Origin of the sequence: Phenylobacterium sp. (assembly GCF_031360265.1) — a bacterium.
GTDB lineage: Bacteria > Pseudomonadota > Alphaproteobacteria > Caulobacterales > Caulobacteraceae > Phenylobacterium.
Genome location: NZ_JANMBF010000103.1, coordinates 1 through 45,814 on the forward strand (window position 1 = coordinate 1; position 45,814 = coordinate 45,814).

Genomic DNA, 45,814 nt, shown 5'->3' on the forward strand with positions numbered 1-45,814 from the left:
CTGCTCCGGCCGCCGCCGCCGCTGCTGCCCCCGCCGCTGCCGACGCCGCTGCTCCGGCCGCCGCCGCCGCCGCCGCGCCCGCCGCCGCCGCGATGGCCGCTGCGCCGGAAAAGAAGTAAGTCCGACTTCTACAGTCAGACGGAGCGCGGCCGCCCCTCACCGGGCGGCCGTTTGCTTTTGGGCGCTATTCCGCGCCCCTATTCCACGGTGACGGACTTGGCCAGATTCCGCGGCTGATCGACGTCGGCGCCCTTCTGAACGGCGACGTAGTACGCAAGCAGCTGGATCGGGGCAGCCATCACCAGCGGAGCGATCAGCGGATCGCAGCGGGGGGCCGTGACCACAACCCGCGCGCCGGCCGGCGCGTGGCGCTCGCCCTCGGGATCGGTGATGAACACCACCTGACCGCCGCGCGCCATCACCTCGCTCATGTTCGAGGCCGATTTTTCGAAGTAGCTGTCGAAGGGCGCTAGGATGACGATCGGCGTCTGCTCGTCGACGAGCGCGATCGGTCCGTGCTTGAGCTCGCCTGCCGCATAGCCCTCCGCATGGATATAGCTGATTTCCTTCAGCTTCAGCGCACCTTCCAGGGCGAGGGGATACATCGGGCCGCGGCCGAGGTAGAGCACGTCACGGGCCTTTGAGATCTCCACCGCCACCGCCTTGACGGCATCCTCGAGATCGATCGATTCGGCGATCAGCCGCGGCGCGCCCAGCAGCACATGGACCAACCGCTGCTCCTCGGCGGAATCGATCCGTCCGCGGGCCCGGGCGGCGGCCACGGCCAGCGCCGTGAGCACACTGATCTGGGCGGTGAACGCCTTGGTCGAGGCCACGCCGATCTCGGGACCGCAATGGATCGGCCAGACCACGTCGACCTCACGGGCCATGGTGGATTCGATGGCGTTGACCACGCAGGCGCTGGCCATCCCCTTGGACTGGCAATAGCGCAGCGCCGCCAGGGTGTCGGCGGTCTCGCCGGACTGCGACATGGCGATGACCAGGGCGTCGGACCGAAGCGCCGGCTCGCGATAGCGGAACTCCGAGGCGATCTCGACGTCCACCGGCAGGTCGGCCAGCTGTTCGATGAGGTACTTGCCGAGCAGGCCGGCGATATAGGAGGTGCCGCAGGCGACGATCTGGATGCGTGAGAGGCTGGCGAAGTCGACGCCGCCTGGCATGGCCGCACGCTCGGTCAGGGTGTCCACATAGGCCGCGATGGTCCGCTGGCAGCCCTCCGGCTGATCGTGGATCTCCTTTTCCATGAAGTGGCGGTAATTGCCCTTCTCTACGAGCGCAGCGGACGCCGCGACGGTGCGGACCGGGCGTTGGGCCGCCACGCCGTTGCGGTCGAAGATCCTCGCCGACCTATGGTCGATCGCGACGTAGTCGCCCTCCTCCAGATAGGCGATGCGGTTGGTGAACGGCCCCACCGCCAGGGCGTCCGAGCCCAGGAACATCTCGCCGTCGCCATAGCCGACCACCAGCGGGCTGCCCTTGCGGGCCCCCATGATCAGGTCGTCCTCGCCGTCGATCAGGACGCCGATGGCATAGGCCCCGCTGAGCTGGTCCAGCGCCGCCTTCAGCGCCTCCAGCGGGGGCTTGCCGCCGCTGAGCTCAAAGTCGATCAGGGCGGCGATGACCTCGGTGTCGGTTTCGCTTTCGAAGGTCCGGCCCTTGGCCTTCAGCAGGTCGCGCAGGTCGGCGTAGTTCTCGATGATTCCATTGTGCACCAGGGTGACCCGCCCGGCGGTCTGCGGGTGGGCGTTGCGTGTGGTCGGCCCGCCGTGGGTGGCCCAGCGGGTGTGGCCGATGCCGACGGTGGCGTTCAGCGGATCGGCGAGCAGCACCGCCTCGAGAGCGCGGATCTTGCCGGCCGCGCGGCGGCGCTGCACGTGGCCGTCGACGACCCCAGCGACGCCGGCGGAATCATAGCCGCGGTACTCCAGCCGCTTGAGGCTGTCGATCAGCCGCTCCTGCACGGAACGGACGCCGACGATGCCGATGATGCCGCACATGGGGTTTGGCGTCCTTTTGTGGTAGCTGCGTCGGGGGAATGGGGCTGCGCGTGCATGCGCCTTTACCATTGCCCAAACGCACGTCGATAAAATCTGGGTTTCGAATCGTTTCGTGAGAACTCGATGAGCAAGCGCGCCTACTTCGGAACTGACGGCATTCGCGGCCAGGCCAACCGCTTTCCCATGACCGCCGAGGTGGCCCTGCGGGTGGGCATGGCGGCGGGCAAGCTGTTCATGTCCAAGGACGACCGCCGCCACCTGGTGGTGATCGGCAAGGACACCCGCCTGTCGGGCTATATGATCGAGCCGGCCCTGGTGGCGGGCTTCACCAGCGTCGGCATGGACGTGCGCCTGCTGGGTCCGATGCCCACGCCGGGGGTGGCGATGATGACGCGGTCGCTGCGCGCCGACCTGGGGGTGATGATCTCTGCCTCGCACAACGCCTATATCGACAACGGCATCAAGCTGTTCGGTCCCGATGGCTACAAGCTCTCCGACGAGCGCGAAGTGGAGATCGAGGCGCTGATGGACCAGGGCCTGGCCGACGGCCTGGCGGGGCCGACGGCGCTTGGCCGGGTGGCCCGGGTCGATGATTCCCAGGCGCGCTACGTGGAGATCGCCAAGGCGACGTTCCCGCGCCGGCTCAGCCTCTCGGGCCTGCGGGTGGTCATCGATTGCGCCCATGGCGCCGCCTACAAGGTGGCCCCCGTCGTGCTCTACGAACTGGGGGCCGAGGTGGTGAAGGTTGGCGTCGAGCCCAACGGCTCCAACATCAACGAGGAGTGCGGCTCCACCCATCCCGAGGCCATGGCCCGGGCGGTGAAGGAATACCGCGCCGACATTGGCATCGCGCTGGACGGCGACGCCGACCGGCTGGTGATCTGCGACGAGAAGGGTCAGGTGGTGGACGGCGACCAGATCATGGCGCTGATCGCCGCCGACTGGGCGCGGCGCGACAAACTGCGCGGCGGCGGCGTGGTGGCCACGGTGATGTCCAACCTGGGCCTCGAGCGTTTCCTGGCGCAACGCAAGCTGACACTGGAACGCACCGCCGTCGGCGACCGCGCGGTGATGGTGCGGATGCGCGAGGGTGACTTCAACCTGGGCGGCGAACAGTCAGGCCACATCATCCTCTCCGACTTCTCGACCACCGGCGACGGGCTGCTGGCGGCGCTGCAGGTGCTGACCGTGCTGCGCCAGAGCGACCAGCCGATGAGCGCGCTGGCCCGCCAGTTCGAGCCGGTGCCGCAGAAGCTGGAGAACGTCCGGTTCCTGAGCGGCAAGCCGCTGGAGAACGCCGACGTCATCGCCTCGATCGCTGAGGCTGAGCATCGCCTCAACGGCTCCGGCCGGCTGCTGGTCCGCGCCTCCGGCACCGAGCCCCTGATCCGCATCATGGCTGAAGGCGACGACGAAAAGCTGGTCGCCCAGGTAGTCAGGGAGATCGCCGGCGCGGTGAAAAAAGCCGCCGCCTGAGGCCGTTCAACTTCCAGGCGAAGGGTCTATCCAAGCTCTGAACATTGTGACAGTCTGGTAATGTTCACGCCGCTTGACCGGTGTGGGTTCGAACAATGTGCTTGGGAGAAGATATGGCTCGCCACCTCGCTTTCGGGCGTGCGGCGCGGTCGACGGGACGGAGCGCAAGCTCCATCGCCTGTCTGGCCTACGTCGTCCTTCTGGGACTGGCCTTCTGGGCCGGCGCCTTCTGGCTCGGACAGATTCTGCTGCGGACCGGCGCCGCCGGCTACTGAACCGGGCGGACCGTCGGCGTCAGGATCGCCCCACGCTGGTGTAGGCGAAGCCGCGGGCGCGCATGTCGGCCGGCTGGTAGATGTTGCGCAGATCAACCATCACCGGCGCCTTCATGATCAGCTTGATGCGGTCGAGATCGAGCGCGCGGAACTGATCCCATTCGGTGACGAGCACCAGGACGTCGGCGCCTTCGGCGGCGCCATAGGGATCGTCCTTGAAGTCCACGTCGCGCAACAGCTGGCGCGCCTCATATCCGCCCTCGGGGTCGAAAGCCTGCACCCGGGCGCCCTGGGCCTGCAGCGCGGGTACGATGTCGAGCGCGGGCGCATCGCGCATGTCGTCGGTATTGGGCTTGAAGGTGAGGCCCAGCACGCCGACGGTCTTGCCCTTCAGGTCGCCGGCGATCGCCGCGCCGACCTTGGCCGCCATGGCTTTCTTGCGAGCGTCGTTGACCCGCACTGTGGTTTCGATCAGTTCGACCGGCGCGCCGGCTTCGCGCGCGGTGCGCACCAGGGCCAGGGTGTCTTTCGGAAAGCATGAGCCGCCGTAGCCGGGGCCGGCGTTGAGGAACTTGGCGCCGATCCGCTTGTCGAGGCCGATGCCCTTGGCCACCTGCTGGACGTCGGCGCCGACTGCCTCGCACAGGGTCGCCATCTCGTTGATGAAGGTGATCTTCATCGCCAGGAAGGCGTTGGCGGCATATTTGATCAGCTCCGATGTGCGCCGGCTGGTGAAGATGATTGGCGTTTCATTCAGATAGAGCGGCCGATAGAGCTCGCGCATCAGGGCCTGGGCGCGGGGCTCGTCCGTGCCGACCACCACGCGGTCGGGGCGCTTGAAATCCTCGATCGCGGCGCCCTCGCGCAGGAATTCCGGGTTGGACACCACCGCGGCGTCGGCGTCGGGCCGCACGCGCTTGATGATCGCCTCGATCTCGTCGCCCGTGCCGACCGGGACCGTGGACTTGGTGACCACCACGGTGAACTCGTCGATCAAGCCCGCCACCTCCTCGGCCGCGGCGTAGACGTAAGAAAGGTCGGCATGGCCGTCGCCGCGCCGCGACGGCGTGCCGACGGCAATGAACACCGCGTCGGCCTTGCGCACAGCCTCAGTCGCATCGGTGGTGAAGAACAGCCGTCCGGCCTTGATGTTCTGCGCCACCAGCAGGTCCAGTCCCGGCTCGAAGATCGGGATGCCGCCGGCGTTCAGGCGCTCGATCTTCGACACATCCCTGTCGATGCAGGTCACGGTATGCCCGAAGTCGGCGAAACAGGCCCCGCTGACCAGGCCCACATAGCCCGTCCCGATCATCGCCACGTGCATGGAAGTCCCTCGAACCGGTTGCTGGCCGCGCTTTCAGCATTAAGCGGGCCGATCCGCTAGGCGCGGTACGACACGTGGGTTAATTTTATCGCCGTGCCGAGGCTCTGATCGTGGCGGGAGATGTCTTGTGCCCAGGGTTATCAATCTGCTTCGATCAGACCTTTGCAGCGATATTCGCGAGTCGGCGGCCCTTGCGGGCAAATCGCTGACGGCCACCGTTAGAGATGCGGTGCGCGAGGAGCTTGAGCGCCTGCGGCGTCACGCCCCTCCTCACGCTGTCATCCCGGTTTCCACGCCAGTGGAAGACCGGGGCCCATAGGCGCCGATCATCAGCGGCTTAGCCAGAGCGCATCGTGTCTATCGGTCCCGGACATGGGCTGCGCCCATTCCGGGATGACAATGCTGGGGGTGGTCGCCTCAGATCTCCTGGTTGTAGGCCCCGACCTCCGGCCGCTTGGCCAGCCTGGGCTTCACTTCCTTGTGGAACAGCGCGCGCATGTCGTCCGCCGACTGAGTGCTCTCCACCACCACGACGATTTCCGGCTTGTTGGACGAGGCGCGGACCAGCACCCAGGAGCCGTCCGCCAGCGCCACGCGGACGCCATTGACGGTGATCAGGTCGGCGATCTTCCGTCCAAGGATGGTTCCGCCGGCGTCGCGGAGCGCGGTGTATTCGGCGACCACATCGTCGACCAGGCCGTACTTCATCTCGTCGGCCACATGCGGGCTCATGGTCAGCGAGGTGTAGGCGACGGGCAGGGCGCGCCGCAGGTCCGAGAGTTTCCTGTCCGGGTTGCGGTCGAGCATCGACAGGATCGCGCCGGCGGCGACGATGCCGTCGTCATAGCCCCGGCCGATCGGCGGATTGAAGAAGAAATGGCCCGATTTTTCAAAGCCGGCGAGCGCGCCCAGCTCGGCGGTCTTGCGCTTGATGTAGGAGTGGCCGGTCTTCCAATAGACGGTGTTGGCGCCGTTGGCCTTCAGCACCTCGTCGGTGGCGAACAGGCCGGTGGACTTCACGTCGACCACGAAGGTCGCGTCGTTGTGAAGCGCGGAAAGATCCCGGGCCAGCATCAACCCGATCTTGTCGGCGAAGATCTCCTCGCCCTCGTCGTCGACCACGCCGCAGCGGTCGCCGTCGCCGTCGAAGCCCAGGCAGACGTCGGCGCCGAACTCGCGCACGGCCTGCGACATGGCGTGCAGCATGACGCTGTCTTCCGGGTTCGGATTATATTTTGGGAAGTTCCAGTCGAGCTTGCAGTCCATCTCGACCACCACCGCCACGCCCATCCGGCGCAGGGCCTCCGGCGCAAAGGCCCCGGCCGTGCCATTGCCACAGGCGCAGATCACCTTCAGCGGCCGCCGGATCGTCGCCCGCGACGCCGCGTCGGCGATATAGCGTTCGCCCAGACCCGCCACGTGGGCGAGGCTGCCGCCCGGCCGCTGCTTCCACGTTCCGCCCAGCACGATCTCCTTCAGCCGCCCCATCTCGTCGGGGCCGAAGGTCAGCGGGCGTTGCGCGCCCATCTTCACCCCGGTCCAGCCGTTCTCGTTGTGGCTGGCGGTGACCATGGCCACGCACGGGGCGTCGAGGTCGAACTGGGCGAAATAGGCCATGGGCGAGGTCGCCAGCCCGATGTCGATCACCTCGCAGCCGGCGGCCACCAGGCCGAGGGTCAAGGCCTGTTTGATGGAAAGCGAATAGGACCGGTAGTCGTGGGCCACAACGATGCGCGTCTGGCCCAGCTCGTGGATATAGGTCCCAAGACCCAGGCCCAGCGCCTGGACGCCCAAGAGGTTGATCTCCCGGCCGAACAGCCAGCGCGCGTCATATTCCCGAAACCCCGTGGCCTTGACCAGCGGCTGGGTCTCGAAGTCGTAGGTGTTCTGGACAAGGTCGGCGCGGGGGGCGGGCAGCATCGGGACTCCGGGTCGCGTGAATATCGGGAGAAGAAGCGGACTATGCCGCCAACGCCCTTCCCGAACAGGTGCGAGGACGTGGCCGTGCGGGTCCGTCCGGTGGGCTACATCACCCCGGCGCGCAGGATGTCGTGAACGTGGAGGATGCCGACGGGCTTTCCGGCTTCAACGACGAACAGCACGGTGACCGCCGGCGCCGGGTCGCTCATCAGCGCCAGGGCCTCGGAGGCCAACATGCCGGGGGGAACGGTCTTTTTCGGGCCCGGGGTCATCACCTCGCTGGCCTTATGAGCGAGCAGGCCGTCGATGTGGCGGCGCAGGTCGCCGTCGCTGATCGCCCCGACCAGCCGTCCCCGCGCATCGGTGACGCCGACGATTCCCCAGCGCTTTTCCGTCATCACCAGCAAGGTCTCGGGCATGGGCGTATCGGCGCTGACAATCGGCAGTTCGCCGAAACTATGCATCAGATCGCCAACGACCCTCAGCATTGCGCCCAGTTTCCCGCCGGGATGGAAGATGCGGAAGTCCTGGGACCGGAACCCGCGTCGTTCCAGAAGGGCGACCGCCAGGGCGTCACCCAGGGCCATCTGCAAGGTGGTGGAGGTGGTGGGCGCATTGACCTCCGAGGTTGCCTCGTCGGCCGCGGCCAGCCGCAGCACCACATCGGCGGCCTGGCCAAGCGCGCTGGCCGGGTCGGCGGTGAGCGCGATCAGCGGGATCGAAAACCGCTTGGCGTAGGCCAGGATGTCGGAGAGCTCGCGCACCTCGCCCGACTTCGACAGCGCCACGATCACGTCGTCCTGGGCGATCATTCCCAGGTCTCCGTGGCTGGCCTCCGCCGGGTGGACGAAGAGAGCTGGCGAACCGGTGGAGGCGAAGGTCGCGGCGATCTTGCGCGCGACGTGGCCGGACTTTCCCATGCCCGTGCAGACGATCCGGCCCCCCTTCGCCCGTGTCTGCGCGGCGAACAGCAGATCAACGGCCCCGACAAATTCCACGCCCAGCGCCGCGGCCTGCAGGCGCAGAGCCTCGGCCTCGGCGGCAAGCACGCGCCGTCCCACGGCTATGGCGTCGAAGTCGCTCATCGGGGCTCAAGGCTCATTGCGAGGGGGCGATCGCCTGGGACTGCAGTTTGCGCACGGCGTCGCGGGCCTGGGTGACGTGACGCTGAGCGGCCTCTGTCTCACGGCGCATGGCGGCTTGCACCGCGGGCGTGCGCTGCACAGGGATCGAGCCGAAGGGCGCGGGCGAGCGGTCGCCGTACCCTTGCGGCCAGACCATCGCCAGGGCCACGGCGCCAATGGCCGCGAGCGCCAGCATCGGCAGGTAGAGGCGATTGATCATCGCAGACCTATAGCTGCTTCGCGCCTGGGCGACCAATCGGTTGCAGAGCCCCGTTGCATCCCGGCCGTCGACCGATAGAAGGTCCGACGCCAACCCGTGCCGGAGATCTCGCCTTGCCCACCCTGATCCTGCTGCGCCACGGCCAGAGCCAGTGGAACCTGGAGGACCGTTTTACCGGCTGGGTCGACGTGGATCTGACCGCCGAGGGCGAGGCGCAGGCGATCAAGGGCGGGGTGTTGATCAAGGCGGCCGGTCTGGCCATCGACCGCTGCTTCACCTCGGTGCTGACGCGGGCGATCCGCACGTCCTGGCTGGCGCTGGCCGCCGCCGGCCAGAGCTTCGTGCCGGAGGTCAAGGACTGGCGGCTGAACGAGCGACACTACGGCGGTCTCACGGGACTGAACAAGACCGATACCGCAGCCAGATACGGCGCCGACCAGGTGAAGATCTGGCGGCGATCCTATGACATCCCCCCGCCGCCGCTGACCCCGGGTGGCGAATTCGATTTCGACGGTGACCGGCGCTACGCCGGCGCGGTCCTGCCGGACACCGAGAGCCTGGCGTCCACGCTGGCGCGCGTCCAGCCCTACTGGGAAGCGAAGATCGCACCCCGCCTGGCGGCCAGCGAAACCCTGCTGGTCGCCGCCCACGGCAATTCGCTCCGCGCCATCGTCAAGCTGCTGTTCGGCCTCAACGGAGAGGCCATCGTCGGTGTCGAGATTCCCACCGGCAATCCGCTGCTGATCGACCTCGACGCGGCATTGAGGCCCACGGCTGCGCGCTACCTCGACGCGACCCGAGCCCAACCGCTGCCGCCGATCGCGTCGTAAGATGAGCGGCGACGACGAAGTCTGGATGCGGCGCGCCATCGCGCTCGCCCGCACGCAGGTCGGGCAGACCGGCGACAATCCCTCGGTCGGCTGCGTGATCGTCCGGGACGGCGCGGTGCTGGGCGAGGCGGCCACCGCCCCGGGCGGGCGGCCGCACGCCGAGGAGCAGGCGCTGGACCAGGCCGGCGCCGCGGCCCGCGGCGCCACGGCCTATGTGACCCTGGAGCCGTGCGGCGAGCGGTCGACGGGCCATGCCTCCTGCGGCGCGCGGCTGGTCGAGGCCGGCGTCACGCGCGTGGTCGCCGCCTGCGCGGACGCCTCGGCCCTGGCCGCCGGACGCGGCCCGCAAAGGCTGGCGGCCGCCGGCGTCGCCTACGACCTGGGCCTGTTGCGCTCAGAGGCCGCGCCGCTCTACGCGGACTACCGCCCCCGCTCCAAAGGCTAGAGTTTCTGTCCGGGCGCTCTCGACCAGGCTGTCGGGCTGACGACAGCCTGGTCGGCGAATTCATGGTGACCAAAGTCCTAAGGCCGGCCCCGCTTGTGCATTGCGCCCTGCGCTCAGCGGTTCGCCTGTGCCACTTTGGGAATTTCGATGATGTCAGACACCCTGGAAATGGCCACCAGCGCCTGCGCCGCCTTGGCGGGGAGCGTGGCGGAGGTCAGCGCTCAGCTTGTCGCCCTGGCGGGCGAGCACCCGATCATCGCGTTCCAGCTGCTCTCGGCCGCCTCTATCGTCATGCTGATGCGCAGCGGTTCGCGAATCTGATGAGCCGAGCTGTTGACCCTCTCCCGTCGCTTGGGTTGCTCGGCGCGCTGCCGTGGCGCACCAAGGTTGGGGACCGGCGCGCGGTGCGCAAGCTGCTGATCGTGGCCGGAATTGACCCACGCGGCGCGTTGGCGCGCGACCTCCTGCCGGTGCTCAGCCAACGGGTGAGCGACTGCCGCGATCTCTTTGTTCTGCGCGGCGTCCGGACCAGGCGGCGGAGCGTTCTGCAGATGGCCGGCCGGGCCCTGGCGAGCGACGCAGAGCAGATCGCGAAATTGGACGCCCTCACCAACGGCATGGCGGGAGCTCTGCTGCGCGCCCTGTCCGACCTGATCGAAGTCCGGGCCGGCCATCCGGCGCGGGCCAGGGTCGCCCCCACCGTCCCGGCGCCTGAATCTGCCGGCCTACGGGATTGCGCGTCCGTCCGAACGCCGCCACGAGTCGATCCCCGCCCCGCCCCCATGGCCCCGCGCGAGGCCCAGGGCGAACGGTCCTGCCGCATGCCGCGCGCGGCGTCCGCGCCGGACACCGTCGCCTGGAACGGCGCCAGCGACGAGGGCCAGCGGCTGGCGGCCTGAGGTCGGCCACGGCAGCGCGCGCGAAAAAAAGGGCGGCGCGGTCGCCCACGCCGCCCCCTTAGGTTTACGCCGGCTTCTGAGAGCTAAGCAGCGGCCTTTTCGCCCTCGATCAGGCTGGGTTGGCCGAGCGCGATCTCGATGCGGCGCGGCTTCAGCGCCTCGGGGAGTTCCCGCTTCAGCGCGATGGACAGGAGGCCGTCGGCGAGGTTGGCCTCGGTCACCAGCACATAGTCGGCGAGTTGGAACCGGCGCTCGAAATTGCGCTCGGCCAGGCCGCGGTGCAGGAACCGGCGCGGCTCGTCGTTGGCGGCCTTGCGGCCGGTGACGGTGAGCAGGTTTTCCTTGACCTCGATGTTCAGTTCGTCGGCGCGAAAGCCGGCCACGGCGATCTCGACGCGGTAGGCGTTCTCGTCGGTGCGCTCGATGTTGTAGGGCGGATAGCCGGCGGCGCCGTCGGCCGCGGCGGTGTCCAGCAGGTCGGCCAGGCGGTCAAAGCCGACGACGGAGCGATAGAGGGGGGAGAAATCGATCGTACGCATGCGGTCACATCCTTCTTGCAAAGCAAGGCTGCGGTTCAGATGAGAACACGAGCCCGAAGGCCTCGCGCGCTCAGAAGGCCCGGACATCCAGCGCCTCCGGTCAGTGAGGTAGGCGCGCGTTTTTCCGGTTCAAGGCCTTGCGCCGACGCCCTTGGGCGCCGCTCCCAGGTTTACTTCGCCCACGCCAGAAGCGAAGCTCCGGCTGACTCGGGAGAGCGGGCATGGCCACGCTGGAGGAGCTGACCGATCGGATTCGCGCCGCCGCCGCATCGGGCGAGGCGCTCGCGACCTCCATACGCATCGATCTCAAGGGCGAGGGCGTGATCCACATCGCCCGCGGCCGGGTGACCAACGATGATGACCCGGCGGACCTGGTGGTCACGGTGGCGTTGAAGGATCTGACCGCGCTGGGCCGGGGTGAACTCGACGCCACCCGGGCGATGATGACCGGCCGGCTGAAGCTCTCGGACATGGGGCTGGCAATGAAGCTTCGTCCGCAGATTCAGTCTCTGTTTTCCAAAGCGGCCTAAGGCATGTCCATGGCCGACACAGCGCCCCTGATCGAAACGCCGCAGGCCAGGGCGCCCGCCGGCGGCGAGGCCGCCTGGTTTTCCGGCGCCGGAGGGGCGCGGCTGCGCGCGGCGCTGTTCACACCTCGAGGGCCGACAAGGGGCTCGATCATCCTGTCCGGCGGACGCACAGAGGTCATCGAGAAATACTACGAATTCATCAGGGAATGCCTGGATCGCGGCTTCGTGGTTCTGGCCCACGACTGGCGCGGACAGGGGCTGTCACACCGCGAGCTTGGCGATCCCTTGAAGGGGCATGCGCGCGGCTACCGCGTCTTTCTCGATGACTTCCAGGCCCTGCTGGGCGCCTATGGGTCGCGGCTGCCGAAGCCCTGGATCGCGGTTGGTCATTCGATGGGCGGCTGTCTGACCCTGCTGGCCATGACGCGCGGTGAAAACCGCTTCGCCGGCGCGATTCTCTCCGCGCCGATGCTGGGTCTCAGAACACCCCTTCCCCTGATTCTGTCGCAAGTGCTGACCGGTCTGAGCCTGTTGGCCGGCCGCCGCGGAGACTATACGATGGGTGGTCCAGGCGCGCCCTTCGACACCCCGTTCGAGGGCAATGTGCTCACTCACGACCCCGTGCGCTTCGCGCGCACCGCCAGCCTGATCGCCGCCGAGCCGAAACTGGCGCTGGGCGCGCCGACCTGGGGCTGGATTGACTTCGCGCTCCGCGCCACCGCCTATCTGGCGCGGCCTGATCGGCTGAGCGCCGTGGGTGTGCCGGTGACCATTGTTTCGGCGCAAGAGGACCGGCTCGTCGATGGCGCGGCCCTGACCGCAGCCGCCCGCCATTTGCCGCAGGGAACGTTTGTGTCCGTTCCCGGCGCCTACCACGAACTTCTGATGGAGACCGATCCGATGCGCAATATCTTCCTGCGGGCGTTCGACGCCCTCACCGGCCGCGTCGCGCCACCGCCCGTTGAAGCTGCCAAGCCCGCGCCGCCGCCTGCGCCCGCTGCCCCGGCCCCGGCCCCTGTCGCCGTCGAGATGCCCGCGCCGGTCGCCGCCAAGGCGGTGGTGAAGCGGAAACCGGCAGCGCGAAAGCCGGCCGCCAAGAAGGCGCCGGCCAAGCCCGCCGCCGCGAAAGCGCCTGTCGCGGCCAAGGCGCCGCGGGCGTCGAAGCCCGCCGCCAAGTCCGCGACCGCCAACTCCGCGACCCCGAGGAAAGCTCCCGCAAAGCCGCCTGCGGCACGTAAGGCCGCCGTTCCCACACCGGCCCGAAAACCCGTTGCGAAAACCGCCGCCGCGCCGAAAGCGATGGTCGCCCAGAAGCCCCTCTCTCCGGTCAAGACACTCAAGGCCCCGAAGGCGCCTGCCGCGAGGGGTGGGGCCGGCAAGGGGGCGACCGTCAGGAAAACGGCGACGACAAAACCTCCGGCCAAGAAGCCCCCTGCCAAGAGGTAGCTTCAGTCCGACGCGGGGCTGAGGGCGACCAGCGCCGCTTCGAGGCAACCGCGGTCGCCGGCGATGGCGATCTGGCCGCCATAGGCTCCGACCTGGCGTCCGCGCCAGTCGGAGGTGACGCCCCCCGCGCCGGCGATCACCGGGATCGCGGCGTCGATGTCCCAGGCCTTCAGGCCGGTCTCGATCACCAGGTCGATGGTACCTGCGGCCACCATGGCGTAGGCGTAGGCGTCACAGCCCAACCGCGCCAGTCGCGACCCTGCGCGCACCGCCTGCCAGGCCTCCTGCTCGGATCCCAGGAACAGCGCGGGGTCGGTGGTGGCGATAAGCGCCGCCGACAGCGCCGGGCAGGCCCTGACCTTGAGGGGCCGGCTCGTTCCGCGGGTCAGCAGGCGCGAGCCCCCCGCGTGGCCGATATAGAGTTCGCCCAGGAACGACTGGCCAATGGAGCCGAGAACCGGCGTTCCATTGTGGCGCAGACCGATCAGCGTGCACCACAGCGGCAGCCCGGCGATGAAGGCGCGGGTGCCATCCACCGGATCCAGCACCCAGACCCACTCGGCATCCGGGCGATCCTCGCCATATTCCTCGCCGATGACCCCGTGGTCGGGATAGCGGGCGGCGATCAGGGCGCGGATGGCGCGCTCGGCGCCCTTGTCAGCTTCGGTGACCGGATCGAAGCCCTTGATCCCGCCCTTGTCTTCCAGCCCATGGTCGGCGCGGAACAGCGGCAGGATCGCCTGCGCCGCGGCGTCGTTGAGCTCGATCAGGAAGCTGTCCAACTCGGCGAGCCGGTCAGCGGAGACGACGTCAGCGGACAGGTGATCTGGGGGCGCGGCCATGCCACCGCTTTACCCCCTAAGGCAGCTCAGGGAAACGCGTGCCCGACGATGTCGGCCTCGGTCTCGTTCAGGGACTTGGCCAGATCCAGCAGGCGCTGCCGGGGTCGTTCGCTGAGGCTGTAGAAGACCTGGACGAGATCGTTGGTCTCCTTCTGCGCGCGCGGCTCCGGCGGTTCCGGCTCTCTGTCGGCCGCCGATTCAAGGCCGAGACCCTCGTAGAAATAGCTCACCGGCACCTCGAGCACTTCGGAAAGCTGCCAAAGGCGGGCGGCCGACATCCGGTTCGCCGCGCACTCGTATTTCTGGATCTGCTGAAAGCGCACGCCGCAAGCGCCGGCGAGTTGCTGCTGGGTCAGGCCCAGAATCCGGCGGCGGCGGCGAAGCCGGCGACCCAGATGAACATCGATGCCTTCCATCATGACGCGACGCCCAATCCTCTGAAACCCCATGTCCCGATGCGGGACGGTACACAGGGTCCGCCGCAAGCTCCGCGCCAGACGCGCGTTGCTAAGGCCAGGAGGCCACCCTTAGTAAGGATGCATGACGGAATCTCGCGTAACGATGCGACAAAAGCTCCCCTGGCTGCTGGAAGCGTTGGCATATGACATTGCTGCCTCTTTAGCGCGCATTTTTCCAATAGATTCTGTGTCGGACTTTGGAGCGGGCCTGTTTCGCCGGCTCGGTCCGCTGACCAGTGCCCACCGGGTGGCGGCGCGCAATCTGCGGATTGTCTTCCCCGAGGCGAACGCCGCCCGGATCGCCGACTTGCTGGACGAACAGTGGCGCCACCTTGGCCGCTGGGCGGCGGAATTCCCGATTCTCGACCGGATCATCGCCGATCCGACCCGTGTGGAGGTGGTGGGCGCCGACCGGCTGGCGGCGATCGCCGCGGGCGCGGGGCCGGTGATTTTCATTTCCGGCCATTTTTCCAGCTTCGAGATCATGCCGGCGGTGATCGTGCATGCCGGAGTCACCTGCCAGATCACCTATCGCGCCACCAACAACCCCTATGTGGACGCGCGCATCCGCAGGAGCCGCTGGCGCTATGGCGTGCGGTTGTTCGCGCCCAAGGGGACCGACGGCGCTCGCGAACTGCTGCGCGCGCTCTCCCGAGGCGAGTCCGTGGCATTGATGAACGATCAGAAGTTCAACGGCGGGATCGAAGCTCCGCTGTTTGGCCTGATGGCCCATACCGCGCCGGGGCCTGCCAGCTTCGCCCTGCGCTACGGCGCGCCGCTGCAGCCGATGAGCGTCGAGCGCAAGGGCAAGGCGCGCTTCCGGGTGGTGGTCCACGATCCGATCCGGCTGGAAGACACCGGCGACCGCGACGCCGACATCGCTGCCGGCGTGCGGCGCATCAACAGCTTCATCGAGGAACGCATCCGCGCGCGACCGGCCGAATGGTTCTGGGTTCACAAGCGATGGCCGAACGAGATCTACCGGCGCTAGTGTGCTGGATCTGAAGTTCGCCCTCTTGACGGATCAGGCTCTGAGCGAACTTCAGATCCAAGAAGCACACTGGGAAACAAAGGCTTGCTAGTGTCCTCATCGATTCCGAAGTTCGTCCGCACCGGCCTCAGGCGCCCGCGAACTTCGGAATCGGGACACTAGATCCTCGGTGGGATGGGCTCCAGAGCTTCAGCCGTTGGTCTCGCGCCACCGTCGCAGCGCCTCGGCCGGGGTCGCATAGGCCTCCTGCAGCGTGGCGCTCCAATAGCGCAGATGGTCCAGCGGGATCTTGGCGCCGGTCACCGCGCACAGCACATGGCGCCCAGGTTTCAGCACCGCGAAATCGCCGTCGCCATAGTGCAGGCGGGCGAGGTCGGAACCGGCGAAGTCGCGATCATGGGCGTTCATAGATGGTCATTTAGCGCGCGCGGACCGCTCAGAACAGGTCGCCCTGTGGTGACGGCGGGATTTTCGGCCGCATCCGGCCGGTCTTGGGCGCCGGCGGCTCACTCGCCCCGCCCGCGATGATCGCGTGGCGGGTGATCCGGTCGCCGAACTTGATGGCCACGTCCTCGCCAATGGCAAGGCCGGCGCCGGCATGGACGATCGAGCCGTCGGCGCGGGTGACCCGGGCGAAGCCACGCTGCAGCGGCCGTTCCGGATCGACAGCCAGATAGAGCTTGCCGAGCCCGCCGAGCCGCTCGCCGGCGCGCTCCAGGCCGCGCGTCACGCCGGGCCGCAGCCTGGCCGCAACGCTGTCCAGCCGCTGGCGCTGCACCGCCTGCGGTCGCTTCAGCAGCAGCGGCGAGAGCCGCGAGGCGACGGCCACCAGGTCGCGCTCGTGGACCGCAGCGTTGCGCGCCAGCCCGGCGCCCAGCCGCCCGGCGACGATATTGAACCGCTGCGCCGCCAGCTCGACCAGATCGCGCACCCGCCGCAGCGCCCGGTCTGCGGCTTCCACCCGCCCGCGCCGGTCGGCCACGGTGCGACCGCCGCAGCGGTGCATCCGCGCGCCAAGGTCGCCGAGCAGGGCCTTGAGTTCCGCCAGCACCGGCGTCGCCATCTCCGCCGCCGCCGTCGGCGTCGGCGCGCGGCGGTCGGAGACGAAATCGATCAGCGTGGTGTCGGTCTCGTGGCCCACGGCGCTGATCAACGGGATCGCGCCCTCGGCGACAGCGCGGGCCAGTCCCTCATCGTTGAACGCCCAGAGATCCTCCACCGAGCCCCCGCCTCGCGCGACAATCAGCACGTCGGGCCGCGGGATCGCGCCGCCGGCCGCCAGCCCGTTGAATCCGCGGATGGCGGCGGCCACCTGGCCGGCCGAGGCCTCGCCCTGCACCACCACCGGCCAGACGATCACCCGGCAGGGCCAGCGGTCGCGGATGCGGTGCAGGATGTCGCGGATCACCGCGCCGGTCGGACTGGTGATCACCCCGATCACCGCCGGCATCGAGGGCAGGGCCTGTTTGCGTTCGGCCGCGAACAGGCCCTCGTCGGCCAGTCGCGCCTTCAGCCGCTCGAGCTGGGCCAGGAGGGCGCCGATCCCGGCCGCCTCCAGCGTCTCGATGACGATCTGGTAGCGCGAGCCGGACGGGTAGGTGGTTATCTTGCCGGTGACGATCACCTCCAGCCCCTGCTCGGGCCGGATCGACAGGCCCCGCACCTGGCCCTTCCAGACCACGCCGTCGATCGCCGCGCGCTCGTCCTTCAGCGTCAGATAGATGTGGCCGTTGGAGTGGAAGGTGGTCTTGGAGATCTCGCCGCGCAGACGCACGAAGCCGTAGTTGTCCTCCAGCGTCCGCTTCAGCGCGAACGCCAGTTCCGACACCGAATAGGGCTTCGCGTTGCCGTCTTCAGCCGGCGACTCAGGGGTGACGTCGGTCATGGGCAGAAGCTAGCGGGGGCAAGGCGAAACCCCAAGGCGCCGAGGTGAATGGGCCCCACGCGCTGACGCCGAAGGAAAAGGACGCGCCCGGCTCGGCGGGCGCCGGAGCGCCGCGGGCCGGACGCGCCCCCATCCCCAACGGATCAGATATAGCGGCGCAGGCTACGGGCCAGTTCGACGGCGCCCGACCGCTTCTTGGCCTGGGCGGGCTGATAGGCGACCTGGCTGTGTTCGTGGCAATAGGGGCCGTCGCCGGCGCGGCGACCGCAGAAGGTGAAGCTGTCGAGTGACGGATCGCCGATCGGCCACTTGCACATGTGCGCGGCCAGCGTCAGCACGGTCGCCGTGCCCGGAGCCTCGTCAACGTAGCGGACCGGGGTCGGCGGGGCGTGCAGCGAGGCCGGCTCGGCCATCCGCGGGGCCGACGGCGCGGCGGACACCGGACGGGCGGGGCGTGGCGCCTTGAACACCGTGCGCGCCGGCTTGGAGGGGGTGGCGCGGCCGGAAAGACCCAGGCGGTGCACCTTGCCGATCACCGCATTGCGGGTCACCCCGCCCAGCTGCTTGGCGATCTGGCTGGCGGAAAGCCCGTCCTGCCAGAGCTTTTTCAGGAGCTCGACCCGTTCGTCCGTCCAACCCATGTTCGCCTCCCCGCTTGGCGATCCCCGGAGCCGGCTCCCATGTTCGGGAAACCGGTCCCCTTCGATCAACATCTTGTGGCGTTGAGCAGTCTCGCCGCTCACCAGCCACCACCAGTAGTAAACAACTCCCTAACACCCACAATAGGCGCCACGGGTTTCGTCCACAGGAACTAGATGTAGCGTTCAGCCGCCCGGCCAATGGGCGCGCGGCGGAGCCCTTGCGAGTCGCCGCGGCGCGGCGCACATGGAGGCGATGAAGGATATGGCGCGCGCCGAAACCGTCCTGCCGCCCCAGCCGCGCGACTATCACGGCGTCAACTGGGAGGGGCTGAAGACCCTCTACCTGCGCGAGGTGCTGCGGTTCTTCAAAGTGGGGATGCAGACCCTGGCCGCGCCGGTGGTCACCGCGCTGCTCTACATGCTGGTATTCGTGGTCGCCGTCGGCGGCGGCCGCCAGGTGCACGGGGTGTCCTACGGCGCCTTCGTCGCCCCGGGCCTGATCATGATGCAGATCCTTGGCAACGCCTTCGCCAACTCGTCATCGTCGCTGCTGCAGGCCAAGTTCAACGGGCTGATGGGCGACTTCATGACCCCGCCGCTGACCCCGGGCGAGCATGTCATCGGCTTCGGCGCCGGGGCGGCGACGCGTGGCATCTTCGTCGGCGCGATCAGCATGGCCGCGGTGCTGCCCTTCGCCCGGCTGTCGGTGGCCCAGCCCTGGGCGGTGCTTTATTTCGGCCTGGGCGCGGCGATGATCATGGCCTTCCTGGGCATCATGGCCGGCCTGTGGAGCGAGAAGTTCGACCACATCGCCGCGGTCACCAACTTCGTGATCATGCCGATGACCTTCCTCTCGGGCACCTTCTATCTGGTGGAGAAGCTGCCCGAGCCGTTCCGCACCTTCAGCCATTTCAACCCGATCTTCTATCTGATCGACGGTTTCCGATATGGCTTCATCGGCCGCGCCGAAGGCAACCTGGGCGTCGGCGTGGCCCTGACCGGGGTGCTGGTCCTGACGCTCGGCTGGATCTGTCTGTGGATGTTCAGGACCGGCTACAAGATCAAGACCTGAGGCGGCGGCGGCGAACATTGACACGCAGGCGCTTGAGGACGAGAACGCCAAGCCTTCCAGTCCCCGTCGCAACGCGGCGGGGATGCTTCTGTTTTGGAGGGCTCTTCCGGTGACCGAGAAGACCGCGCCCGCGACCGTTTCCCCCGCTTCCGTTCCCAGCGATCACATCATGGCGGTCTACAGCCGCACCCCGCTGGCGTTCGAGCGTGGCGATGGCGCGCGCCTCTACACCACCGACGGCGTGGCCTATCTCGACTGCATGGCCGGCATCGCGGTCAACGCGCTTGGTCACGCCAACCCCAAGCTCGTGCAGGTGTTGAAGGACCAGGCGGAAAAGCTCTGGCACGTCTCCAACATCTTCACGATCCCGGGCCAGGAAAAGCTCGCCAGGGCGCTGACCGAGGCGACCTTCGCCGACGAAGTGTTCTTCACCAACTCCGGCGCCGAGGCCATCGAGTGCGCCATCAAGACCGCGCGCAAATACCACTGGGTCAATGGCCAGCCCGAGCGGATCGACATCATCGGCTTTGAAGGTTCGTTCCATGGCCGGACCATCGCCGCCGTCAACGCCTCGGGCAATCCCGGCTATCTGGAAGGCTTCGGCCCGCCGCTGCCGGGCTTCGTCCACCTGCCCTATGGCGACCACGCGGCGTTGAAGGCGGCCATCGGGCCAACCACGGCGGCGATCCTCATCGAGCCGGTGCAGGGCGAGGGCGGGGCGCGAGCGCTTCCCGACGTCTGCCTCGCCGGCCTGCGCGCGCTGTGCGACGAGACCGGCACGCTGCTGATCTATGACGAGATCCAGTGCGGCCTTGGGCGCACCGGCAAGCTGTTCGCCCATGAGTGGGCCCAACACGCCCAGCCGGACATCATGGCGGTGGCCAAGGCGCTGGGCGGCGGCTTCCCGGTCGGAGCGTGCCTGGCCACCGCCGAGGCCGGCAAGGGCATGGTGGTCGGCTCCCATGGCTCGACCTACGGGGGTAATCCCCTGGCCATGGCGGTGGGCGCCGCGGCGCTCGAGGAACTGGTGAAGCCGGAGCTGCTGGCCCACGTCCGCGAGGTGGCCGGCTATTTCACCCAGCAGCTGGCGGGCCTGGTGGAACGCTTCCCCGACGTGGTCAGCGACATCCGCGGCAGAGGCCTGTTGATCGGCATCAAGCTGCACACGCCCAACCGCGAGTTCATGCAGTACGCCCGCGACGCGCACCTGCTGATCGCCGGCGGCGGCGACAACTGCGTGCGCCTGCTGCCGCCGCTGACGCTGACCATCGTCGAAGCCAGCGAGGCCATGGAAAAGCTCGAGCGCGCCTGCGAGACCGCCCGGGCCCGGACCAAGGCGGCGGCGTGAACCACCCGAGGCACTTCCTCGACCTCTGGAAGCTCGGGGGCGCAGACCTGCGCGCCATCCTGGAGGACGCCAAGTCCCGCAAGGCCGCGCGCGCCGGCTGGCCCAAGGGCCGGGTCGACGCCGACGCGCCGGCGCGGGACCGCACGCTGGCGATGATCTTCGAGAAGACGTCCACCCGCACGCGGTTCTCCTTCGACGCGGCCATGCGCCAGCTAGGCGGCGATGTGATCATCTCCAACGCTGTCGACATGCAGCTGGGCCGCGGCGAGCCGATCGAGGACACCGCGCGCGTGCTCTCGCGGATGGTCGACGCGGTGATGATCCGCGCCAATACCCACGCCGATGTCGAGCGCCTGGCCATGTCGGCGAGCGTTCCGGTGATCAACGGCCTGTCGGACAAGGGTCACCCCTGCCAGATCCTCGCCGACCTGATGACCTTCGAGGAACATCGCGGGCCGGTGACCGGCCGGACGCTGGCCTATGTGGGCGACGGCAACAACGTCTGCGCCAGCTTCATCCAGGCCGCGCCCAAGCTGGGCTTCAAGCTGAACATCGCCGCCCCCGCCATCTACTATCCCGACCTCGCCGACCTGGCCCGCGCCGCCGGCCTGCAGGGCCAGGTGACAACCACCCACGACCCGCGCGAGGCGGTCGCCGGCGCCGACTGCGTGATCACCGACACCTGGGTGTCCATGGGCGACACCGACCACGACGAACGGCTGGAGGCGCTGGAACCCTACCAGGTGGACACCGACCTGATGGGGCTGGCGGCCCGGGACGCGGTATTCCTGCACTGCCTGCCGGCGCATCGCGGCGAGGAGGTCACCGACGCGGTGATCGACGGTCCCCAGAGTCTGATCTGGGACGAGGCGGAGAACCGCATCCACGCCCAGAAATCGATCCTGGCCTGGTGCTTCGGAGCGATCTGAGGCCGGCCGTCAGGCCCCAACCTCACGCCCCCAACCTCACGTCATGGTCACCGGCAACCTGAGGAATATCCGCCCCTTCGCGGACGGCTTGGGCAGGGCGCCGGCGCGGATGTTCACCTGCAGCGACGGCAGGATCAGGGTCGGCGGGGCCAGCTCGCGATCGCGCGCCTCGCGCAGCGCCACGAAGGTCGCCTCATCGACACCCTCGCGGACATGGACGTTGTGGGCCCGCTGGTCGGCGACCGTGGTCTCCCACCGGAACTCGGTGCGGCCCGCCGGCAGGTAGTCGTGGCCCACGAAGACCCGAAAATTGGGCGGCAAGGCGAGGATCTTGCGGATCGACCGATAGAGGGTCGCAGCATCGCCGCCGGGAAAATCTGTCCGTGCGGTCCCGTAGTCCGGCATGAACAGGGTGTCGCCCACGAAGGTGGCGTCACCGATCACATAGGTCAGGTCCGCGGGCGTATGGCCGGGCGTGTGCAGGACGTGGATCGCCAGCGCGCCCAGCGGCAGGACGTCGCCCTGCTTCAGAAGCCGGTCGAAATCGCCGCCGTCCGGCCTGACATCGTCGGCTTCGAACAAGGGCGCGAAGATCTTCTGCACCTCGACGATCCGAGCCCCGATCGCCAACTTCGCGCCGGTCTGGCGGCGGATATGGTCGCCGGCCGACAGGTGGTCGGCGTGCGCGTGCGTCTCCAGCACATAGGTCAGTTCCAGGGTCTGCTCGCGAACCGCCGCGAGGAGGGCGTCGGCCGAGACGGTCGACAGCTTCGCCCCCTTTGGCTCGAAATCCAGCACCGGGTCGATGATCACGGCGATCCGGGTGGCCGGATCGCTGACCAGATAGGTCGCAGTGGATGTCGCGGAATCGAAAAACGCCTGAACCTTCGGCGCCATGATCGGAGCCTCCTTGGCCACTTCATATATATTAGCTTTTGCTAATTTAGCAATGTCTAATATATAAGGCAGCATGTTCGATCTCGCGAACTTTGACATCGCCCGGTTCGAGGCCAGCGCGGCGGAAGCGGCCAAGCTTCTGCGCGCGCTCGGCAACGAGCGGCGGCTGATGATCCTGTGCCAGCTCACCGATCGTGAGCGATCGGTGAGCGAACTCCAGCCCCGCGTCGGTCTCTCCCAGTCGGCGCTTTCGCAGCACCTTGCGGTGCTGCGCGACGAGGGCGTCGTGGCCACCCGCCGCGAAGGCCAGACGGTCTGGTACCGGATCAGCGACCCCGCCGCGATGCGCGTGGTGGCGACGCTCGCGGAGATCTTCTGTCCCCCGATGGTGGAGAAAGCCGATGCCCGCAACCCTGACGCCCATGAAGCCCGAGATCGTCGTTGACCGGGTCCGCGCCGGCCAGGCCGGCAACGGCGTGGCCTTTGTCCTCAAGGGGGGCGTCGATGGCTGGGTGGCGGCTGGCCTGCCTGAGATCATGCGTCAGGCGCAGATCGCGGCCGGATCGCTGGCCGTGGCCGGAGTGATGCTCGACCTTGCTGTCCACCCGGCGTTCCACGGACTTTCCGCGTTCGTTGGCGCGAGCCTGGTGTTCGCCGGCGCCACGGGCTCCTGCGCCATGGCGCGCAGGCTTTCGGTGATGCCCTGGAACACCCCGGCCCGGGTCTGAGATCGTGGGGATTTCGCTGCTCAGTCTGCTGCTGGCCGCCGTCGGCGGCGGCGTCATCAGCCTGCTGCTCTCACTATTCGGCGGTGGCGGGTCGGTGCTCGCCACGCCGTTGCTGATCTATGTGGTCGGCATTCGCGATCCGCACGTGGCCATCGGCACCGCAGCCGCCGCTGTAGCGGTGAACGCCAGCATGGGCCTGGCGACACAGGCGAGGGCGGGCCGGGTGAAATGGCCCTGCGCCCTGGTGTTCGGCGGCTCCGGGCTGGCGGGGTCGCTGGTCGGGGCGCAGTTCGCCAAGCATCTCGATGGACAGCGCCTGCTGCTGTGGTTCGCGCTGGCCATGGCGCTGGTCGGCCTGTCGATGCTGTTCCCCCGCCAGCACGAAGGCGACCCCGCCGTCCAGTTGACCCCGCGGCTGGTGGCCAGGCTCGCCCCGCTCGGGCTGATGGTCGGCCTCGCCGCCGGCTTCTTCGGCATCGGCGGCGGATTCCTCATCGTGCCCGGACTGATGGCCGCGACCGGCATGACCCTGGCCAACGCCGCGGCGTCATCGCTGGTGTCGGTGGTGGTGTTCGGCGCGGCGACCAGCGCCAGCTACGCGGCCTCCGGGCTGGTGGATTGGGGCGTGTTCCTGGCCCTGATCGCCGGCGGCGTCTTCGGGGCGGTCGCGGGCGCGCCGCTGGCTCGGGCGCTGGTCGGTCACGCGCGCGCGGCGCGGTTGGCGTTCGCGCTGATGGTGCTCGCCACGGCCGCCTATGTCGCCGCCCGCGCCGGCGGCCTGGTCTGACGCCCGGCGCTCTGTCCACTCGCAATAGCGCCGGGTTCGCCCTATATGCGCCGCCCATGACCACCAGCCCCCTCAACACCGCCCCCGACGACAGGGTGGCCCCCTTCCAGATCGAGGGCGAGCCGGTGCGCGGCCGGCTGGCCCGCCTGGGACCCTCGGTCGACGCGATCCTGCGCGCCCACGACTATCCCGAGCCGGTGGCAAACCTGCTGGGCGAGGCCTGCGCGCTCGCCGCCCTCGTCGGTTCCAACCTGAAGTTCGAAGGCCGGCTGATCGTCGAGGCGCGCGGCGACGGCCCGGTGCGTTTCGTGGTCTGCGACTACGACACTTCCGGCGCCCTGCGCGGCTACTGCGGCTTCGACCCGGAGGCCGTGACCAGGGTGAGCGAGGGTTTCGCGCGCCCCGGCGCGCGCACGCTGCTGGGCGACGGCCACTTCATGATGACCGTCGACCAGGGCCCCGACATGGACCGCTATCAGGGGGTCACCGCCATCGAGGGCGAGACCCTGGCGCTGTGCGCCGAGCAGTATTTCGCCCAGTCCGAACAGACGCCGACCCGCGTCCGCCTCGCGGTCGGCCAGGTCGATCAGGGGGAAGGGAGACACTGGCGCGCCGGGGGCATGCTGATCCAGTCGGTGGCCGAGGATGATGCGCGCGGCTCCACCACCGAGGCCTGGGTCCGTACTCAGGCCTTCTTCGAGACGGTGGGCGAGGACGAGCTGATCGATCCGGTGCTGTCGTCGCAACAGCTGCTGTTCCGGCTGTTCCATGAGGACGGGGTGCGGGTGTTCGAGGCCCAACCGCTGCGCGCCTTCTGCCGCTGCTCGCAGGATCGCATCGAAAACGTCCTGAAATCCTTCGCCGCCAGCGAGCGCGTCGACATGGTCGAGCCCGACGGCCGCATCCACGTCACCTGCGAATACTGCTCAAAGGTCTACGCCGTGGCGCCGGCAGCTTTGGAGGCGGCGGCGCAATAGTTTCCACTGTCATCCGGTCAAACGGGACAGGGCCTAACGCACGGTCTCCAGGTAGGCGATCAGGTCTTCAACCTGGTCGGGCTTCTTCAGTCCGGCATAGGCCATCTTGGTGCCCAGGACGACGACCTTGGGGGATGGCAGATAGGTCCGGAGCTGGCCGGCGGTCCAGGTCCAGGAGGCGGCCTTCATGGCTTTGGAATAGGCGAAATTCGGGACCGAGGCGGAGCGTCGGCCGACGATCCCGAACAGGCTGGGACCCAGCACCGTCTGGCCGGGCTTGACGCCGTGGCAGGACGAGCACTGCGCGGCGAAAACCCGCTTGCCGCGACCGGGATCGCCGGTCGCGGCCGCCGGCAGCGCCGCGACCGCCGCCAGGAGCACACCCAGCAGCGGGCGCCGAAAGATCAATAGGCAATCCATAGAAAGGCCCTTGCGGTGTTGTTGTTTGAGGCGTTGGCGCCTGCGCCGTCGTAGTTGGACCGGGCGCCGTCGAAGCTGGTGTAGAGCGTGTACTGGAGGCCGACCCGGATATTGGCTCGGGGTCCGAAGGGCGACGTGCCATCGCCGAACGGGGTCCCGTCGAGCTGGAAGGTCACCCCCGAGCTGTCCGGCTTGAAGTTGGGCGCGCCCGGGTAGATCACCGGGTTGGCCGGTCCGAAGGTGTCGAAGACGGCGACCGTGGCGCCGATCTTGTTGCGCCAGTAATACGACGCGTCAGCGCGGAGGTCATTCAGGCGCGTATCGGCGCAGGCCCCGCTGCCGCCGCTGAGGATGCAGCTGGCCCGCAGTTCCTGACGCTCGCGGATGTATCGCCCGTTGACCGTCACCACGTCGCCGCTCTCCAGCGTCCTGATGAACGACGCGTCGACCCCCAGGTCGGTGTAGCGGTCGGTGGCGCCGGTCGAACGGTCTCGTCCGGGGTTGATCTCGGTGCGCATGCCAAAGACACCCAGTTCGAGCGTGCCTCCCTGGAGATCGGTCTGGAACGCGGCCCGGCCATAGGGCGCGAGGCCGTGGATGTCGCCCGGTGAAAACGGATCGGCGCCAAGCCGCGACAGGTTCGTCTGGCTCGGCGAACGATAGGCGCCGGCCTCGACATAGAACTCGCTGTTGATCCAGGCGTAGGCCGTCAGGCCAATCGCCTTCTGCGCGAGGCTCCCGGCCAGCAGCGGCGAGGCCGACGGCGAGGGGGCTAGGGCCGAACGGGTGTAGGGGAAACCCCAGGCCGGCAGACTGTTCCAGGCATCCTGGGTCCCAGGCGAATTGTTGAGACTGGTTCCGAAGATCACATCGACCCCCTTGATCTCGGTCTTGGTGACGGCGCGCAGATCGAGATTGTCCCAGGACCAGGTCTTGCCGATGCCGTCGTAGGTGGTCTGCACGAACCCTCCGAGATGCGAGCCAAGTCCGCCCGCGACGAACAGGCTGACCTGGTCAAGGCCCAGGTTGTCGTTGCGCTTGAACCCGGCGGCCGGCGGCGCGCTCTGATTTTCCCGGGTCCGGACGTAGGACGCGACCGCCATCGCCGAGAACGGCAGGGTGAAGCCGCCGGCCCGCTTGGTGTAGCCCTCGAGCTTGAACTCGCGGCCAAATTTGGTGAGTTGCGGCCCGAATCCGCCCACATGACAGTCCTGGCAGGGCTGGCCGGTCTGCACCGCGAAACTCGGAACGGCGCGCGCGGGCCAGGCGATCAAGGTGAGCGCGGAAAGCAGCAGGATCGCCGTGGCTAGGCGCGGCCACGCGACCTTGGCGGCAAAAATGCTCGCTTGTGGACTTGGCATGAAATCTCCCCTTCGCAACGCGCGCTGCCGGAGCAGGGTCTAGCCCCGAGGGGGTCGCCGCATTGATCCATGACAAAGTGCGCGCGCGCCGGATGGTTCCGGATCCTCGCAAACTCTCTCCGGCCGCCGTCGGCTAGCGCCCTTCCGACTCAGGTTGGCTCATCCTGAGTCGGAAGGGCGCCCGATAAAGGCTAAGCCGCGTCCAGCGCCCGGCTGACGTCGCGGCCGAGGTCGCCCGCGCCTTCCAGGCCGACGCTCATCCGCACCCAGCCCTCGGTCAGGCCGATCTCCAGGCGCTCGGCTTCGGGCATCGAGCGGTGGGTGGTGGTGCAGGGGTGGGTGGCCATCGACTTGGCGTCGCCCAGGTTGTTGGAGATGTCGACGATCTGCAGCGCGTCGAGGAACCGCCAGGCCGCCGCGCGGCTCCCTAGGTCGAAGGCGATCACGTTGCCGCCGCCGGTCATCTGGTTGGCGATGATCGCCGCCTGCGGGTGGTCGGGCCGGCCGCAGTAGATGGTCTGGCGGGTCTTGGCATGGGCGGCGATCACGTCGGCGACCCGGCCCGCGTTGTCGGTCTGACGACGCACCCGCAGTTCCAGCGTCTCCAGCGCCTTGACCAGGATCCAGCTGTTGAACGGCGACATGGCCGGGCCGGTGTGGCGCAGCAGGTCCTTGTAGCTCTCGGTCATCAGCTCGGTGGCGCCCAGGATCGCGCCGCCCAGCACCCGGCCCTGGCCGTCGATATGCTTGGTGGCGGAATAGACGACCACGTCGGCGCCCAGCGCCAGCGGCTTCTGGAAGATCGGGGTGGCGAACACATTGTCGACGATCAGCTTGGCGCCCGCCGCATGGGCGATCTCGGCCACCGCGCCGATGGCGGTGACCTCCAGCAGCGGATTGGCCGGGCTCTCCACCAGGAACGCGCGGGTGTTGGGCCGCACGGCGTTTTTCCAGGCGTCGATGTCGGTGGCGTCCACATAGGTCGCCTCGACGCCGAAGCGGGGCAGCCATTCCGAAATGATCCAGCGACAGGAGCCGAACAGGGCGCGACCCGCCACCAGGTGGTCGCCAGCCTTCAACAGGCCCATCAGCGAGACGTGCACCGCGCTCATCCCCGACGCGGTCGCCCGGCACATCTGCGCGCCTTCCAGCAGCGCCAGGCGGTCCTCGAACATCTGCGTCGTGGGGTTGCCGAACCGCTGGTAGATGAAGCCCGGCCCCCCGGCGAACCGCTCATCGGCGGCCTGGGCGCTCTCGTAGGCAAAGCTTTGGGTCAGGTAGAGCGCCTCGGAGATCTCGCCGTGCGGGCTGCGCGTCAGGCCGCCGCGCACCAGACGGGTCTCGACCTCCCAGTCGCGCGGATCTTCGGCCATGGCGGGCTCCTGCCAACGTCAAACGTGGCGGCATCAACGGCAGCCCGCGCGGCCCGTCAAGCCGGCGCTTGCCAACAGCCCGCCAGATCGCTTGCAACCGCGCGCGGCTCCGCTAAGGCTTGCCCGCCCATGAGCGACACTCCCCGCCCGGGCATCCTGCCCTGCCAAGCCATCGACGCGCTGATCGCCCAGGGTGCGATCGGCGCCGACACCGCCTTTGAATTCGACCAGGTCCAGCCGGCCAGTCTCGACCTGCGGCTCGGCGCGCGGGCCTGGCGGGTGCGAGCCTCCTTCCTGCCCGGCCGCCATACGGTGCGCGAGCGCATCGCCACTGTGGCCATGCACGAGGTCGACCTGACCCCAGGCGTCGTGCTGGAGCGCGGCTGCGTCTACATCGCCGAGCTGCAGGAGCACCTGAAGCTGCCGCGCGGCGTCTCGGCGCGCGCCAACCCGAAGAGCTCCACCGGCCGGGTGGACGTGTTCGTCCGCCTGCTGTCCGACCATGGCGCCCGCTTCGATGACGTGGACGACGGCTATGAGGGGCGGATCTATATGGAGATCGCGCCGCAGACCTTCTCGGTGCTGGTGCGCACCGGCACGCGCCTCAACCAGCTGCGCCTCAAGGCCGGCGACCCGCCGCGGCTGCGCACCGAGAGCGTCGGCGTCGACCTGACCGGCGAGATCGCCGGCTTCCGCGGCCGCCGCCACGCCGGCGTCGTCGATCTCGACCGCGAAGACGGCCATGACCCGCGCGATTTCTGGGAGCCGCTGCGCCCCAAGGACGGCCAGCTGCTGCTCGATCCCGGCGAGTTCTACATTCTGGCCTCCAAACAGGCCGTGGAGATCCCAGTGATGGAGGCCGCCGAGATGACCCCCATCGACCCCTCGGTGGGCGAATTCCGGGTCCACTATGCCGGCTTCTTCGACCCCGGTTTCGGCACCGACGAGGCGCACGGCAAGGGCTCGCGAGGGGTGCTGGAGGTGCGCAGCCACGAGACGCCGTTCATCCTGGAGGACGGCCAGACGGTCGCAAGACTGGTCTACGAACCGCTCACCGAACGCCCCGACCGGCTCTACGGCGACCTGGGCTCCCACTACCAGCGCCAGGGCCTGAAACTGTCGAAGCACTTCCGGATCTGGGGGTAGGTCTGATGGCGCGCGTAAACGTTGAGCGCCGCGCGGCTTGAGGTGTGCAGCGTCTACATCCTGGCCAGTCAGCGCAACGGCACGCCCTACATCGGCCAGGCCGATAGCCTGAGCCGACGGGTCTATCCACGCCAGCAAGCCTCAGTTCCTCGATTCATCGCCCGACATGGGGTCGAGTTGCTGGTTGATTTGGCGCATTTCTAGACCCGCGAGGCCGCCTTCTGCGTGAACGCGCGCTGAAAAAGTGGCGCCGTCTTTGGAAGCTCGAACCGATCGCGCGCTTCAATCCAGCTCGGTGCGATCTTTCGTTGGACCTCCCGCCGGAGTGAAAAAGCCTGGGTCCCCCCAAGGCTTTTTCGGGCGGCTACCGTGTCGCTCTGGGCGTCGATGACGCTTACCGCGCCACGCGGGCGCTGCAAGGGGTCGCCGGGAAGGCGACCGCCAGGATGACGTGCGCCGCGACCCGGGCTCAGAGGCGACCCGCGCGCCAAGCTCGCCGTCCGGCGTGAGCAGGTCCCGCCTTGCCGCTGCCGCGCGGCTGGCCTACAGGCGTGATCGCCCGCTTCGCGGCGGGTGACCAAATGCGCGCCGAAGCCTTCGGGCTTAAACGGGAACGCGGTAGGGCGGCTTCGACCTCGCCCGATCCGCGGCTGTCCCTGCAACTGTAAGCGGTGAGCGCATGGGCGATCGGCGGGCGGGCTTTGGCCCCCCGCCAGCCACTGGGCGATCTCGCCTGGGAAGGCTCCGCCCATGCGCCGTGACCCGCGAGCCAGGAAACCGGTCGGTGCGTGTCGCTCGAGCCTGCGGATCAGTGGAATCCGGGGCGCGGTCCTCCGTCTGAGCGACGTGAAGAAACGGTGGAGAGCCGTTTCGACCGGTCGGGTCAGGCGCATTCCCCGCGTCCACGCCTGCCGGCCCGTCGACCCGCGGACCCGTCCGGTGCCCGGGAGGCTCTCCGCCCTGTCGCTCACGGACGCGGCAACGGAGGGCTCATGCCCAGATATCTCGTCAGAGCCAGCCTCACGGCGCTGGTCATTGCAACCGCCTGGACCCGCCCCGGCGCGGCCATTGCCGCCGACGCCCCATCGGGCAAGGCTTCCGGCGCCACGGTCGAGGACCTTCTGGTCACCGGAACCCGCAGCCCCGACGGCGTGGCGGCCGACAAGCTCGGCGCGTCGGTCACCGTCGTCACCGCCCAGGATCTCGAGGACCGGCAGATCCGCATCGTCTCCGACGTGCTGCGCGACGTGCCGGGGATCTCGGTCAGCCGCACCGGCGGGGTCGGCGGCTTCACTCAGGTCCGCGTGCGCGGCGCCGAGAGCAACCACGTCCTGACCCTGATCGACGGGATCAAGGCCTCCGACCCGTTCTTCGGCGAGTTCGACTACGCCACCCTGCTGGCCGACGACGTGGCCCGCGTGGAGGTGATGCGCGGCCCGCAGAGCGCGATCTACGGCTCCGACGCCATCGGCGGGGTGATCAACTACATCACGCCGACGGGACGCGAGGCGCCGGGCCTGCGCCTGCGCGCGGAGGGCGGGTCGATGGGAACCTATGGCGGCGCCGCGCGGGCGGCGGGCTACGCCAACGGCTTCGATTACGCGGTCAGCGGCGGCTATCAGGCGACCGACGGCTACAAGGTCGCCCCGGGCGGTGCGCGCGACATCGGCTCGCGGCTGGGATCGCTGGCGGCCAAGCTGGGTTACGACGTCAGCCCCAGGCTGCGCCTGCGCGCTGTGGTCCGCTGGACCTCGACCGACGCCGACAGCAACGGCCAGTCGTTCAGCCCGCCCGGCTTCGCCACCGACTCGCCCGGCAGCTCCACAAAGGCCACCAGCGTCTATGGCTTCGCCGGCGCCGACTATCAGCTGATGGACGGCCGCTGGACCCACAGCCTCTCGGTGCAGGGGGTCGACGCCCGCCGCGACAACCAGGCCAGCTTCGCGCGCACCGGCGGCGACAGGGGCGCGCGGCTGAAGGCGTCCTACGCCACCACGTTCCGTATCGACGACGGCGCGGTGGCCCACAAGTTTACCGGGGCCTACGACCATGAGCGCGAGACCTATCAGAACACCAATCCGCCCGGCCCGTTCAACGCCGACACCACCCGACGCTCGGTCAGCAACGACGGCCTGGTCGCCCAGTACGACCTGATCGTCGGGGAGGTCGCCGGCGTCGGCGCCGCGGTTCGATATGACCGCAACGACCTGTTCGCCAACGCTGTCACCTATCGCATCCAGGGCTTCTGGAAGGTGAGCCAGGCGGTGCGCCTGCGGGCCGCAGCCGGGTCGGGGATCAAGAACCCCAGCCAGACCGAGCTGTTCGGCTACAACGCCACCGCCTTCCCGTTCGTCGGCAACCCCGACCTGAAGCCCGAACGGTCGCAGGGCTGGGAGACGGGCGCCGACCTGATCCTGGACGCGGGCCGGGTCCGCCTGGGCGCCACCTATTTCAACGCCACCCTGAAGGACGAGATCTTCGGGATCTTCAACGCCCCGCTCAGCCTCTGCGCGCGGCCTGGGTTGCCCGCGCCGTCCAGCTGCAGCACCAGCGGCAACCGCGCCACCAACTCGACGCAGAAGGGGGTGGAGCTGTCCGCCGAAGCCCAGCTGACCGACGCATTCAGCCTCGCCGGCGCCTACACCTGGCTGGACGCGCGCCAAAACCACGTCCAGGAAATCCGCCGGCCGCCCTCTATCGCCAGCGTTAACCTGACCTGGCGTGCGCCGGATGACCGGGGCAGCGCCACCCTGACCTTGCGCTACAACGGCGAGATGACCGACAGCGATTTCTCGGCCTTCCCAGCCCGGACGGTAACGTTGAGGGCCTTCACCCTGGTCAACCTGGCCGGCGTCTGGAAGCTGAGCGACCGGCTGGAGCTGTTCGGCCGGGTCGAGAACCTCGCCGCCCAGCGATACCAGGAGGTCTATGGGTTCAACACGCCGGGGCGGGCCGCCTACGCCGGCGTCCGGGCGCGCTTCTGACCGTGCGGCGCGCCGTTCGCAGCCTGGTGATCGGCGTCGTCGCCGCGGCCTTGGCGGCTCCCGCCCTGGCCAGGGCCCCGCACCGCATCCTGTCGATGAACCTGTGCGCGGACCTGCTGTTGCTGCAGCTGGCGCCGCGGGCCCGGATCGTCTCGGTCAGCCACCTGGCTCATGAGGGCGCGCAGACGCTGTTTCCCGGCCGCGACGCGGGCATCGCGATCAACCATGGCGCGGCGGAGGACATCGTCAACCTGAAGCCCGACCTGATACTGGTGGGCGACACCTCCACCCCGATGACCCGCGCGCTGGCCCGCCGTGTCGGCGCGCGCGTGGTCGAGGTCAAGAGCGCCAACTCGCTCGCCGAGGCGCGCGCAATCATCCTGCGGCTGGGCGACGACATCGCCGAGCGGCCCCGCGCCGCGTCCCTGGTCGCGCGGTTCGACCTCACTTTGGCGGCGCTGGCGGCGCGGCCCGCGCAGCGCCGACCCCGGGTGATCGCCTGGAGCGGCGGCGCCTTCGTGCCGGGCGCGGGCTCGCTGATCGACGACATCATCGCCAAGGCCGGGGCCGACAACCTCGCCGCCCGGCCAGGCGGCGCCGGCTCGGCCTTCGACGTCGAGGCCCTGATCGCCGCCCGCCCGGACGCGCTGCTTTATGGCGCCGAGCGGTCCGGGCCTCCATCGCTGCACAATGCTCAAAGCCAGCACCGGCTCGTTCGGCGGCTCTACGCCCGGCGCAGCATCGCCTACAACGATGTCGCCGCAACCTGCGGGCTGCCGCAATCGGCTGACGCCGCGCGCGACCTGCGCGCCGCCCTGGACCGCCTGCCAACGCGGAGCCTGACGCCGTGAAGCCCGCCCGCCCCCTTCCGGCCTTCGTCCTGCCCGGCCTTGCGGCCCTGACCCTGCTGCTGGCGGCGGCGGGGTCGTTGTTCGTCGGGCGGGTGAACGTCAGCCCGTCAGACCTGATCGACGGCCTCTTCGCGCCCGATCTCAGCCTGGCGGGGCTGGTGTTGACCGAGCTGCGCCTTCCCCGGGCGATCCTGGCGATCCTGGTGGGCGCCTCGCTGGGGCTGTCAGGCGCGGTGCTGCAGGGCCTGCTGCGCAACCCGCTCGCCGAACCCGGCCTGCTGGGCGTGTCCAGCGGGGCGGCGCTGGGCGCGGTGATCTCGATCTATTTCGGCCTGGCCGCGGTGTTTCCTCTGGCCACCCCGCTGCTGGGCCTGGCCGGCGCCATGGCGGCCGGCGCGCTGACCTTCGCCTTCGGCCGTGGCGGGACATTGACCCTGATCCTGGCGGGCGCGGCGGTCTCCGGCCTGATGGGCGCGTTTCTGGCCCTGGCGCTCAACTTCGCCCCCAGCCCCTATGCGGCCTATGAGGCGAGCCTGTGGATGCTGGGGTCTCTCTCGGACAAGAGCTGGGATCATATCGCCCTGGCCGCGCCGTTCATTCTCGTCGGCCTGGGTCTTCTCTCGACCCTGGGGAGGGCGGTGGATGCGCTGGCCTTGGGTGAGACCCAGGCCCTGAGCCTCGGCGTGGACCTCGACAGATCCCGGCTACTGGCGGTTTTGGGGGTTGGCCTGGCGGTGGGGGCGGCGACCTCGGTGACCGGCTCGATCGGCTTCATTGGCCTGGTTGCGCCGCATCTAGTCCGGCCCTTCGTCGGTCACCAGCCCAGCCGCACCCTGCTGCCCTCGGCCCTGCTCGGCGCGACCCTGTTGCTGATCGCCGATGTCGGCACGCGGCTGATCCACACCAACACCGAGCTGCGGTTGGGGGTGATCACCAGCCTGATCGGCGCGCCGGTGTTCTTCTGGCTGGTCATGCGCCTGCGCAAGGTGGCGCCGTGAGCCAGCTTTCGGCCCATGGCCTAGGGGTCAGGCGGGCGGGACGGGCGATCCTGGAGGCGGTGTCGTTCGGACTCGAGGACGGAATGTTCGTCGCGCTGGTGGGCGCCAACGGATCCGGGAAATCGACCCTGCTCTCGGTGCTGGCCGGTCTGTTGACGCCCGATTCCGGCGAGGTGCGGATCGACGGGACGCCGCTGGCCGCCGTCGCCCGACGCGACCTGGCGCGGCGGCGCGCCTACCTGCCGCAAAACCCGCGCGCCGAATGGCCGATCAGCGTGGAGCGGGTTGTCGCGTTGGGCCTCACCCCGCACCTGCCGGCGTTCGGCGGACTGCCGGAGGGGTTGGAGCCCAGGCTGACCCAGGCCATCGCGGCCTGCGACCTGACCGATCATCGCCTGCAGCCGGCCACAACGCTGTCCGGCGGCGAACTGGCCCGCGCGATGCTGGCGCGCGCCCTGATCGGCGACCCGCAGGTTGTGATCGCCGACGAGCCGACAGCCGGGCTCGACCCGCGCCACGCGCTCGACACCATGGGACGCCTCCAGGGCCTGGCGGCACGGGGCAAGCTGGTGATCGCCGCGGTCCACGACCTGACGCTGGCCGCGCGCCACGCCAGCCATCTGATGGCGCTGACGGCGGGGCGGCTCGCGGCCTTCGGCCCGACCGCGGAAACCCTCTCGCCAGAGCTGCTGCGGCGGGTGTTCGACGTGGAAGCCCGGATCGTCGGCGCCGGTGGCGAAACCCTCGTCGACTACCTGGGTCCGGCCAACGGGTCCTGAAGATCCAGCGGGACGAACCTGCCGCGCTGGGCCATCTCGATCTCGGCCTCGCAGGTGCGGCGGGTGGCGTCATCGGCGCGCAGACGTTGCGCCAGGTCGGCCGAGGTGGAATCGTCGATCAGCGGCGCCTGGGCCATGCGGAACAGGGTGGCGTACATCTCGCCATTGATCCGCTCGACCAGCGGCTGACCCCGGGCGGCCGGCGTCCGCTGCATCTCGATCAGCCAGGGGTGGCCGTCGGAATCGATCAGCACGTCGAGGCCGAACAGCTTGTGCGGATAGGCCCGGGGCGGCGAGCCAGCCGCCTGGCGAGCAAACAGTCCGTCCGCGGCCAGGAGGCGTACAAACCATTCCATCAGCGCCTTGATCTCGCCGAACGCCGCCTCGCCGTCGAGGCCGTCGGCGGTCATCCGGCGCAGCAGGGCCGTGAGGCTACGGACCGAGCCCACATCGTCCTGCGTCGGATCCTGACTGATGGTCAGGCCCGGGTGGTCGAGATGGAGCGCGGTGTTGGTGATGTGCATCGCCACCCCGCCTGGCCGGTCGGCGGTCGGAGCGTAGGGCTCCGGGGCAATGCGCACGATGCCTTCGGAATAGACATAGGCGCGCAAGGGGTCGGCCGAGGTGATCAGGCCGTAGATCCGGCAATGGCCCTTGCAGCCTTCCACAAGATAGGGCCGGTCGAGGTAGCGCTGCACCACCACGTCGTCGCGGTCGAGGGTGTCGGCCAGATCGGCGGCGACCTCGATCCCCTGACCGCCGCTGCTGCGGACAGGCTTGACGATGTAGAGCGGCGGCGCGGACGGGCCCGCGGCGAAGGCGACCAGGGCCAGACGGTCCCGCGGCAGCACGAAACTTTCCGGAAAGCGACCCGCCGAATCGACGGCCTGCCGGGCGGTCAGCGCGGCGGCCAGCCGGGACTTGTCGGCATAGTGCGACCACTCATGGAAGTCCTCGGAGTTGTTGCGCGCTACGAGGCCTGAGGCGATGGTCAGAGGTTCGCGCCGGAACCGCTCCATCAGGTTGCGGACCTGATGGTCGGCATCGATCGGCCGGCCAGCGTCGCGCAGGGCCGCAGCCAGACCCTGCTGGGCGAAGGGGATCTCCGGACTGCTGGACTGGCCGTTGGCCAGCAGCCGTTCATAGGCCTGGATGGCCTCGTCCACCCGGCCCAGCCGGTGCGAAAGCAAGGCGATATAGCGCAACGGACTGGCGCCCGACGCCGCGGCGAAGGCCCGGTGGAACGCCGCCAGGGCGCCTTCCCGGTCCCCCATCGAGAGCAGGCAGAAGGCGATGTTGCGCAGGGCTTTGTCGTTGCCCGGGTCCAGCTTCAGGGTTTCCTGGAACACGGTCATTGCCTGGCTGAACTCCAGCCGGCGCAGGTGGGAGGTCGCCAGCAGCAGATGCGCCTCCACCGACCTGGGCAGGGCCGCGGCCAGCGTGCGCAGCAGCGTCTGCGCCTCGGTCGTCTCGTGCTCGATCAGGTCGAGAATGTCGTCGCTGAGCGGCAAGCGGGCTCTCCGGGGCTCTCGGCGTTGCGGCCGTGATCCCTTATGGAGATGCTCAATCGGCCGGCGCAAGCGATTCAGCCGGCGGCCAGGGAGCTTCAATGCGCCAACCGGACAGCCGAGGCAGCCTGGACCCGAGCCACTGGGCGAACCTGCGCGCGCAGGGTCATCGGATGCTCGACGACATGTTCGACCATCTGGAGGGTCTGCGAAGCCGGCCCCTGTGGCAGGCGCCCCCAGGCGCGACGCGGCGGCGATTCCGCGCGGATCTGCCCTGGGCGCCCTGCGACCTCAGCGATGTCCATGACCAGTTCATGGCCGACATCGCGCCTTTCGCCAGCGGCAACCTGCATCCGGGGTTCATGGGCTGGGTGCAGGGCGGCGGCGCCCCGGTGGGCATGCTGGCCGATATGCTGGCGGCGGGTCTGAACGCCAATCTGGGCGGCCGCGACCACATGCCCATTGAGGTCGAGCGCAAGATCACCGCCTGGATGGCTGAGCTGTTCGGGTTCCCGGCCGACGCCAGCGGGGTGTTCCTGACCGGCACGTCCCTGGCCAACCTCTGCGCGGTGATGATCGCACGCGACCGCGCGCTGGGCGCGCAGGTCCGCCAGACCGGGGTCGGTGACACCGGCATCGTCGCCTATGCCTCACGGGCCGTGCACGGCTGCGTGGTGCGGGCCATGGATATGACCGGCCTCGGCTCCGGCCGGCTGCGACTGATCGAGACCGACGCCGACCATCGGATCAGCCTTCCAGCCCTGGAGCGGGCGATCGCCGCCGACCGGGCGATCGGATTGACGCCGTTCCTGGTGGTGGGCACCGCCGGCAGCGTCGATGTGGGCGCGATCGACGACCTCGACGGCCTGGCCGACATCGCCGCCCGCGAAGCGATGACCTTCCATGTGGACGGCGCGCTGGGCGCGCTGGGGGTGCTCAGTCCGCGCGTGGCCCCCAGGCTTTCCGGCATCCGGCGCGCCGACAGCCTGGCGCTCGACTTCCACAAATTGGGACAGGTTCCCTACGATGCCGGCTTCCTGCTGGTGCGCGACGCCGCCGCCCACAAGCGCACCTTCTCGCATGGCGACGCGCCCTATCTGCGGCACGCCGAGCGCGGGCTGGCCGGCGGCGAGTTCTGGCCCTGCGACTACGGGCCGGATCTGTCGCGCGGATTCAGGGCGCTGAAAGTCTGGTTCACCCTGAAGACCTACGGCCTGGAGCGGCTGGGCGCGGTGATCGACGGCGCCTGCGACCTTGCCAGGGGTCTTGCCGAGCGCGTCGCGGCCGAACCGGAGCTGGAGCTGATGGCTCCGGTGGCGCTGAACATCGTCTGTTTCGGCTACCGCGGCGGCGACAACGCCGCTATCGCCGCGGACCTGCAGGAGGCCGGGCGGGTCGCGCCCTCCACCACGACGATCGCCGGGGTGACCGCCATCCGCGCCGCCATCGTCAACCACCGCACCCAGGTCTGCGACATCGACGCGCTGGTCGATGGCGTGCTGGCCCGCGGCCGGGCTCGGGCGGCGGCCTCATAGGTCGCGCAGCACCTGGTCGATGGTCGGTGACCAGTCCTGGGGCCGGGCCTGCCGATAGAGCCTCATGCTCGGATACCAGGGCGAATCGCCACGGTCGCGCAACCAACGCCAGTCGCACTGGATAAAGGGCAACAGCGTCCAGCAGGGCTTGCCCATGGCCCCGGCCAGATGCGCCACCGCGGTGTCGATGGAGATCACCAGGTCCAGCCGCGCGATGATCGCCGCGGTGTCGGCGAAGTCCGCCGCGCCGGTGTGTTCCGGCTGCAGGCTGATCGCGCCGCGATCCAGCAGGCGCTGGGCGACCGCGCTCGGCAGGCCCTTATTGACCGCATTGAATCCGGTGGGGCTGGCCTGCCAGACGAGGCCGACACCGCCCATCCGGCTCGGCCCGTCCGCCCAGCGGTCGCGGCGGTCGGCGGGGGCCGACAGATAGGGTTCGCCGGACAGGGTTGCGAGCGTGATCCCGAGGTGTTCTGGCAGCGAGAAGTAGCGGCTCCAGTAGTCGTGCGGACCAACACTGGCGCTGGCCCTGACGGCGACGGGCACGATCCCATCGACCCCCGCCAGGGTGGAGAACAGGTGGGCCAGCACCGGTCGGCAGCCCAGGGTCACCCGCGCCGCACCTTTGGCCTTCAGGGTGTTGACGAAACGGCTCATCTGGATCTGGTCACCGAACCCCTGCTCAACCCAGACCAGCAGGGACTTGCCGTCGAGGGGCTCGCCGCGCCATTCCGGGTAGGGCAGGTTCAATGCTGGCGCCACGTCCGGATGAAGGGCCGCGCGGGCGCCGAGCAGGGGCCAGCCCTCCGGGTAGCGGCCCAGCGACAGGCACAAGCCCCCCAATGCCAACTGGGCCTCGCCGTCTTCCGGCTGGGCCGCCAGGATGGCGCGGTACTCGCGCTCGGCCAGGTCCGTGCGGCCGGCCTCGGCGTGGACGTTTCCCAATCGCCGGCGGATCATGCCGTCCGCCGGCCGGTGGCGCGACGCCAGCGCCAGATAGTGTTCAGCCCGCGCCCAGGCGCCCACCGACGCATGGCAGACGCCCAGGTTGATGGCGATATTGACCGTCAGAACCTCGGTGGCGAGCCGTTCATAGATCGCGATGGCCTCGGCGAAACGCCCCGCCGTCTGCAGCGCCGCGGCCTGCTCGAATCTGTCTTCGGCGGTGTCGCTGAGCATGGGTCCCGCGTCGCGCCGGGTCACGGCGCGGATCTATTGCCGCCCGGACTATCCGAGGCGCGCGCTATCTAACCTCGTCGTCGTCAAACGGGGAGCCCCCGCGCCAACCCCCGCGTCCTGGGCTGATCGACGGGTTGGCGTGCGCCGCGCTATCCTCTGGGGCATGGACGCTCGCGACCTGGCCGATGTGGCGATTGACGAGGATCCGCGGGCGCCCTGCCTGTGGATCCCATCGGAGCTGTGGCCGGAGTTCCTGGCGGCGATCCACCAGCGACCGAACCTGATCGGCGCGGTGATCTACCGCAACAAGACCGTGCGGGAAGGCCGGCCCGACACCGACACCACCACGGTGCGACCTTGACGCCGGCCGCGACCCTGATTGCCGCCCGCGGCGTGCGCGGCTTCGGCGACGGGTTCACCGCGCTGCTGCTGCCGGTCTACCTGACCGGCCTGGGGTTCAACCTGTTCCAGGTCGGACTGCTGACCACGGCGACCCTGCTGGGCTCGGCGGGGCTGACGCTGGCGGTGGGGCTGGCGGGACACCGCTATCCGGCCAGGCGTCTGCTGTTCGTCGCCTGCGTCCTGATGGCCGCGACCGGGGTCGCCTTCTCGCAGGCGCACGCCTTCTGGCCGCTGGTTCTGGTGGGGTTTGCCGGCACGCTCAATCCGTCGGGCGGCGACGTCAGCCCCTTCCTGCCGCTGGAACAGTCTCTGCTGGCGCACGCTGGGCCGCCGTCGCGGCGCACCGACCTGTTCGCCCGCTATGCGCTCTCGGGCTCGCTGATGGCCGCGTTGGGCGCGCTGAGCGTCGGACTGCTGGACCCGATGCAGGCGGCTGGGTTCTCCCGGCGGACGCTGATCGAGGGCGCGTTCGGTCTCTATGGCCTGCTGGGCGTCGCGGCGTTCCTGCTCTACCGGCGCCTGCCCGACCAGCCGGTGGAGAGCGAGGCGCCGCGCACGGCGCTGGGCCCGTCCCGCAAGCGGGTGCTGGGCCTGGCGGCGCTGTTCAGCCTGGACTCCTTCGCCGGCGGCTTCCTGGTGCAGTCGCTGTTTGCGTTGTGGCTGTTCCATCGCTTCGGCCTGTCGCTGACGGCGGCGGGCGCCTTCTTCTTCTGGACCGGGGTGCTTTCGGCCCTGTCGCAGCTGGCCGCGCCCTGGCTCGCCCGCCGCGTCGGCCTGGTCAACACCATGGTCGTCACGCACATCCCGGCCAACCTCTGCGTCATCGCCGCGGCTTTCGCGCCGAACCTGCCGATCGCCTTTTCATTGCTATTCCTGCGCGCTCTGCTGTCGCAGATGGATGTCCCGGCCAGGACCTCCTACGTCATGGCCATCGTCACCCCGGCCGAGCGGGCGGCGGCGGCCGGGGTGACCAATGTGCCGCGCAGCCTGGCCTCGGCGCTGAGCCCGGCGCTGGCCGGCCTGATCTTCACCGCCAGCCCCTTCGCCTGGCCGCTGGTGATCGGGGGGTCACTGAAGATCGCCTACGACCTGTTGCTGCTCTGGCGCTTCCAGAAGGTCCGCCCGCCCGAGGAGAACGATCCCTGAAAGGCGGCGGGACGCGACCCGTCTTTCCGCGCGGCGGCGCGTCTGTTAAGCGCCCCCATGCGCCGCGTGGACCCGAACAAGCCGATGGCTGACAGGACAGCCGGTCCGCGGACCACGCGCCCGCAGATCGCGCGCCCCCGGGCCCCCGCGGCTCATGAGGACGCCCTGATCCTGGAACTGGAAGCCACGCGCGACCGCATCCAGGCGCTGGAGCAGGAAGTCGCGCTGCTGAAGAAGGTCCGGCACGCGCAGACGACCCGCCTGGAAGCCATCGCGCGGTCGACGTCGTGGCGGGTCACCCGGCCGCTGCGTCTGCTGATCCGGGTCGCCAAGCGCCAGACCACCTTCGGCGACATCGGCCACCACCTGGGTCTGATCTTCGAGCGGCGCAGACCCGCAGGCCCTGGAGGCGCCAAGTCGCCGGGGCCGCCGCCGACGCCGCAGGCCGACCCGATCCGCCTGGAATCGCTGGCATTCCCGCTGCCAGGCGCCATCGCCCACCTGCCCGAGCTCACCGGGGCCGCGCCGGAACTCCTCCTGGAGACCGTTTCGGTGGTGATCCCGACCTTCAACGCGGGCGAGGAGTTCAACTGGCTGTTGCGCAAGCTGAAGGCGCAGAAGGGTCTGGGCGGCGTCGAGATCGTCGTGGTGGATTCCGGATCCACCGACGGCACGGCGGAGCTGGCCGAGCGTTTCGGCTGCACGGTTGTGCGCATTCCGAACAGCGAATTCTCGCACAGCCATGCGCGCAACCTGGGGGCCGACAACGCCAAGGGCGACCTGTTGCTGTTCACCGTGCAGGACGCCTACCCGGCCGGCGACCATTGGCTCTACAGCCTGGCCTTGGCCCTGACCCGCCAGACGGCGGCCGGCGACCGGCTGGCCGCGGTCTCCTGCACGGAGTTCCCCAGGCGCGACAGCGAGATCGTCTACAATGCCGGCATCGAAGCCCACTACGCCTTCCTGGGCTGCCGCGACGCCGATCGGATCGGAGCCCTGTCCGGCCAGGATCACCAGGCCCTGCGGACCCAGGGTCAGCTCAGCGACGTGGCCTGCATGATCACAGCCCCGATGTTCCAGGCCTATCGCTACGAAGGGCGCTACGCCGAGGATCTGATTCTCGGCGTGCGGCTGATCCGCGACGGCCATCGCATCGCCATGTTGTCGTCGGTCCGGGTGATCCATTCGCACAACCGGCCGGCCGCCTATCACCTGAGGCGGACCTTCGTGGACGTGCTGTTCCTGACCGACGCCTTCGTCGATTTCAGCCTGCCGCCCGCCAGCTCGATCGGCGGCGCCCTGGCGGGGGCGGTCGCGCTCCAAGCCGTCATCGCGGCCTGGTCGCCGCAGGCGGGGGCCAACGCCGCCGAGAGCCTGCGCCAGCTGTGCCTGCGGCTGCGCCGGATCCCGCTGCGTGGCCTCGGGGCCGCCAAGGGTCTGGATTTCGGGGTGCCCGCGCTTGGCCTCTGGATTGCCTCGGCGGTGGCCGGGGAAGGCCACCCCGGCGCCGCCGACGCCCATCAGGTGCGCACCATGTGCGTCGATCGGATCGAGGGCCTGGCCGACCATGTGGCGCGGGTCTACGGCGAGGCCGATGCCTATCTGGTGGGCGAGCTGAAGTACGCGGTCGGCAAGACGCTGGCCGCGACGCTCGGCGCGCAGCTGGCGTTCTACTATCTGAACCATGCCCTGGCCGATGAGCCCGCTGACGCGCAGCGGCTGGCGGATCTGCGCGCCCTGATGCTGGCGGGGATCTGATGCGCATCCTCTATCTGGTCCATCAATTCATGCCGGAGTTTTCCGGCGGCACCGAGCGGGTGACCCTGAACCTGGCCCGGGCGGCGCAGGCCGACGGCCATCACGCCGAGGTGGCGACCGTCGCGGTCGGCGCTCATCCGGGCTGGCGCCCGGCCGCGGAGGGGGCGTTCACAGCGATGATCGAGGGCGTGCCGGTGCGCGCGCTGGGACCGCCGACCGAGCCTCAGTATGTCCAGCTCGGCTTTGACGCCGATCCACAGATCGAGCAGCGGTTCACCGCCTTCCTGGCGGCGCGACCGGCCTTCGATGTGGTCCACGTCATGCACCCGTTCCGCATGCTGGCGGCGGTGGAGGCGCTGGCGCGCCGGCACATTCCCTACATCGTCTCGCTGACCGATTTCTTTGCGATCTGCCATCGGTTCAGCCTGGTCCGGCGCGACGGCCCGCTCTGTGGGGGGCCGCAGGGCGGGGAGGCCTGCCGCCTGCACTGCCAGGCGCCGGAACTGCCGCACGCCAGCTATGCGGTGCGGTTCGCGCGGATGGGGGCGATCCTGAAGTCCGCCTCGGCGGTGGTGGCGGTGTCGGACTATGTGGCTGAGCGGGTGCGCGCCGCCCACCCCGACCTGCCGGTGCTGGTGGTCAACAACGGCGTCGATCTGCTGAGCTTTGGCCGGCCGGCGCCGCGCGTTGTGAACCGCCCGCTGACGCTGCTCTATGTGGGGACGGTTTCGGAGGCCAAGGGTGCGGGGGTCTTGGTGCGCGCGTTCGCCCGCGCCGCGCCGGCCGGGCTGCGGCTGCGGGTGGTGGGACCCTGTTACGACGAGGCCTTCGCGGCCCGCCTGGCCGAGGACGCCAAGAGCGCGGACATCCGCCTGGAAGGCGCAGTCGAGGCGGCGGCGATCCCGGCGCTGATCGCCGACTGCGACCTGCTCTGCGTGCCGAGCCAGGTGCCGGAAGCCTTCTCGCTGGCGCTCCACGAAGGCTTCGCCGCGGGCCTGCCGGCGCTGGTGTCGGACCTTGGAAATCCGGCGACAGTGGTCGCGGGCTTGAGCTGCGGCCGCGTCATCCCCGCCGGCGATGAAGACGCCTGGACCGCAGCCATCGCCGAGATCGCCAGCAACCCCGGCCTCGTCGAGAGCTGGAAGGCCACCGTCCCCCTGCCGTTCCGCATCGAGGAGGAAGCCCTTCTCTATGGCCAGCTCTACCGTGGCGTGGCCGGGCTGCGCCGGTGGACCCCGGAGGCCGTCGAAGCCTAAGGCGCGCGGCCAGGGGCGATGCTCAGCGCCTCGGGCAGGGCGTCGAGCCAGGCTTGCGGCGACAACAGCTCGGCCACCCGCCGCCGGCCCGCCTCGCCCAGGCGGGCGCGAAGGGCGGCGTCGTCCCGCAGACGCCGCAAACCCTCGGCCGCGGCCTCGAGGTCCGGGTCCCCCCAGGTCTGACCGCGATAGATGTGCTGCGGATCGACCACCGGGATCTGCCGCGAGGGAACCAGCAGGGCGCTGGCCTCGTCCATGAAGTCGAGGTTGCCGGAATAGGCGGTGGCCAGCACCGGCACGCCCAGGGCCATGGCTTCGGCCGGGGTCAGCCCGAAGCCCTCGGCGCGGTGCAGCGAGATCAGCACATCGGCGCCGGCGATCAGTTGCTTGATCCTGGCATAGGGCCAGACCTCATCGACGATGCGGACGCGGGGCGAGGCGGCCGCGCGGAGCGCCGCCAGCTGCCGAGGGAAACGCGCGCCGTTCTGGGTCTTCAGCGTCAGTTCCACGTTCGGATCGTCGCCGAAGGCGCGGACGAAAGCCGCGATGGTTCCGTCCGGGTTCTTGCGGGCGGCCGAGGAGTTGAAGTCGAAAAGGCTGACGGCCTGGAACGCAGCGGTGCGCGGACCCGGTCGGACCCCGGCATAGTCCTCCAGGAAAAACGGATGCGGCACGACGCGGACCGGTGAGCGGGCGCCGGCCAGGGCCTGGGCGGTGTAGCGGCTGGGCGCCCAGACCTCGTCGATCAGGCCCGCGTCCCGGAGCCACGGCGCCGGCGCGCGGGGCAGTTCCCAGGCCCAGCAGGCATAGCGCGGTCCGAGCAGGCGGCGCGGACCCAGCTGGCCCAGCGCCGCAATCATCTCCGGCGGGTTCATGTAGAAGATCCAGGCGGCCGCCGAGGTCGGCTGGTCCAGCCGCACGTTGAGGTTCAGGCCTTGCGCGTCGCCGCTGACGTCGACCGTGCGGACATCGATCCCGGACGCCTCGAAGGCGCGCACGGCCAGTCGGGCGGAGGCGCCGATGCCGTGCGGCTGCGAGAAATAGCCGACTACCCGCACCGGCTGGCTGGAGTCCGAGGGGCTGGACCTGCGACGCGCGGCCCTGACGTAGGCTTCGATCCCGCCGCGGATCAGCGGCGCCGTCAGGCGTCGAAGCGGTTCCGGCGCCCGGCGCCACAGGCCCTGGGCGGCGCGCAGGTTCATCAGCCCCCTTACCAGACGCCGCCGTCGCCGCTCAACCCCGACTAACCGCTCATCAGCGCGTCGAGCTTCTTGATATCGGTGACCGGCGAGGCGACGCCGCCTTCCATCCGCATGACCTTGTTGCAGTAGAGGCGAAGCAGATCGAGGTCGTGGGAGGCCAGCACCAGGATGCCGGCCCGCTCGACCAGTTTCAGCAGGCGTTTGTGCGCCAGCTGCTGGAATTCCGCGTCGCCGACCGCGATCCATTCGTCCATCAACAACACGTCGGCCTCGACGCTGGTGGCCGCGGCGAAGGCCAGCCTGGCCTGCATCCCCGCCGAATAGGTCTTCACCGGCACCGCCAGGAAGGGCCCCAGGCCGGTGAACGCGGCGATCTCGTCCATCCGCGCATCGACTTCGCGGGCCGACAACCCGGCGATCCGGCCGCGCAGGCGGATGTTCTCATAGCCGCTGGCCGAGGGATCGATGCCGAGGTTGAGATCCAGCAGCGGGGCGATCCGCCCGCGCACCTCGATCTCGCCCTCGTCGGGCTCATAGGCGCCGGAGAGCGCGCGCAGCAGCGTGGTCTTGCCCGAGCCGTTGTGACCGATCAGGCCCAGCCGGTCGCCGGCCTTGAGCTCGAGGCTGAGGTTGGAGATCGCCGTGACCTCGGTGGTTCCGTGCGACGACCCCAGCCGCCCGCCGACGGTGATCTTGGCCAGGGATTTCTTCAGCGACTTGGCGTCCACCCCATAGACCGGGAAGCGGAGCGTCAGACCCTTGCAGGAGATCGAGACCGGCGGCGCCTTCATAGGTAGTGCACGATCCTGCGGCGGATGTTGGCGAAGATGCCGAAGGTCGCGGCCCAGCCCACGGCCGCCATCCCGGCCAGGAACAGATAGGTGTGCGGCGCGACCTGCGCGCCCATCAGCGGCGCGCGGACCGCCTCGAGCATGTGGTAGAACGGATTGATGTCCAGCACCCACTGATGGTGGAGCAGGCGATTGACCGGCCAGAACACCGGGGTCACAAAGATGGCGAACTGCATCACCGAGGTGACGATCTGCGGGATGTCGCGGAACCGCGCCGAGGCCAGACCGATCAGCATGCTGATCCAGCCGGCATTGAGCACCAGGAAGACCAGGCCGAGCATCGCCGCCGGCGCGTTGGCCGTGCGCCAGTAGCCGTAATAGATCAGCACCGCGACGACGATCACCAGGTGGTGGCCAAGGTTGATCACGTTGCGGAAGATCGTGCGCCAGACGAAGGTGAACATCGGCAGGCTGGTCTGCGACAGCATGCCGGCGGCGTGGACGAAGGTGTCGCAGCCCTCGGT

46 protein-coding genes and 1 riboswitch are annotated in these 45,814 nt (G+C 69.3%); of the genes, 26 read left to right on the top strand and 20 right to left on the bottom strand.

What is annotated here, in order from left to right; all coding sequences use genetic code 11:
- Nucleotides 1-197 precede the first annotated feature (197 nt).
- Entirely contained in the window at nt 198-2,018 is a 1,821-nt protein-coding gene (gene glmS / locus RMN86_RS09170) for a glutamine--fructose-6-phosphate transaminase (isomerizing) (protein WP_309605534.1), read from the bottom strand.
- A 123-nt stretch (nt 2,019-2,141) separates the two neighbouring features.
- Here glmS and glmM point away from each other — a divergent pair, with 123 nt between their 5' ends.
- Entirely contained in the window at nt 2,142-3,494 is a 1,353-nt protein-coding gene (gene glmM, locus RMN86_RS09175; protein ID WP_309605535.1) for a phosphoglucosamine mutase, read from the top strand.
- A gap of 113 nt (nt 3,495-3,607) precedes the next feature.
- On the top strand, nt 3,608-3,769 hold the full coding sequence (locus RMN86_RS09180) for a hypothetical protein (RefSeq protein WP_309605536.1): 162 nt from the start codon (nt 3,608-3,610) through the stop codon (nt 3,767-3,769).
- A gap of 19 nt (nt 3,770-3,788) precedes the next feature.
- Here the strand turns inward: RMN86_RS09180 and RMN86_RS09185 are convergent, their stop codons facing one another.
- From RMN86_RS09185 to RMN86_RS09200, 4 genes are all read right to left on the bottom strand, one after another.
- Nucleotides 3,789-5,093: a UDP-glucose/GDP-mannose dehydrogenase family protein gene (locus tag RMN86_RS09185; RefSeq protein ID WP_309605537.1), complete on the bottom strand. Its 1,305-nt coding sequence runs from the start codon at nt 5,091-5,093 to the stop codon at nt 3,789-3,791.
- A 417-nt stretch (nt 5,094-5,510) separates the two neighbouring features.
- Nucleotides 5,511-7,013: a phosphomannomutase/phosphoglucomutase gene (locus RMN86_RS09190; protein ID WP_309605538.1), complete on the bottom strand. Its 1,503-nt coding sequence runs from the start codon at nt 7,011-7,013 to the stop codon at nt 5,511-5,513.
- Between the two features lie 104 nt (nt 7,014-7,117).
- Complete coding sequence (locus RMN86_RS09195) at nt 7,118-8,098, bottom strand: KpsF/GutQ family sugar-phosphate isomerase (RefSeq protein WP_309605539.1); 981 nt, start codon at nt 8,096-8,098, stop codon at nt 7,118-7,120.
- Between the two features lie 13 nt (nt 8,099-8,111).
- Entirely contained in the window at nt 8,112-8,357 is a 246-nt protein-coding gene (locus tag RMN86_RS09200; protein ID WP_309605540.1) for a hypothetical protein, read from the bottom strand.
- Nucleotides 8,358-8,470: 113 nt separating this feature from the next.
- Here RMN86_RS09200 and RMN86_RS09205 point away from each other — a divergent pair, with 113 nt between their 5' ends.
- From RMN86_RS09205 to RMN86_RS09220, 4 genes are all read left to right on the top strand, one after another.
- Nucleotides 8,471-9,187: a 2,3-bisphosphoglycerate-dependent phosphoglycerate mutase gene (locus tag RMN86_RS09205; RefSeq protein ID WP_309605541.1), complete on the top strand. Its 717-nt coding sequence runs from the start codon at nt 8,471-8,473 to the stop codon at nt 9,185-9,187.
- Between the two features lies 1 nt (nt 9,188).
- The gene (locus tag RMN86_RS09210) at nt 9,189-9,632 is read left to right on the top strand and encodes a deaminase (RefSeq protein WP_309605542.1); all 444 of its coding nucleotides are present in this window, start codon (nt 9,189-9,191) and stop codon (nt 9,630-9,632) included.
- A 147-nt stretch (nt 9,633-9,779) separates the two neighbouring features.
- Nucleotides 9,780-9,953 (top strand): hypothetical protein, encoded by a 174-nt coding sequence (locus tag RMN86_RS09215; RefSeq protein WP_309605543.1) that lies wholly within the window; start codon nt 9,780-9,782, stop codon nt 9,951-9,953.
- Nucleotides 9,953-10,531, top strand: coding sequence for a hypothetical protein (locus RMN86_RS09220; RefSeq protein ID WP_309605544.1), 579 nt, complete (start codon nt 9,953-9,955; stop codon nt 10,529-10,531). Before RMN86_RS09215 ends, RMN86_RS09220 begins: the two co-directional genes overlap by 1 nt.
- Before the next feature lie 83 nt (nt 10,532-10,614).
- Here RMN86_RS09220 and RMN86_RS09225 read toward each other — a convergent pair whose 3' ends face one another.
- Nucleotides 10,615-11,070, bottom strand: a complete 456-nt coding sequence (locus RMN86_RS09225; RefSeq protein ID WP_309605546.1) for an Hsp20 family protein — start codon at nt 11,068-11,070, stop codon at nt 10,615-10,617.
- A gap of 221 nt (nt 11,071-11,291) precedes the next feature.
- On the opposite strand from RMN86_RS09225, the gene RMN86_RS09230 reads away from it, so the two are divergent.
- Both RMN86_RS09230 and RMN86_RS09235 read left to right on the top strand, forming a co-directional pair.
- A complete protein-coding gene (locus RMN86_RS09230; RefSeq protein WP_309605547.1) occupies nt 11,292-11,600 on the top strand; it encodes an SCP2 sterol-binding domain-containing protein in 309 nt (102 codons plus the stop codon).
- 9 nt (nt 11,601-11,609) lie between these two features.
- On the top strand, nt 11,610-13,046 hold the full coding sequence (locus tag RMN86_RS09235) for an alpha/beta hydrolase (protein WP_309605549.1): 1,437 nt from the start codon (nt 11,610-11,612) through the stop codon (nt 13,044-13,046).
- Between the two features lie 2 nt (nt 13,047-13,048).
- On the opposite strand, the gene hisN is transcribed toward RMN86_RS09235, so the two are convergent.
- Both hisN and RMN86_RS09245 read right to left on the bottom strand, forming a co-directional pair.
- Entirely contained in the window at nt 13,049-13,888 is an 840-nt protein-coding gene (gene hisN, locus RMN86_RS09240; RefSeq protein WP_309605550.1) for a histidinol-phosphatase, read from the bottom strand.
- Between the two features lie 26 nt (nt 13,889-13,914).
- On the bottom strand, nt 13,915-14,307 hold the full coding sequence (locus RMN86_RS09245) for a helix-turn-helix transcriptional regulator (RefSeq protein ID WP_309605551.1): 393 nt from the start codon (nt 14,305-14,307) through the stop codon (nt 13,915-13,917).
- A 121-nt stretch (nt 14,308-14,428) separates the two neighbouring features.
- On the opposite strand from RMN86_RS09245, the gene RMN86_RS09250 reads away from it, so the two are divergent.
- Nucleotides 14,429-15,337, top strand: a complete 909-nt coding sequence (locus tag RMN86_RS09250) for a lysophospholipid acyltransferase family protein (protein ID WP_309605552.1) — start codon at nt 14,429-14,431, stop codon at nt 15,335-15,337.
- Between the two features lie 189 nt (nt 15,338-15,526).
- On the opposite strand, the gene RMN86_RS09255 is transcribed toward RMN86_RS09250, so the two are convergent.
- From RMN86_RS09255 to RMN86_RS09265, 3 genes are all read right to left on the bottom strand, one after another.
- Nucleotides 15,527-15,745: a DUF2093 domain-containing protein gene (locus RMN86_RS09255; protein WP_309605553.1), complete on the bottom strand. Its 219-nt coding sequence runs from the start codon at nt 15,743-15,745 to the stop codon at nt 15,527-15,529.
- Nucleotides 15,746-15,773: 28 nt separating this feature from the next.
- Nucleotides 15,774-17,222: an exodeoxyribonuclease VII large subunit gene (gene xseA, locus RMN86_RS09260; RefSeq protein ID WP_309605554.1), complete on the bottom strand. Its 1,449-nt coding sequence runs from the start codon at nt 17,220-17,222 to the stop codon at nt 15,774-15,776.
- A 143-nt stretch (nt 17,223-17,365) separates the two neighbouring features.
- A complete protein-coding gene (locus RMN86_RS09265) occupies nt 17,366-17,863 on the bottom strand; it encodes a GcrA family cell cycle regulator (RefSeq protein ID WP_309605555.1) in 498 nt (165 codons plus the stop codon).
- Nucleotides 17,864-18,116: 253 nt separating this feature from the next.
- Here RMN86_RS09265 and RMN86_RS09270 point away from each other — a divergent pair, with 253 nt between their 5' ends.
- The 3 genes from RMN86_RS09270 (at nt 18,117) to argF (ending at nt 21,212) form a co-directional block, all read left to right on the top strand.
- Nucleotides 18,117-18,935, top strand: a complete 819-nt coding sequence (locus RMN86_RS09270) for an ABC transporter permease (RefSeq protein ID WP_309605556.1) — start codon at nt 18,117-18,119, stop codon at nt 18,933-18,935.
- Between the two features lie 169 nt (nt 18,936-19,104).
- Nucleotides 19,105-20,283 carry an aspartate aminotransferase family protein gene (locus RMN86_RS09275; protein ID WP_309605580.1) on the top strand — a complete coding sequence of 393 codons (1,179 nt, stop codon included), beginning with the start codon at nt 19,105-19,107 and terminating at the stop codon, nt 20,281-20,283.
- Nucleotides 20,280-21,212, top strand: a complete 933-nt coding sequence (gene argF, locus RMN86_RS09280) for an ornithine carbamoyltransferase (RefSeq protein ID WP_309605557.1) — start codon at nt 20,280-20,282, stop codon at nt 21,210-21,212. Before RMN86_RS09275 ends, argF begins: the two co-directional genes overlap by 4 nt.
- A 36-nt stretch (nt 21,213-21,248) precedes the next feature.
- Here the strand turns inward: argF and RMN86_RS09285 are convergent, their stop codons facing one another.
- Nucleotides 21,249-22,109, bottom strand: a complete 861-nt coding sequence (locus RMN86_RS09285) for an MBL fold metallo-hydrolase (protein ID WP_309605558.1) — start codon at nt 22,107-22,109, stop codon at nt 21,249-21,251.
- A gap of 73 nt (nt 22,110-22,182) precedes the next feature.
- On the opposite strand from RMN86_RS09285, the gene RMN86_RS09290 reads away from it, so the two are divergent.
- Genes RMN86_RS09290 through RMN86_RS09305 form a run of 4 tightly spaced genes read left to right on the top strand, consistent with a single transcriptional unit; the run spans nt 22,183 to nt 24,601 of the window.
- Nucleotides 22,183-22,554, top strand: a complete 372-nt coding sequence (locus RMN86_RS09290; protein WP_309605559.1) for a metalloregulator ArsR/SmtB family transcription factor — start codon at nt 22,183-22,185, stop codon at nt 22,552-22,554.
- A complete protein-coding gene (locus RMN86_RS09295; RefSeq protein ID WP_309605560.1) occupies nt 22,511-22,837 on the top strand; it encodes a YgaP-like transmembrane domain in 327 nt (108 codons plus the stop codon). Before RMN86_RS09290 ends, RMN86_RS09295 begins: the two co-directional genes overlap by 44 nt.
- 10 nt (nt 22,838-22,847) lie before the next feature.
- Entirely contained in the window at nt 22,848-23,624 is a 777-nt protein-coding gene (locus tag RMN86_RS09300) for a sulfite exporter TauE/SafE family protein (protein ID WP_309605581.1), read from the top strand.
- A 56-nt stretch (nt 23,625-23,680) separates the two neighbouring features.
- Nucleotides 23,681-24,601, top strand: a complete 921-nt coding sequence (locus RMN86_RS09305) for an Hsp33 family molecular chaperone (protein ID WP_309605561.1) — start codon at nt 23,681-23,683, stop codon at nt 24,599-24,601.
- A 33-nt stretch (nt 24,602-24,634) separates the two neighbouring features.
- Here RMN86_RS09305 and RMN86_RS09310 read toward each other — a convergent pair whose 3' ends face one another.
- From RMN86_RS09310 to metZ, 3 genes are all read right to left on the bottom strand, one after another.
- The gene (locus tag RMN86_RS09310; RefSeq protein WP_309605562.1) at nt 24,635-25,009 is read right to left on the bottom strand and encodes a c-type cytochrome; all 375 of its coding nucleotides are present in this window, start codon (nt 25,007-25,009) and stop codon (nt 24,635-24,637) included.
- Complete coding sequence (locus RMN86_RS09315) at nt 25,006-26,382, bottom strand: hypothetical protein (protein ID WP_309605563.1); 1,377 nt, start codon at nt 26,380-26,382, stop codon at nt 25,006-25,008. Before RMN86_RS09315 ends, RMN86_RS09310 begins: the two co-directional genes overlap by 4 nt.
- Nucleotides 26,383-26,573: 191 nt before the next feature.
- The gene (gene metZ / locus RMN86_RS09320) at nt 26,574-27,755 is read right to left on the bottom strand and encodes an O-succinylhomoserine sulfhydrylase (protein WP_309605564.1); all 1,182 of its coding nucleotides are present in this window, start codon (nt 27,753-27,755) and stop codon (nt 26,574-26,576) included.
- A 129-nt stretch (nt 27,756-27,884) separates the two neighbouring features.
- Between metZ and RMN86_RS09325 the strand changes: the two genes are divergently transcribed.
- From RMN86_RS09325 to RMN86_RS09345, 5 genes are all read left to right on the top strand, one after another.
- The gene (locus RMN86_RS09325) at nt 27,885-28,901 is read left to right on the top strand and encodes a 2'-deoxycytidine 5'-triphosphate deaminase (RefSeq protein WP_309605565.1); all 1,017 of its coding nucleotides are present in this window, start codon (nt 27,885-27,887) and stop codon (nt 28,899-28,901) included.
- Nucleotides 28,902-29,473: 572 nt separating this feature from the next.
- Nucleotides 29,474-29,702, top strand: a riboswitch (cobalamin riboswitch).
- A 191-nt stretch (nt 29,703-29,893) separates the two neighbouring features.
- Entirely contained in the window at nt 29,894-31,885 is a 1,992-nt protein-coding gene (locus tag RMN86_RS09330) for a TonB-dependent receptor domain-containing protein (RefSeq protein WP_309605566.1), read from the top strand.
- Nucleotides 31,886-31,887: 2 nt separating this feature from the next.
- Nucleotides 31,888-32,736, top strand: a complete 849-nt coding sequence (locus RMN86_RS09335) for an ABC transporter substrate-binding protein (protein ID WP_309605567.1) — start codon at nt 31,888-31,890, stop codon at nt 32,734-32,736.
- The gene (locus RMN86_RS09340) at nt 32,733-33,734 is read left to right on the top strand and encodes an iron ABC transporter permease (protein ID WP_309605568.1); all 1,002 of its coding nucleotides are present in this window, start codon (nt 32,733-32,735) and stop codon (nt 33,732-33,734) included. The genes RMN86_RS09335 and RMN86_RS09340 overlap by 4 nt, the downstream gene beginning before the upstream one ends.
- Nucleotides 33,731-34,513 carry an ABC transporter ATP-binding protein gene (locus tag RMN86_RS09345; protein WP_309605569.1) on the top strand — a complete coding sequence of 261 codons (783 nt, stop codon included), beginning with the start codon at nt 33,731-33,733 and terminating at the stop codon, nt 34,511-34,513. The genes RMN86_RS09340 and RMN86_RS09345 overlap by 4 nt, the downstream gene beginning before the upstream one ends.
- On the opposite strand, the gene RMN86_RS09350 is transcribed toward RMN86_RS09345, so the two are convergent.
- Nucleotides 34,486-36,024, bottom strand: a complete 1,539-nt coding sequence (locus RMN86_RS09350) for a tetratricopeptide repeat protein (protein ID WP_309605570.1) — start codon at nt 36,022-36,024, stop codon at nt 34,486-34,488. The two genes, RMN86_RS09345 and RMN86_RS09350, sit on opposite strands and share 28 nt — an antisense overlap.
- Nucleotides 36,025-36,122: 98 nt before the next feature.
- Here RMN86_RS09350 and RMN86_RS09355 point away from each other — a divergent pair, with 98 nt between their 5' ends.
- A complete protein-coding gene (locus RMN86_RS09355) occupies nt 36,123-37,556 on the top strand; it encodes a pyridoxal-dependent decarboxylase (RefSeq protein ID WP_309605571.1) in 1,434 nt (477 codons plus the stop codon).
- On the opposite strand, the gene RMN86_RS09360 is transcribed toward RMN86_RS09355, so the two are convergent.
- On the bottom strand, nt 37,551-38,759 hold the full coding sequence (locus tag RMN86_RS09360) for a tetratricopeptide repeat protein (RefSeq protein ID WP_309605572.1): 1,209 nt from the start codon (nt 38,757-38,759) through the stop codon (nt 37,551-37,553). The genes RMN86_RS09355 and RMN86_RS09360 overlap by 6 nt on opposite strands.
- Nucleotides 38,760-38,874: 115 nt before the next feature.
- Between RMN86_RS09360 and RMN86_RS09365 the strand changes: the two genes are divergently transcribed.
- From RMN86_RS09365 to RMN86_RS09380, 4 genes are all read left to right on the top strand, one after another.
- Entirely contained in the window at nt 38,875-39,096 is a 222-nt protein-coding gene (locus RMN86_RS09365) for a hypothetical protein (protein WP_309605573.1), read from the top strand.
- On the top strand, nt 39,093-40,283 hold the full coding sequence (locus RMN86_RS09370) for an MFS transporter (RefSeq protein WP_309605574.1): 1,191 nt from the start codon (nt 39,093-39,095) through the stop codon (nt 40,281-40,283). Before RMN86_RS09365 ends, RMN86_RS09370 begins: the two co-directional genes overlap by 4 nt.
- Before the next feature lie 84 nt (nt 40,284-40,367).
- Nucleotides 40,368-42,041, top strand: coding sequence for a glycosyltransferase family 2 protein (locus RMN86_RS09375; protein WP_309605575.1), 1,674 nt, complete (start codon nt 40,368-40,370; stop codon nt 42,039-42,041).
- Nucleotides 42,041-43,297 carry a glycosyltransferase gene (locus tag RMN86_RS09380; RefSeq protein ID WP_309605576.1) on the top strand — a complete coding sequence of 419 codons (1,257 nt, stop codon included), beginning with the start codon at nt 42,041-42,043 and terminating at the stop codon, nt 43,295-43,297. The genes RMN86_RS09375 and RMN86_RS09380 overlap by 1 nt, the downstream gene beginning before the upstream one ends.
- Here RMN86_RS09380 and RMN86_RS09385 read toward each other — a convergent pair.
- The 3 genes from RMN86_RS09385 to RMN86_RS09395 all read right to left on the bottom strand — a co-directional run.
- Nucleotides 43,294-44,499 (bottom strand): glycosyltransferase family 4 protein, encoded by a 1,206-nt coding sequence (locus tag RMN86_RS09385; RefSeq protein ID WP_309605577.1) that lies wholly within the window; start codon nt 44,497-44,499, stop codon nt 43,294-43,296. The two genes, RMN86_RS09380 and RMN86_RS09385, sit on opposite strands and share 4 nt — an antisense overlap.
- A gap of 41 nt (nt 44,500-44,540) precedes the next feature.
- The gene (locus RMN86_RS09390) at nt 44,541-45,290 is read right to left on the bottom strand and encodes an ABC transporter ATP-binding protein (RefSeq protein ID WP_309605578.1); all 750 of its coding nucleotides are present in this window, start codon (nt 45,288-45,290) and stop codon (nt 44,541-44,543) included.
- A partial coding sequence (locus RMN86_RS09395; protein ID WP_309605579.1) for an ABC transporter permease occupies nt 45,287-45,814 on the bottom strand: 528 nt, incomplete at its 5' end. The genes RMN86_RS09395 and RMN86_RS09390, both read right to left, overlap by 4 nt.

Coding starts and splice junctions, on each gene's coding strand:
- RMN86_RS09275 (WP_309605580.1), top strand. CDS start 19,105: ATGGCGGTCTACAGCCGCACCCCGCTGGCGTTCGAGCGTGGCGATGGC.
- RMN86_RS09250 (WP_309605552.1), top strand. CDS start 14,429: ATGACGGAATCTCGCGTAACGATGCGACAAAAGCTCCCCTGGCTGCTG.
- RMN86_RS09225 (WP_309605546.1), bottom strand. CDS start 11,070: ATGCGTACGATCGATTTCTCCCCCCTCTATCGCTCCGTCGTCGGCTTT.
- RMN86_RS09315 (WP_309605563.1), bottom strand. CDS start 26,382: ATGCCAAGTCCACAAGCGAGCATTTTTGCCGCCAAGGTCGCGTGGCCG.
- RMN86_RS09305 (WP_309605561.1), top strand. CDS start 23,681: ATGACCACCAGCCCCCTCAACACCGCCCCCGACGACAGGGTGGCCCCC.
- RMN86_RS09265 (WP_309605555.1), bottom strand. CDS start 17,863: ATGGGTTGGACGGACGAACGGGTCGAGCTCCTGAAAAAGCTCTGGCAG.
- RMN86_RS09295 (WP_309605560.1), top strand. CDS start 22,511: ATGCCCGCAACCCTGACGCCCATGAAGCCCGAGATCGTCGTTGACCGG.
- RMN86_RS09245 (WP_309605551.1), bottom strand. CDS start 14,307: ATGATGGAAGGCATCGATGTTCATCTGGGTCGCCGGCTTCGCCGCCGC.
- RMN86_RS09290 (WP_309605559.1), top strand. CDS start 22,183: ATGTTCGATCTCGCGAACTTTGACATCGCCCGGTTCGAGGCCAGCGCG.
- RMN86_RS09210 (WP_309605542.1), top strand. CDS start 9,189: ATGAGCGGCGACGACGAAGTCTGGATGCGGCGCGCCATCGCGCTCGCC.
- hisN (WP_309605550.1), bottom strand. CDS start 13,888: ATGGCCGCGCCCCCAGATCACCTGTCCGCTGACGTCGTCTCCGCTGAC.
- metZ (WP_309605564.1), bottom strand. CDS start 27,755: ATGGCCGAAGATCCGCGCGACTGGGAGGTCGAGACCCGTCTGGTGCGC.
- glmM (WP_309605535.1), top strand. CDS start 2,142: ATGAGCAAGCGCGCCTACTTCGGAACTGACGGCATTCGCGGCCAGGCC.
- RMN86_RS09255 (WP_309605553.1), bottom strand. CDS start 15,745: ATGAACGCCCATGATCGCGACTTCGCCGGTTCCGACCTCGCCCGCCTG.
- RMN86_RS09230 (WP_309605547.1), top strand. CDS start 11,292: ATGGCCACGCTGGAGGAGCTGACCGATCGGATTCGCGCCGCCGCCGCA.
- RMN86_RS09385 (WP_309605577.1), bottom strand. CDS start 44,499: ATGAACCTGCGCGCCGCCCAGGGCCTGTGGCGCCGGGCGCCGGAACCG.
- RMN86_RS09200 (WP_309605540.1), bottom strand. CDS start 8,357: ATGATCAATCGCCTCTACCTGCCGATGCTGGCGCTCGCGGCCATTGGC.
- RMN86_RS09330 (WP_309605566.1), top strand. CDS start 29,894: ATGCCCAGATATCTCGTCAGAGCCAGCCTCACGGCGCTGGTCATTGCA.
- RMN86_RS09285 (WP_309605558.1), bottom strand. CDS start 22,109: ATGGCGCCGAAGGTTCAGGCGTTTTTCGATTCCGCGACATCCACTGCG.
- RMN86_RS09380 (WP_309605576.1), top strand. CDS start 42,041: ATGCGCATCCTCTATCTGGTCCATCAATTCATGCCGGAGTTTTCCGGC.
- RMN86_RS09355 (WP_309605571.1), top strand. CDS start 36,123: ATGCGCCAACCGGACAGCCGAGGCAGCCTGGACCCGAGCCACTGGGCG.
- RMN86_RS09180 (WP_309605536.1), top strand. CDS start 3,608: ATGGCTCGCCACCTCGCTTTCGGGCGTGCGGCGCGGTCGACGGGACGG.
- RMN86_RS09190 (WP_309605538.1), bottom strand. CDS start 7,013: ATGCTGCCCGCCCCCCGCGCCGACCTTGTCCAGAACACCTACGACTTC.
- RMN86_RS09220 (WP_309605544.1), top strand. CDS start 9,953: ATGAGCCGAGCTGTTGACCCTCTCCCGTCGCTTGGGTTGCTCGGCGCG.
- RMN86_RS09390 (WP_309605578.1), bottom strand. CDS start 45,290: ATGAAGGCGCCGCCGGTCTCGATCTCCTGCAAGGGTCTGACGCTCCGC.
- RMN86_RS09375 (WP_309605575.1), top strand. CDS start 40,368: ATGGCTGACAGGACAGCCGGTCCGCGGACCACGCGCCCGCAGATCGCG.
- RMN86_RS09235 (WP_309605549.1), top strand. CDS start 11,610: ATGGCCGACACAGCGCCCCTGATCGAAACGCCGCAGGCCAGGGCGCCC.
- RMN86_RS09325 (WP_309605565.1), top strand. CDS start 27,885: ATGAGCGACACTCCCCGCCCGGGCATCCTGCCCTGCCAAGCCATCGAC.
- RMN86_RS09215 (WP_309605543.1), top strand. CDS start 9,780: ATGATGTCAGACACCCTGGAAATGGCCACCAGCGCCTGCGCCGCCTTG.
- RMN86_RS09195 (WP_309605539.1), bottom strand. CDS start 8,098: ATGAGCGACTTCGACGCCATAGCCGTGGGACGGCGCGTGCTTGCCGCC.
- RMN86_RS09270 (WP_309605556.1), top strand. CDS start 18,117: ATGAAGGATATGGCGCGCGCCGAAACCGTCCTGCCGCCCCAGCCGCGC.
- glmS (WP_309605534.1), bottom strand. CDS start 2,018: ATGTGCGGCATCATCGGCATCGTCGGCGTCCGTTCCGTGCAGGAGCGG.
- xseA (WP_309605554.1), bottom strand. CDS start 17,222: ATGACCGACGTCACCCCTGAGTCGCCGGCTGAAGACGGCAACGCGAAG.
- RMN86_RS09185 (WP_309605537.1), bottom strand. CDS start 5,093: ATGCACGTGGCGATGATCGGGACGGGCTATGTGGGCCTGGTCAGCGGG.